We start from the raw sequence: 55,240 nt of genomic DNA, 5'->3' as shown, positions 1-55,240 counted from the left end.
GGGAAGCGCTGGCGTCACTGAACGCGGAAGTGGATGACCATTTGCTGGCACGCTGGATACTGGCCTTTATGAGGGCATGAGTACGGTTCGATGATCCGAACATGAAAAAGGGCTGCACCAAGCAGCCCTTATGCATTACTGCGTATTGGCTCAGTGGCCGGCCAGCGCCTTGGGCGCCTGACTTTCGTCAAACTCCGGCAGCGGACGGTGGCGGGACGCCAGGAAGGTGTAGATCACTGGCAGCACGAACAGGGTGAACAGGGTACCTATGCTCAGGCCGGAGACGATGACGATGCCCATGCCAAAGCGCGAGAAGGCACCGGCACCCACCGCAAACAGCAGCGGGATCAGGCCCGCCACCATGGCGGCGGTGGTCATCAGAATGGCGCGCAGACGAATGCGGGCCGCCACCCGAATAGCCTCCGTCCGGTCCCGGCCCCGGTGCAGCTGCTCCTCCTTGGCCACCTCGCACATCAGAATGCCGTGCTTGGTGATGATACCCACCAGGGTGATCAGGCCCACCTGGGTATATATGTTCATGGTTGCCAGTCCCCAGGCCAGCGCCACCAGGGCACCGGAAATGGCCAGGGGCACCGACACCATGATCACCAGGGGGTCGCGCACGCTTTCAAACTGGGACGCCAGCACCAGGAAGATGATGAACAGCGCCAGCAGGAAGGTCATGTACAGGGCGTTGCCCTCGGTGACGAACTGGCGGGCGGCGCCCAGGTAGTCGTGGTTGTAACCGTTGGGCAGCCCGGCGGTCACCTCCTGCTCCAGGAAGTTGATGGCATCGCCCATGGATACACCCGGGGTGAGCACGGCACCTATGGTGGCCGAGTTCAGCTGGTTGTAGTGGGGCAGGGCGCGGGGCTGGGCTTCCATGGTGATGGACACCAGGTTGGCCAGGGGCACCATGTCGCCGTTGTGGGCGCGCACGTAGTAGTCCTTGATGGAGTCCGGATTGAGCCGGTCGGCCCGGGCCACTTGGGGGATCACCTCATAGCTGCGGCCGTCCAGATCCACCCGATTGACGTAGCCGTCGCTCATCATGGTGGACAGGGTCAGGGCGATGTCCTGCATGGTCACGCCATAGGCGCCGGCCTTGTCGCGGTTTACCTTGATGTTCATGGTGCCCGAGTCAAAGGCCAGATCCAGCTCGCTGTATACAAACAGCGGACTCTGGCTGACCTTTTGCAGCACTTCGGCGGCCACTTCATACAGGCTTTCAAAGTTGTTGGGGGTGGTCAGCACATACTGCACCGGCAGGCCGCTGGACGCCCCGGGCAGCTCGGGAAACGGAAAGGCACTGATGGCCACCGCCGGAATGGCCTTCAACGGCGGAGTCAGCCGTTCGATCACCGTTTTCTGGGCATCCCGCTGGCTCCAGGGCTTGAGCACCGCCACCGCCAGACCCTGGTTGGCGTTGGGCACACCGGCAATGGTCAGTGAAGTGGACAGGGCGTCATCCTTGTTGAGCACCTCCACCGCCTTGCGCATATTGTTCTCGATATAGTCGAGGTTGGCGGTGTTGGGGGCCTTGGCCATCATCAGAAAGGCGCCCTTGTCTTCGTTCGGGGCCAGTTCACTGGGAATAAAGCTGAACAGCACCGGCATGGAGCCAAACACCAGCAGGGCAAAGGCGATGACCACGGCGCGTTTGGCCAGCACCGCATCCAGCATGCGGGCATAGCCGTCGGTCAGGCGATCCAGGGTGTTTTCCACCCCCTGCTCAAAGCGATTGGGGTTGTCGTGGGGCTTGAGCAGTTTGGAGCACATCATGGGTGACAGGGTCAGCGCCACTATGCCGGAGATAAACACGGCCCCGGCCAGGGTGAGGGCAAATTCCTTGAACAGGGAGCCGGTAATGCCGCTCATCAGGGCGATGGGGGCGTACACCGCCGCCAGGGTGATGGTCATGGTGATCACCGGCACCGCAATTTCCCGGGTACCGAGAATGGCGGCCCGGTAGGGGGATTCGCCGGCCTTGATATGCCGGTCGACGTTTTCCACCACGACGATGGCATCGTCCACCACCAGGCCGATGGCCAGTACCATGGCCAGCAGGGTCATCAGATTGATGCTGAAACCGAACAGGCTCATCAGAATGGCCACACCGATCAGCGACAGCGGAATGGTGATAATGGGGATCAGCACCGCCCGCAGCGAGCCCAGGAACAGGGTGATCACCACCACCACGATCAGCGAGGCTTCCAGAATGGTCTTCACCACCTCGTGAATGGACTCGTTGATGGCGTCGGTGGCGTCATACAGGAGCTTCATCTTGATGGTGTCGGGCATGTTGCGTTCGAGATCCGGCAGCATGGTGCGCACGTTCTCGGCCACGGTCAGCGGGTTGGCAGAAGGAGTGGGATCCACGCCGATGATCACCGCCGGCTGACCGTCGGCCAGGGCGCGCACCACGTCGTGGCTCTTTTCCAGTGACACTCTGGCCACGTCGCGCAGGCGCACCACGGCGTCATCCCGGGTGGCGATCACCAGGGATTCCAGCTCTTCGGCGGTTTCCACCTGGGTATTAATGTCGCTGTTATAGAGCATGTAATAGCCGGTGGACTGGCCGGCGGCGGCCTGGTAGTTGTTGGCCTGCAGCACCGACAGCACCTCGGGAGCGGTCAGCTTGTGGGCGGCCAGCCGCAGCGGATCAATCCAGATGCGCAAGGCGAACTTGGCGCCGCCAAACAGGTTGATCTTGGCCACGCCGTCCACCGAGTAGAACTGCGGCCGCACCACCCGCTCCAGATAGTCGTTGATCTGGGGCGCGTTGAGCTGCTTACTGCTGAAGGAAATGTACATAATGGAGGTGGACGCCCCCGTGGTCATCTCCAGGCTGGGGTCTTCCGCTTCCCGGGGCAGCTGGGAGCGCACCGAGTTGACCCGGGCCAGTATGTCCGACAGGGCCGCGTTGGAGTCGGTGTTGAGCTTCATCTGCACCGTGATTTTGGAGCTGCCGTTGCTGCTCGACGAGGTCATAAAGTCGATGTTGTCGGCCTGGGCAATGGCCTGCTCCAGGGGCTGAGTAATAAACCCTTGAATGAGATCGGCGCTGGCGCCGTAATAACCGGTGCTCACGGTGATCACCGTATTGGTCATTTCCGGGTATTCACGCACCTGCATTTTCTGCAGGGCCTGCAGCCCCAGCAGTACGATCAGCAGGCTGATCGAAACGGCCAGCACCGGCCGTTTTATGAAGATATCGGTAAAACGCATGGGGTTCTCCGCTTACAGCAGGGGGGCCGATTCAGGCGTGTCGAGAGCGTCGCTTTCCACCGGCTTGACCCGGCTGCCATTGGACAGACGCACCTGACCCGAGGTGACGATGGTTTCACCGGCCTTCAGGCCCTTTACCACCCGGGCGATATCGGCTTCCCGCTCGGCCACTTCCACCACCCGCTGGCGGGCTACCTGCACGGTCTCGCCGCTGTCTGTGGTTTCTTCCTTCACCACGTATACGGTCTGGCCGTACAGGGTGAAGTTGATGGCATGCTGGGGCACCAGGATCTGACTGGCCTTCACTGGCAGCTGCACGTCCAGCTTGGCAAACATGCCCGAGCGCAGCTTGCCGTCCTGGTTGGGAATGCTGGCCTGCACCTGCACCACGCCGGATTCGGGATTGATCTGGGGTTCAATGGCGGTGATCTCCCCTTCAAACGGGGTGTCCGGGTAGGCATCCACCAGAATGTTCAGGGCCTGTCCCACGCGAATGTCGGCGATGCGGGTCTGGGGAATGGTAAAGCGAATGCGGAACTGGCTGATGTCTTCCAGTCGGGCAATGTCGGTGCCGGCGTTCAGATACTGGCCGAGAAAGGCGTTGCGAATGCCCATGACGCCGTCAAAGGGCGCGCGAATGGTACGACGCTCAATGGTGGCCTTGAGGGAGTCAATCTGCCCCTGCAGTTCCTGGTAGCTGGCATTGGCGTCATCCAGCTGGCCCTTGGATACGGAGCCACGCTGAAACAGCTGGCGCATGCGCGTCAGGTTGGCCTGCACCGCCGGCAGCCGGCCTTCGGCGCTGCGCAGGTTGGCCTTTTCCACGTCGGCGTCGAGCTCCACCAGCACCTCGCCGGCCCTGACCTGCTGGCCCGACTCAAAGTGAATGGCACGGACGATGCCGGCAGACTCGTTGCTGACGTTAATGCCCTGAATCGGTTCGATAAACCCGATGGCGGCAATACGCGGCGTCCAGTCCTGGGGAGTGACCTCGGTCACCGTGACCGGAAAGCTGGGCACCGGCTGATTGGCGAAATACTGAGCCATCATGTTTTGCTTGAACAGGTTAAAACCAATGACGCTGCCGAAGATCAGGATCACCAGCAGCAGCATGGACAGGGTCCATTTTTTCATTAAAGTCACTCCCGCGACGTGGTTGTTGGTTATTAGCGCTTTAAAATGGCGTTCCAGGCCGCATCCATCAGCTCGTCAAAGACGGCTTCATTGAGCTGAATGCAGCCCCGGGCGTGTTTCTGGGTCAGCAGCATCAGGTTTTCCAGGGCCAGAAAACCCAGCAGCGGTGCCGGCAGATCCCGAAACAGACCGAGCTCACGGCCGTGTTCAAAAAACTCGAACACGGGTTTGAAATAACGTTCATCCATGCGTTCCTCCTCTTCGCGGTTGAACAGGGGGGAGGCCTCGTACTGCACCCGGTACAACAGGCAGTCGGAATTGCTCAGCAGGTAGTGCAGGCAGTTCTGCCACAACACACGAAACTGCTCAAAGCAGGGGTTGTGCGTGTCGACGTTGCTCAGCAGCGCCAGAGATACTTCCTGCAGTCGCTCTTCGTGCACGCAGCGCAACAGGCTTTCCTTGTCCTTGAAATAGCGGTAAATGGTGCCGGTGGCCACGCCGGCTTCCCGGGCCACCAGTTGCATCGACATACCCTGAAAGCCAAGGGTGGCGATCAGGTGTTCCGCTGCATTGAGAATGCGCTCGCGTTTGTTGGTCATCTGTTCTCTGTCTGGAGTTTGAGTCATAAATGAATGAACGTTCATTCCAGTGGTGATTCTAGGCCATCATCGCCACAAGTCAATTGATGCAGTGCGGCTCTTTCTTCACTTTAGTTAAAAAAAACGCCATTTTGCCGACAAAACCAGCAGGTGGCCGGTAAAGATAAAAAAGTACTGGACAAGGGGAGAGGCTGACCTTAGTATTCGCAGCGTCCAATTATAGAGCGCCCGTAGCTCAGCTGGATAGAGCGCTGCCCTCCGGAGGCAGAGGTCACAGGTTCGAATCCTGTCGGGCGCGCCATTCGGTATTGGACGGTAGAACATTGGTGACCGTAGCTCAGTTGGTAGAGTCCTGGATTGTGATTCCAGTTGTCGCGGGTTCGAGCCCCGTCGGTCACCCCAGTTTCAGGCTACGGCCTGAAAGCAGTAAACATGCGAGGGTGGCGGAATTGGTAGACGCGCTAGCTTCAGGTGTTAGTGTCCTTCGGACGTGGGGGTTCAAGTCCCCCCCTTCGCACCACTGCTTTCAAACGAATTCGAAAGAGAAAAGTTACGGCGTTTAGCGCAGCCTGGTAGCGCATCTGGTTTGGGACCAGAGGGTCGCAGGTTCGAATCCTGCAACGCCGACCAGAATTACCGACCCTAGCGTCGGTTTTTTTGTGCCTGCCGTTCAGCACAGCCTTCCCCAGACTTCTTGTCTCTCACCTCTTATCAATCCCACACAAGGCGGGACTTGAGCGGGAATTAACCATACAATGTGACCCAGGTCTCTGTATTACACGGCTTTTCAATGGCTGACGAAACAAAACTCAAAAAAAGCAAAAGCACTAAGCCGGCCGGCGCCGCTCAGGTGCAGTCCTTGTCCCGTGCGCTGCTGCTGCTGGAACGGCTGGCCGCTTCAGACATGGGCATGTCACTCACCGACGTGGCCGGCAGTCTGGGGCTGGCGCCGTCCACCGCCCACCGCCTGCTCAACAGCCTGCGCAGTCATGACTTTGTGGATCTGGACGAAAGCCAGGGGCTGTGGAGCATTGGCGTGCACGCCTTTTCCATCGGCAACGCCTACCTGAAGAAGCGTGATTTTATCGCCCAGGCCCGGCCGCACATGAAGCGCCTGGTGGCGGAAACCGGCGAAACCTCCAACCTGGCTATTCTGGAGCAGGGCAGCGTGGTCTATGTGGGGCAGGTGGAATCCCCCCAGACCATGCGCATGGTGGTGTCCCTCGGCAGCCGCTCGCCGGTGCATGCCGCCGGGGTGGGCAAGGCGCTGCTGTCGGCACTGCCGATGAAGGAAGCGCTGGAGCTGGTGCGCAAGGGGGGCATGAAGGCCTACACCGAGCACACCATTATCAACCCCAGCCAGTTTGAGCAGGAGCTGGTAAAGATCGCCCGGCAGGGTTATTCCCTCGATGACGAAGAGCAGTTTGAAGGCCTGCGCTGCATTGCCGCCAATATCTATAACGAATACGGCGAGGCGGTGGCCGCTATTTCCATCTCCGGCCCGGCGGTTCGGGTAAAGTGGGAGCGCATTCCTCAGCTCAGCGCCCTGGTAATGGATGCGGCCAAGGAAGTCACTCAGGCCATTGGCGGTAAGGTACCCAGCACCAGCCGTAAGCCGTAAGCCTGTAGGTTGGCGATGAGCGCAGCGCATTCACAACATGCCGCAGCCGGCTTCGTGTTGGAATTCGCTGCGCTCATTCGCAACCTACTACTACTTACAGCTGATCGCTTACGGCTTACAGCTCTAATAAAAAAGGCCTGTCTTTCGACAGGCCTTTTGCATTCGCGGGCTAAGCTCAGAAGCTCAGCGGGCGGTCGCCCTGCTCATCCTTGATGCGGGTCGGCAGACCCATTTCGTTGAGCAGGTTGATGAAGGGCTTGGGATCCAGCTCTTCGATGTTGGCCATCTTCTTCACGTCCCACTCGCCGGTGGCGATCAGCAGGGCGGCGGCCACCGGCGGCACCCCGGCGGTGTAGGAAATGCCCTGGCTGCCCACTTCGGCATAGGCCTCGGCGTGGTCGGCCACATTGTAGATAAATACTTCTTTATCCTTGCCGTCCTTCTTGCCCTTCACCTGATCACCGATGCAGGTCTTGCCGGTGTAGTCCGGGGCCAGGGAAGACGGATCGGGCAGCACGGCTTTCACCACTTTCAGCGGCACCACTTCCAGGCCTTCGGCGGTTTTCACCGGCTGCTCGGACAGCAGGCCCAGATTCTTGAGCACGGTGAACACATTGATGTAGTGCTCGCCAAAGCCCATCCAGAAGCGCACATTGGGCACGCCCAGGTTCTGGGACAGGGAGTGCACCTCGTCGTGGCCGGTCATGTAGCTGGTCTGCATACCCACTACCGGCAGGTCGTCGGTGCGCTTGTGCTCGAACATCTGGTTCTGCACCCACTCGTTGTTCTGCCAGGACCAGACCCGGCCGGTGAACTCGCGGAAGTTGATTTCCGGATCGAAGTTGGTGGCAAAGTAACGACCGTGGCTGCCGGCGTTGATGTCGATGATGTCGATGGAGTCGACGCTGTCGAAGTATTCATTCACCGCCACGGCGGCGTAGGCGTTGACCACACCCGGGTCAAAGCCGGCACCCAGAATGGCGGTGATGCCCTTCTCTTCGCAGATGGCCTTGCGCTTCCACTCGTAGTTGGCGTACCAGGGCGGATTTTCGCAGATCTTGGTGGGATCTTCGTGAATGGCGGTGTCGAGGTAGGCGGCGCCGGTCTCGATACAGGCCTGCAGCACCGACATATTGATGAAAGCCGATCCGACATTGATCACCAGTTGCGACTGTGTTTTGTCAATCAACGCCTTGGTGGCTTCAATATCGAGCGCATCCAGGGCATGGGCTTGCAATTCACCGGCAACCTTGAGGCTGCCCTTTTCCCGTACGCTGTCGACGATTTGCTGGCATTTCTCGACAGTGCGCGAGGCGATGTGAATGTTACCCAGAACATCGTTATGTTGCGCACACTTGTGGGCAACAACCTGGGCGACACCACCGGCACCAATAATCAGAACGTTTTTCTTCATTTTTTTCCTCTGGAGCCTCCTTGAAAGGCTGCGTTGTGGTTTACTCCATGCCTCAGGAGAGGCTGTCTACAAAGTCGTCAAAGGTAAATCCCCTGACCAGGTTTACGCTGCCGTCGAGTTCACGCACGGCGATGGCGGGCATCTGCACACCGTTGAACCAGTTCTTCTTCACCATGGTGTAGCCGGCGGCATCGATAAAGGATAGCCGATCCCCTACCTGCAGCGGCCGGTCGAAGTTGAATTCGCCGAATATGTCGCCGGCCAGACAGGACTTGCCGCACACCATGTACTGATGTTCGCCGTCGTTGGGCGCCATCTTGGCGGTCTCCCGGTAGATCAGCAGGTCGAGCATATGGGCTTCAATGGAGCTGTCCACTATGGCCAGTTGCTTGCCGTTGAACAGGGTGTCGAGCACGGTCACTTCCAGCGAGGTACTCATGGTGATAGAGGCCTCGCCGGGCTCCAGATACACCTGCACGCCAAAGCGCTCTGAAAAGGCCTTGAGCCGGGCGCAGAAGCGATCCACCGGGTAATCGTCACCGGTAAAGTGAATGCCGCCGCCCAGGCTCACCCAGGTGATCTGCGGCTGGCTCAGCAGGCCGCCGAACTTCTGTTCAATCTTGCCCAGCATGCGATCAAACAGGTCAAAGTCGCTGTTTTCGCAGTTGTTGTGAATCATGAAGCCGGAGATTTTATCCATCACCGCTTCCACCTTGCTGGCGTCCCACTCACCCAGGCGGCTGAAGGGCCGGGACGGGTCGGCGATCAGAAACTCGGAGCTGGACACCCCCGGGTTCAGACGCAGGCCGCGCACGTGGCTGGCGGAGGCTTGTTCAAAACGCTCAAGCTGACCGATGGTGTTAAAGATGATCTTGTCGGAGTGAGCCAGCACTTCGTCGATTTCGTCGTCGCCATAGGCCACGCTGTAGGCATGGGTTTCGCCGCCGAACTTCTGTTTGCCGAGCTTCACTTCGTTGAGGGAGGAAGAGGTGGTGCCGTCCATGTACTGGCTCATCAGGTCAAATACCGACCAGGTGGCAAAGCATTTCAGGGCCAGCAGCGCCTTGGCGCCGGAGTGCTCGCGAACATAGGCGATTTTCTCCATGTTGCGCAGCAGCTTGCTCTTGTCGATGAGATAGTAAGGCGTCTTGATCACTAGGGTCATACCTCCAGGCTGTGAACACCACCCGCTTAGGGAATTTTAAAGCGCGTGATTATAGAGGAAAGGTGGTCATGCTTCGAGCAAAAAGTGGAGCATGGCGGGAGCTTGGGTCATAAAAAAAGACCGGCACTGAATGGCCGGTCTCGCTGAGGAGTGCGTAGCCGCCGGTGAGGCGGCTCAATCATTATTGTTGTTTTAAATTCAGATCTTACTTCGGCAGCACCAGAATGGCCCGGAAGTCATTCACGTTGGTGCGGGTCGGGCCGGTTTCCACCAGCGCGCCCAGCTGGGAGAAGAAGCCGTAGCTGTCGTTGTTGGCCAGGTAGTCTTCGGCCTTGAGGCCGGCGGCTTCCGCCTGGGCGAACAGCTCGGGGGTGATCATGGCGCCGGCGTTGTCTTCCACGCCGTCAATGCCGTCGGTGTCGGCGGCCAGGGCATAGACGCCGCCCTGACCCTTGAGCTCATTGAACAGGCTCAGCATGAATTCGCTGTTGCGGCCGCCACGGCCATTGCCCTTGATGGTGACCGTGGTTTCACCGCCGGACAGGATCACGCAGGGCGCCTGAACGGGCTGGCCGCACTTGAGGATCTGCTTGGCGATGGCGGCGTGTACCTTGGCCACCTCCCGGGACTCACCTTCAATGCAGTCACCCAGCACCAGCGGCGCCAGACCCTTGGAGCGGGCCAGATGGGCGGCGGCGTCCAGGGCGTCCTGGGGGGTGGCAATCATGTGGAACTCGGCCTTGCTCAGGCGCTCGTCACCGGGCTTGACGGTTTCGGACTCGGGGCTTTCCAGCCAGGCGCGCACATGGGCACCCACTTCGATGCCGTAGCTGTCGAGAATGGCCAGGGCCTGGGCGGAGGTGGTCGGGTCCGCTACGGTCGGGCCGGAAGCGATCACGGTGGGCTCGTCGCCGGGTACGTCGGAGATGCCCAGGGCGATCAGGCGGGCCGGGTAGGCGGCGGCGGCCAGACGGCCACCCTTGATGCCAGACAGGTGCTTGCGCACGCAGTTCATTTCATCAATGGCGGCGCCGGACTTGAGCAGGGCCTTGTTGATGGCCTGCTTGTCGGACAGGGTCAGACCCGGGGCCGGCAGGCTCAGCAGTGAAGAGCCGCCACCGGACAGCAGGCAGATCACCAGATCGTCTTCGCCCAGGCCCTGCACCAGCTCCAGAATGCGGCGGCCCACGCGTTCACCGGCATCGTCCGGCACCGGGTGAGCGGCTTCGATGATCTCGATGCGCTCGCAGGGGGCGCCATGATCGTAGCGGGTCACCACCACACCGGAAAGTTCCCCTTCCCAGATGGCGTCCAGCTCGGCGGCCATGGAAGCGGCAGCCTTGCCGGCACCGATGACAACGGCCTTTTGACGAGTATCCTTCGGCAGGTATTCGGCCAGATGTCCCTTGGGCAGGGCGGCGGCCACGGCGCTGTCGAATAACTGCTGTAACAACTCCTTGGGTTGGATATCCATTGCAAATACTCCTGAAAAAACGGCTGTCTGGGTGCTGTTGTTGATTCAATAACGGGGTGGGGCGGAACGACCGGAGACCAGTGTCTAACACAAAGCCCCCTGAGTGAAAGTCAGCTTGTCACCGACGTTCGCCCCGAGGTGTACCGAAAAGCGGCTGAAGCCTTCGCACCGCTTTTCGGTTCAGGACTTACTCGCCCCGAATGTTGTGGTTGGCCAGGTGCTCCAGCGCCTTGACCATGCCGGAGTGATCCCAGCCGTCGCCGCCCAGAGCGTTACAGGTGTTGAACAGCTCCTGTGCGCTGGCGGTGTTGGGCAGGGCAACGCCCAGCTCGCGGGCGCCGGACAGGGCCAGGTTCAGGTCTTTCTGGTGCAGGGCGATACGGAAGCCCGGGTCGAAAGTGCCTTTAACCATGCGCTCGCCGTGTACTTCCAGAATCTTGGAAGAAGCGAAACCACCCATCAGGGCTTCACGTACCTTGGCCGGATCGGCACCTGCCTTGGAGGCAAATACCAGGGCTTCGGCAACGGCTTCAATGTTCAGGGCCACGATGATCTGGTTGGCCACCTTGGTGGTCTGGCCGTCACCGTTACCGCCTACCAGGGTGATGTTCTTGCCCATGATTTCGAACAGCGGCTTGATCTTGTCAAACACGGCCTGCTCGCCGCCAACCATGATGGTCAGGGTGGCGTTGATGGCGCCCACTTCACCGCCGGATACCGGGGCGTCCAGGAAGTCGGCACCGGTTTCGTTAACGCGCTTGGCGATTTCCTTGGTGGCGATGGGAGAGATGGAGGACATGTCCACCACTACCTTGCCGGCAGACAGGCCTTCGGCGGCACCGTTTTCACCGAACAGCACTTCCTCAACCTGAGGAGTGTTGGGCACCATGGTGATGATCACGTCGGCGGCTTCGGCTACGGCCTTGGGGTTGGCCAGGGCGATACCGTTGTCACCCAGCAGATCGGCCGGGGCCTTGTTGTAGTGCTCGGAGAAGTACAGGGTGTGACCGGCTTTCTGCAGGTTCTGAGCCATGGGCTTGCCCATGATACCGGTACCAATGAAACCAATTTTCATGTTCGTCATCCTTTTGTCTGAATTAAGTGAAAAACCTCAGACCACACCGTGGGTCTTGAGCCAGCCCAGGCCTTCTTCGGTGGTGGTGGCCGGCTTGTATTCGGCACCGATCCAGCCGTCGTAACCGGCTTTGTCCAGGAAGGCGAAGATATTGTGGTAGTTCAGCTCGCCGGTGCCCGGCTCGTGACGACCCGGGTTATCAGCCAGCTGAATGTGGTTGATGATGCCCAGGTTCTTCTCCATGGTCGGGATGATGTCCCCTTCCATGATCTGCATGTGGTAGATGTCATACTGGAAAGCCAGGTTGTCGGAACCCACTTTCTCGATGATATCCAGCGCCTGCTGAGTGTTGTTCAGGAAGAAGCCGGGAATGTCGCGAGTGTTGATGGCTTCGGCGATCAGCTTGATGCCGGCTTCCTTCAATTTCTCGGCGGCGTACTTGAGGTTGGCCACGAAGGTCGCTTCCGCTTCTTCGTAAGCCACACCGGCGGGCTGAATACCGGCCAGGCAGTTTACCTGGGTGTTGCCCAGTACCTTGGCGTATTCGATGGCCTTGTCGACACCGGCCTTGAATTCTTCAACCCGATCCGGGTGACAGGCGATACCGCGCTCGCCACCGTTCCAGTCACCGGCGGGCAGGTTGAACAGTACCTGGGTCAGGCCGTTGGCCTCGAGTTTGGCCTTGATTTCGTCAGCGGCGAAGTCGTAGGGGAACAGGTATTCAACACCCTTGAAACCGGCCTTGGCGGCGGCGTCAAAACGATCCAGAAAGTCGACTTCGGTAAACAGCATCGACAGGTTGGCAGCTAATTTCGGCATTGCGATGTCCTTTGTTCAGTTGGGGGCAACGTCAGCATGGGGCCCGCAGGCCCCATCACTGTCAGTCCAGCAGAGAGATGGCGGTGGGGGCGTCTTCACCCTTCTCGGCCAGCTCTTCGAACTCGTTGACGGCGTCGATTTCAACACCCATGGAGATGTTGGTTACGCGCTCCAGAATGACTTCTACCACTACCGGCACGGAGAACTCGGCCATCAGCTTCTTGGCTTCTTCAAAGGCGGGAGCGATGTCTTCCGGCTTGAATACGCGAATGGCCTTACAGCCCAGACCTTCAACCACGGCCTTGTGGTCAACACCGTACTCGCCCAGCTCCGGCGCGTTGATGTTTTCAAAGGACAGCTGTACGCAGTAGTCCATGTCGAAGCCGCGCTGAGACTGACGGATCAGACCCAGGTAGGAGTTGTTCACCAGTACGTGGATGTAGGGCAGCTTGAACTGAGCACCTACCGCCAGTTCTTCGATCATGAACTGGAAGTCATAGTCACCGGACAGGGCAACCACGTTGCGGCCCGGCTCGGCGGCGCACACACCCAGGGCGGCCGGAATGGTCCAGCCCAGAGGACCGGCCTGACCACAGTTGATCCAGTTGCGCGCCTTGTACACGTGCAGGAACTGGGCAGCGGCGATCTGGGACAGACCGATGGTGGACACATAGGTGGTGTCGCGGCCGAAGGCCTTGTTCATTTCTTCGTATACACGCTGCGGCTTCACCGGGGTGTTGTCGAAGTGGGTCTTGCGCTGCAGGGTGCGCTTGCGCTCCTGACACTCGGCAACCCAGGCGCTGCGGTCTTTCAGTTTGCCGGCAGCTTTCCACTCTTTGGCGACTTCAACGAACAGCTCCAGAGCGGCCTTGGCGTCGGACACGATGCCCAGATCCGGACCAAATACGCGGCCGATCTGAGTGGGTTCGATGTCAACGTGAACGAATTTACGACCCTTGGTGTAAACCTCTACGGAACCGGTGTGACGGTTGGCCCAGCGGTTACCTACACCCAGTACGAAGTCGGAAGCCAGCAGGTTGGCGTTACCGTAGCGGTGAGAGGTCTGCAGACCACACATACCGGCCATCAGGCCGTGGTCGTCCGGAATGGTGCCCCAGCCCATCAGGGTCGGAATAACCGGCACGTTCAGCACTTCGGCGAACTCGGTCAGCAGATCGGCGGCGTCGGCGTTGATAACACCACCACCGGAAACCAGCAGCGGCTTGTCGGCGTCGTTCAGCATGGTCAGGGCTTTTTCAACCTGAATGCGGGTCGCAGCCGGCTTGTAGGGAGTCATCGGCTGGTAGGCTTCCGGATCGAATTCGATCTCGGCCATCTGCACGTCGAAGGGCAGGTCGATCAGCACGGGGCCGGGACGGCCGGAGCGCATGATGTGGAACGCCTGCTGGAATACACCGGGAACCTGACCCGGCTCCAGTACGGTCACGGCCCACTTGGCAACGGGCTTGGCGATGGACTCGATGTCCACGGCCTGGAAGTCTTCCTTGTGCATGCGGGCACGGGGGGCCTGACCGGTGATGCACAGGATCGGAATGGAGTCGGCAGAAGCAGAGTACAGACCGGTGATCATGTCGGTGCCGGCCGGGCCGGAGGTACCGATACATACACCGATGTTGCCCGGATTGGCACGGGTGTAGCCTTCGGCCATGTGAGAGGCGCCTTCAACGTGACGGGCCAGTACGTGGTCGATGGAGCCGAGACCCTTCAGAGCGGCGTAGAAGGGGTTGATGGCGGCACCGGGAACGCCAAAGGCTTTATTGACACCTTCCAGCTCCAGGATTTTGGCGGCCGCTTCGATTGCTTTCATTTTAGCCATGATGTGTATCCATTCATCTGAGGTGCTCTCGGCACCGTGTTGTTGTACGCATAAATACAGCGGTGCGCAGACATGGTCTGGTGAGGACCCTTAACATCTACGCAACCCATACTCTGATGATACGAAAAAAAATGTGACGATCAACAAGTTTTGGAAATGATTTTTATAATGTGGAAATGTGGGCTGGTAAGGCGTGCGGGCACCTTTGCCTGTAATGGTGGGCAAGGTGTTGTTTTTAAGGGCATATAAATGCAGCTCTCAGCCTGTTTGCGGGCTGATGAACTTAACAGTTAAATTTTGGAACGGGTTTCCTCTCTATATAAAGACGGTTTCACCTTATTGTCTGCAATCCATAAATGCGTAACAAAGGCAACGCCAGTTCGCGAAGTATAGTACAACTTTGCAGTCATATTGTATTCACTTTTAAAGAACAAAGTACCGACTATGCTGCAGCGCAACGCATGAGTAGAGAGTGCGGACCCAGCTGGTAATAAGGTCATACCTTATGGTCAGGGAAGATGGTTAAAGGATAGACGGCATATTCTGTTTTGCACCGCACAAAAAAATTCCTTGAAAAAGTTTTTGTGCAGTGCAATATTGTTTCTGCGCGCCAAATCCGGTCAAGAGGTAAAGGGGTTTGCCGGCGTGCCGGGCCACGGGCCCCATTCCCACTAATCAGGAGACGCCAACCATGTCATGGTTTGATATTGCAAAACTGCAGAAAGCACAACAAGACAACCTGGCCCTGGCTCAGAGCCTGGGTACCAACCTGCTGACCAGCGTTGAAAAGCTGGGACAGCTGCAGCTGAAAGCACTGACTGACCTCAGTACTGCTCAGTTCGATTACGCCGGCAAGCTGCTGGCGGTGCGCGATGCCAAGAGCCTGGCCGAGCTGAACCATGCTGCCTTCGGCCCGAGCGCCCTGCTGGAGCGCCAGCTGGGTTTCAACCGTGAAGTGTTTGCCCTGCTGGCCGATGCCCAGCAGCAGCTCGGCAACTACGGCGAGCAGCAGTGGGCCGCCGGCAGCAAGCAGGTGGATGAGTGGGTAGAGCAGTTTGCCGCCCACGCCCCGGCCGGCTCCGAGACTGCCGTGAGCGCCATCAAGCAGGCGGTGAGCCAGGCCAACGAGGCCCGTGAAGGCGCTCAGAAGGCCGCCAAGGATGCCGCCGATATCGCCGACAAGGTACTCAAGCAGGCCGCCGAACAGTCCGAAAAGGCCGCCCGTCAGGTAGCCGAAGCCACCGAAAAGGGCATCAGCGCCGTGACCGCCGCTGCTGCCAATAACACCGCCGCCAAGAACGGCCGCGGTGCTGCCAAGGCAAACTGAGACCAATACCAATAACGACGCTGTTATCTCGTTTGGACGGCAGGGGCAACCCTGCCGTTTTTTTCTGTTTTATGGGCCTGTAGCCGCATCTGGTATCATGAGGCGGTTTTAATTTACCAACAGGACAAGCAATGCAGATCGCAAACGATACCGTGGTGCAGTTTAATTACACCCTGAAAGACGAGCAGGGTGAGGTGATGGATACCAACGAGGGCAAAGCCCCGCTGGCCTATCTGCACGGCCATGACAACATGCTGGAAGGGCTGGAAAAGGCGCTGGACGGCAAAAATGAAGGCGACAGCTTCAGCGTGACCCTGGCACCGGCCGATGCCTATGGCGAGCGGGACGAAAGCCTGATCCAGCGGGTGTCCATTCGTCACCTGCAGGGTGCCAAGCGCTGGGAGCCGGGCATGGTGGCCATGGTGCACACCGAAAACGGTCCGCGCCAGGTGGTGGTGGTCAAGGTAGGCCGCTTTATGGCCGATGTGGATCTCAACCACCTGCTGGCCGGCCGCACCCTGACCTTTGATCTGGAAGTGGTATCTGTGCGGGCCGCCACCGGGGAAGAGCTGGAGCACGGCCATGCCCACGGCGAAGGCGGCCACCAGCACTGAGTGAGTGCGCCGCACCGGTTTATCGCGGTAGCATGGCGTAGGTTGCTGATGAGCGAAGCGAATCGCAACATCAGGCCGGCTGCGGAATGTTGGAATTCGCGGTGCTCATTCCAACCTACCTAATCTGGCAGCCTGCGCTCCAACGGACGGCGGGGAGTTACTCTTCGCCGTCTTTTTTGTCCTTGTCGTTTTGCTCCGGGCTGCCGCCCAGGCCGCCGAACAGGCCAAACATGTTCTGGGTATTGAGGTAAAGCTGGCGGGACTGCTCCACGTACTGGCGCATCATTTCCTGCATCATGGGCACCTGGCCCTGCATAAACTCGCTCCAGGCCTTGGTGGACTGCATCCCGGCCTGGGCCTGTACTTCAATCATGGACTGAATGCTTTCGTCCAGGTAGCTGCCCAGCACGCCCTGATAGGGGCCGTAAAAACGAATGATGTTTTTCAGCATGTCACTGGAGAAAATGGGGTCGCCGCCGCTTTCCGCTTCCTGAATGATCTGCAGCAGAATACTGCGGGTAATGTCTTCGCCGGTTTTGGCGTCCACCACCTGAAAGGGCTCTTCTTCCTGCACCAGCCGGCGAATGTCGGCCAGGGTCACGTGGCTGCTGGTGTGGCTGTCATACAGGCGGCGGTTGGGGTATTTCTTGATGGTGCGAATACTGTCCTGGGATTTTGACATGCGGCACTGGCCCTGAAAAAAGAATAACGGCCAGTGTATCCCAATCGCGCAGGCCGCTCAATTTGGCCCGCGGACGCGAGCTTTCGGCCGCCATTGGGAATATCGGTGTACACAGGCCCTTAGCCGGCGGCAAGGTTCAGGGGCTAATCTCCCGGGGCCGGACCAGCCTCAGATAGTCTTTCATGGGCAGGCTGAACAGCTCGCGGTAACTGCCGGCACTGAAGACGATCTCCTCCTGCCGGGCGAGCTCGCTGTCGATATACACCGGCATGTCATACAGGTTGCCAAAGGGAGGCAGGGCACCCACTTCGCAGTCGGGAAACTGCTCCCGAAAGTCGTTTTCATGCAGCAAGGTGGCTTGCTCTACCGCCAGGGAGCGGGCCAGGTTGCGAGGATGGATAATCCTGGGAGCGGGCACCACCACCATGGCCATTCGTCCATCCAGGGTCACAATCACCACCTTGGCCATTATTCTGCCCGGTATGTGGGCGGCCTCCGCGACCTCCTGGGCGGTAAATGCCGGCGAGTGGCTGATAACCCGGTATTTAACCCCCTGTTGATCCAGATACTGCTGCAATCGTTGCGCCGGCATAATCGATCCTCCAGGCCGAATACTTAACGTCCCTTGAAGTATAGGTCATGGAATGAATGTGGACGGCGCTCAGAAACGAAAAAGGCCGAGCATGATCCCGGCCTTTTTTCATATATAACAGTGGATTACCGCATGGTAACGAATTCTTCCGCCGCGGTCGGATGTATGGCCACGCAGGCGTCGAAGTCGGCCTTGGTGGCGCCCATCTTCACCGCCACCGCAAAGCCCTGCAGGATCTCGTCCATGCCAAAGCCGATACCGTGAATGCCCACCACCTTTTCATCCTCGCCGGCGCACACCAGCTTCATTTTGCAGGGCTGGCGGTGTTGAGTCACGGCGGTGTACATGGCGGTAAAGGAGGAGGTGTACACCTTGACGTTGTCGTCGCCAAAGCGTGCTTTGGCTTCCGGCTCGGTCAGGCCCATGGTGCCGATGGGTGGATGGCTGAACACCACAGTGGGCACCAGCTCATAGTCCATTTTGGCGTCGGGCTTGTTGTTGAACAGCCGCTCGGAGAGCTGGCGTCCGGCCTTGACCGCTACCGGGGTCAGCTCCACGTAGCCGATGTTGTCGCCCACGGCATACACGCCCTTGGCCGAGGTGTTCTGATACTCATCGACCTTGATGTAGCCCTTGGCGTCCAGCTCGACACCGGCGCTTTCCAGATTGAGGTTGCCGGTAAGCGGGCGGCGTCCAATGGCCCAGATCAGGCAGTCCACGGTCAGCGACTCGCCGTTTTCCAGCGTCAGGGTCAGGCTGCCGTCGGCGTGCTTTTCCACGCTTTGAGGCACGGAGTGAGTGTGCAGGGTGGGGCCGTCGGCGGCCATCACCTCCACCAGGGTGTCGGTGAGCAGGGGGTCAAAGTTGCGCAGGGGCGCGTGCTTGCGCACCAGCAGGTGGGTCTCTGAGCCCAGGCTGTGCAGCACCCCGGCCAGCTCCACGGCAATGTAGCCGGCGCCCACCACCGCCACCCGCTTTGGCTGGGCGGTCAGTTCAAAGAAGCCGTTGGAGTCGATGCCGTGCTCGGCGCCGGGAATGTCCGGAATAATGGGCTCGCCGCCGGTGGCGATCAGAATATGGTCGGCGGTGTATTGTTCACCGTTCACTTCCACTGTGTTGGCGTTCTGGAAGCGGGCAAAGCCCTTGATCACCGTGACCTTGTTGTTGCCCAGCACCCGATCGTAGGACTGATGAATGCAGCCAATGTAGGCCTGACGGCTTTCCACCAGGGTGCCCCAGTCGTGCCCCTTGAGATCCACATCGAAACCGTAGTCGGCGGCATAGAGCTTGATGGCCTCGGCCACCTGGGCGCCGTGCCACATCACCTTCTTGGGTACGCAGCCCACGTTGACGCAGGTGCCGCCCAGATCCTTGGCCTCGATCAGGGCTACTTTTTTGCCGTACATGGCCGCCCGGTTGGCGGAGGCGATGCCGCCGCTGCCGCCGCCAATGGCGATATAGTCGAAATGCTGTGCCATAAGTTTGCTCCGTGGATGAAGGTTCATTCAAAGCCGTGGGCCGATTGTACCTCAAGTGTGTGCTGTGCGTGTGGTCAACAAATCATCAGTTCGCCGGTCAAGTGCTGAAGGAGAGCAGTAAAGGCTTGAACATTATCGTCATTATCACCATGTTAGGGGGTATTCCCTCGGCTGCCTGCGGCAGCACGACGGCCAAAACAACAAGAGGTAAAGGACCATGACGAATCCGCTTCTCACCATGGACGGCCTGCCGCCGTTCAGCCGAATCAAGCCGGAACACGTAAAACCGGCCGTGGAGCACGCCATTGCGGATTGCAAAAAGCGGGTGGAAACCGTGCTGGCCCGGGATGAGGAATTTACCTGGGACAATCTGGTGGCGCCGCTGGAAGAAGTGAACGATCACCTCAGCCGCATCTGGTCGCCGGTGAGCCATCTCAACAGCGTGATGAACAGCGAGGAGCTGCGTCAGGCCTATGAGTCCTGTCTGCCGCTGCTGTCGGAATATCATACCTGGATGGGTCAACATCAGGGTCTGTTTGAGGCTTACCAGAGTCTGGCCGGGCGCGACAATTTCAAAAAGCTGAGCCTGGCTCAGCAAAAGGAAGTGAACAATACCCTGCGCGACTTTCACTTGTCGGGCATCGCCCTGGAAGCCGAGCAGAAACGCCGCTTCGGTGAAATTCAGGCGCGGCTGTCGGAGCTGTCGTCCACCTTTGCCAACCGGGTGCTTGACGCCACCCAGGCCTGGCACAAGCAGGTGACCGACAAGGCCGAGCTGGCCGGCCTGCCCGAGTCGGCGCTGGCCGCCGCCGAGGCTCAGGCCAAAGCCCGGGAGCTGGACGGCTGGGTGTTCACCCTGGATATTCCGTCTTACCTGCCGGTGATGATGTATGCCGACAACGCCGCCCTGCGTGAGGAAATGTATTACGCCTTTACCACCCGGGCTTCCGAGCAGGGTCCCAATGCCGGTGAGTTTGACAACACCGCCATCATGGAGGAAACCCTGGCGCTCAGGCAGGAACTGGCGACCCTGCTGGGCTTTGACAACTATGCCCAGGTGTCTCTGGCCACCAAGATGGCGGACAGCGAGCAGCAGGTGCTCGATTTTCTGGAACAGCTGGCCGACCGCAGTTACCCCCAGGGCCAGGCCGAGCTGGCCGAGTTGCGCGACTTTGCCGAAACGCAGTTCGGTGTGAGTGAGCTCAACGCCTGGGATCTGAGCTACTACGGTGAAAAACTCAAGCAGCACAAATACACCATTTCCGACGAAGAGCTGCGGCCCTATTTTCCCGAGCACAAGGTGGTGAATGGCCTGTTTGAAACCGTAAAACGGCTGTTCGGCATCAAGGTGGTGGAGCGCTTCGGGGTGGAGGAATGGCACCCGGATGTGCGCTTTTTCGACATTTTTGATGAGTCCGGCGAGCTGCGTGGCAGCTTTTATCTGGATCTCTATGCCCGTGCCAACAAGCGCGGCGGCGCCTGGATGGACGACTGCATCGGCCGTCGCTACCGGGAAGACGGCAGCCTGCAAAAGCCGGTGGCCTACCTCACCTGCAACTTCAACGGCCCGGTGGGCGACAAGCCGGCGCTCTTTACCCATAACGAGGTGCTGACCCTGTTCCATGAGTTCGGCCACGGCATTCACCATATGCTCACCAGGGTGGACGTGGCCGGTGTGGCCGGCATCAACGGCGTGGCCTGGGATGCGGTGGAGCTGCCCAGCCAGTTCCTGGAAAACTGGTGCTGGCAGCCCGAGGCCCTGGCCTTTATTTCCGGTCATTACGAGACCGGTGAGCCGCTGCCCGCCGATCTGCTGGAGCGCATGCTGGCGGCCCGCAACTACCACTCGGCGCTGATGATGCTGCGTCAGCTGGAGTTTGCCCTGTTCGACTTCCGCCTGCACATGCATGAAAACAGTGCCGAGCCGGGCCGGGTACAGGCGGTGCTCGACGAAGTGCGCAGCAAGGTTGCGGTGCTGACGCCACCCGCCTTTAACCGTTTTCAGCACGGCTTTTCCCACATTTTCGCCGGCGGCTATGCGGCGGGCTACTACAGCTACAAGTGGGCCGAAGTGCTGTCGAGCGATGCCTTTTCCCGGTTTGAGGAAGAAGGCGTGTTCTCGGCCAGGACCGGTCGTGATTTTCTGCATGCCATTCTCGAGCAGGGAGGCTCCAGAGAGCCGATGGAGCTGTTCAAACAGTTCCGCGGCCGCGAGCCCAACATTGATGCCCTGCTGCGACACTCGGGCATCACTGCCTGAACCCCGTCAAATAAAAGGTGGCCATGGCCACCTTTTTTGATCCATCTTTCAGAGTGGAGCCGAATGTCGCATGCGGGCAAAATACCGCATGTGCTTTTAAATGAGACTTAATCATGGAACACGGGGTATCGTCCTGGTTCAGCCTCTGGTGTCTGAACCAGCTGGTAGAGCAGCGTCTGGCCGATGGCGTGCTGCTGTGCCGCCGGCAGGGTGAGCACTGGCAGCCGCTGCTGGCGGCGGGTATGCCCGTACCCGATGGCTCCCTTTGTGTGCCGTCGGATCGTTCCGTTCAGCGGCTGGCTTTTCCTCTTTGCCATGCTCAGGGCATGGGCTCAGGCCAGTTTTTGTCCTTGTCCACCCTGTATCCCGATCACGCTTTATTGCTGTTCTGGCGGCAGCGTCATATCCGTTTCTCCAAAGGCGCCTGGCTGGGGTTCTTTGCGTCCGTGTTTACCGATTCCGATCGGGCACGGCAGGCGGTGTCGCTGTTGCCCCTGTTTGAGTATTTTCCGCTGCCGCTGGTGCGCGCCACCCCCGATGGTGTGGTGGAGTGGACCAACCGGGCGGTGCAGGAGGTGATAGGACACGACAAAGCCAGCATGAAGGGGCGCTCTTTGCGTGAGTTCAGTCTGGGCGAAGACTGGCCGGAGACCCGTCGTCTGTACCGCCGGCTGGCAAACGAGCCGGAGCTGGGCATTGCGGTGATGGAAAAGCATTATCTGCATCCTGATGGTCAGTTGTTGCTGGGAGAGTCACAACTGACGCTGGTACGGGACAAACAGAATGCTCCCTTGTGTTTGATGGGCACACTGGTCAGTTTGCGGTCCCGGGCCTCCAGCCCTCGGGGGCTGAATCTGCGCTTTATTCCGGCACCTGAGCAGCCGGAAGGGGTGATGATTTGTGACCGCCATGGCCGTGTTGAGCAGGTCAGTCCGGCATTTGAGCGGATCACCGGCTACCGAGCAGATCAGGTGCGGGGACAATATCCGTCACTGCTGCGCTCGGGGTTGCACAGCCGGGAGTTTTACCGGCAGATGCATCAGTCCCTGAACGAGCAGGGGCGTTGGCAGGGAGAAATATGGAACCGACGCAGCAATGGCCAGGTTTATCCGGAACGGCTGCGCATCAGCGTTCTGTCTGAACCGGGTGGAGCCATGCGCTATGTGGCCGTATTCAGCGAAATGGGGCACTCCGACCCTCTTGAGCAGGGCGCACCACCGGAAGAAAAGGACAGTCTCACCGGCCTGGCCAACCGGACCAGCTTCCAGCTGCGGCTGGCCCGTTATTGCCGGCTGAGCGAGCCCTTTGCGCTGATGATCCTCGACATCAACAATTTTCGCCTGTTCAACAACGCCATGAACCACAGGGTGGGGGATCGGGTGCTTCAGGAGGTGGCGGCGCGGCTGCGCGGGCGGCTGCGCAGTGGCGATTACCTGGCCCGCATCGGCAGTGACGAGTTCGCCCTGCTGGTGCCAGGCGTGGTGCACCATCGGCAGGCACGCACTTTTGGCCGCCATGTGCTGAGTGCCCTGACCCGGCCCTTGCACCTGGCCGAGCAGCAGTTGTATGTGGACGCCACCCTGGGCGGCGCACTCTGGCCCGGTATCAATGAGAAGGACGCCGAAAGTCTGTTGCAGCATGCGGAGCAGGCGCTGTTTGGCGCCAAGCAGGGCAAGAAGGATCTGGCCATGTATGACGACCGGCTGAACCGGGCCCAGAGCCGGCGTATTCGGTTGCAGCACGATCTGGCCGAGGCCATTCGGCAGGGCGGTTTGCGGGTGCACTACCAGCCCATTATCGATACCGCCAGCGGAGGTGTGACCAAGCTGGAAGCCCTGGTGCGCTGGCCGCACCCGGAGCTGGGCGTTATTTCTCCCGCGGAGTTCGTTCCGGTGGCGGAAGAGGGGGGCATGGTGCAGTCTCTGGGGAGCTGGGTGCTGAAGCAGGCTTGCGCCGATCTGAGCCGGCTGCAGCAGGCGGGCTACCGGCTGCATATGGCCGTCAACCGCTCCAGCCTGGAGTTTCAGAGCCTGGGGCTGGACGGAGCTGAATGGCTGTCGATCATTCAGCGGCACGGACTTTCGCCCCGGCAGATTATTTTCGAGATTACCGAGTCGTTGTTTATGCAGGGCAATGAGCATCATCTGGAGCGCATTCATGCCCTGCGCCGGGCGGGGTGCCGTATTGCCATCGACGACTTCGGCACCGGCTTTTCGGCCCTCAACTACCTGCGCGCCTTTCCCATCGATCTGGTTAAAATCGACAAGAGTTTTATTGACCACCTGCCCGGCAATCAAAAAGATGGCTTGCTGCTGGAAGGTATTTTGCGCATTATCGGCGATCTTGGCATGAAAGTGGTGATCGAAGGCATGGAAACCCGGGCTCAGGCGGCCTACCTTTCCACCCAGCCCTGCCATTTTCTGCAGGGCTACCTGATCGCCAGGCCCATGCCCTTTCGTGAATTGTTGAGTTTTCTGGAATCCTATGCCGGACACACTGTACCCGCTGCAGATTGAGCTGCAGGACCCCACCCTGGCCGCCGAGGCCGACACCCTGCGAACCCGCCTGCGCGACGTCACCGCCGCTGCGCCCTTTGCCCTGATGTTCACCGAAGGCCGGCTGGAGCTGCGCAAGCTGGATGAGCCCAGGCTGGGCGCGGTTTATGTGGACTTTGTGGAGGGGGCGGCGGCGCACCGGCGCAAGTTTGGTGGCGGCCGGGGCCAGACCATCGCCAAGGCGGTGGGGCTCAAGCACGGCCATAACCCTTCCGTGGTGGACGGCACCGCCGGTCTGGGCCGGGATGCCTTTGTGCTGGCTTCGCTGGGTTGCACAGTCACGCTGTGCGAGCGTCACCCTGTGGTGCATGCTCTGCTGGAAGACGGCCTGCGCCGGGCCGCCGCCGACCCGGAGATCGGCGCCTGGGTGCGCGAACGGCTGCAGTTGTTGCCTTTTGGTCACAGCCTGAGCGATATCGGGCAACAGCCGGACGTGGTCTACCTGGATCCCATGTTTCCCCACAAGAAAAAGGCGGCCCTGGTCAAAAAGGAAATGCGGGTGTTTCACTCTCTGGTGGGCGCGGACGAAGACGCCGATGCCCTGCTGACACCGGCCCTGGCCCTGGCCCGGGCCCGGGTAGTGGTGAAGCGGCCCGACTACGCCGGCTTTCTCAATGACGCCAGGCCCTCGGCGCAGATCGCCAGCAAAAACAACCGCTATGATCTGTATGTAAAACAGGCACTCTGACCACGTTATGCCGGCAGCGATTTCACCGTTTTCATCAGTTGCTCATGCAGGGGGGCCTCCGTCAGCGGGCTGGCGTCAATCAGCTCTATTCGGCTCTCCTTTTGCGGCGCCAGCCGGTATACGCTGAGCCGGTCGGTCTGGTTAAAGGCCCACCAGCCATCCTGCGTGCGGAGCACCGCCTTGAGCCGGGCCACCTTTTGCGCCTCGCAAAAGCCACGTACGGCGTCGAGATCGAACACCACCTCGTCAAGAAAGCGCCAGCCCAGGGAGAAATGATCGTCGCCCTGGTTGCTGTAGCGCCGCCAGGGCCGGCTGCGGCTGAGTTTGGGCTCGGGCGCCGCCACCATGGGGCGCTCTGCCTTGCCGGCATGGGCCTGCGGGTAGGCGGCGCGGCGATTCGGATCGTGCGGTTGCTGCAGCCAGTGCAGATCCAGCCGGCCCTGCTCCGTTTCCACCAGTGCCTGCTTTGGCTCAGGGCCCCGGGCGATGTCCCGGCGCAGCCGGTCCAGTTCATCCTCGCTGCACAGATCGCTCTTGTTGGCCACCACCACGTCGGCCAGAGCCAGCTGATCCTGATAGGTTTCATGCTCCCGGTAACGGGCATCGCTCCACTGGCGCGGATCGATCAGGCAAAAGGCGGCGCCCAGATGCAACACATTGCGGTAATGCTCATTGGTGAGAATGTCCATCACCCGGCTGGGGTGGCCCAGCCCGGTGGGCTCGATCAGCAGGCGGTCGGGTTGTGCCTTGTGCAACAGGGCGTTCAGGCCAATCTGAAACGGCAGCCCGGCCACGCAGCACAGGCAGCCGCCGGGAATCTCCTTGATAAGCGCCCCCTGATCGGTCAGCAGGGCGCCGTCTATGCCCACCTCGCCAAACTCGTTGACCAGAATGGCCCAGCGTTCGTGTTCCGGCTTGTGGGCCAGCAGGTGGCGCAGCAGGGTGGTCTTGCCGGTGCCGAGAAAACCCATGACGAGGTGAGTGGGAATGGCGGTGTTCATAAGGGATCGAAAGCAAACAGATTTGTTACTTTATAACACTTTCTGGCCGGTTTGGGTATGAGCGCCTGGCGGCGCTGATGCGGGCAAGCTGCCCGCGCTCCAGAAGGGAGCATGGAGTGAGTGGAGCGCAGGCGGCCCGCCTGCAAATTGGCGCGTAGCGGCAATAGGGTGCCTTCGGGATAAAAAAAGAGCCCTCGCGGGCTCTTTGCTATCACAGTTGGCCGACGAAACTCAGGGCTGAATCACCACCCGGCCCACCGGCTTGCCGGCGACCATGTCGTGAGCCGCGTCAATGACCTGCTCCAGGGTCAGCTCTTTCACCTCGTCTTCATAGTGCACCGGCAGGCTTTCATGCAAGCGCTGCCAGGCCTGGATGCGTTTCTCTCTGGGAATATGCACCGAGTTGATGCCGATCAGCTGTACCCCCCGCAGAATAAAGGGCATGACGGTGGTGTTCAGGGCCACGCCGCCGGTCAGTCCGCAGGCAGCCACGGCGCCATACATGCGGGTTTGGCTGAGAATGCGCGCCAGGGTACGGCCGCCCACGGCGTCGATGGCGCCGGCCCAGTGCTGGGATTCCAGCGCGGCCGGCTCCTGATCGAGCTGAATGCGATCGATGATTTCGTGGGCACCCAGGCTTTTCAGCCAGTCGGCGTGCTCGGGGCGGCCGGTGGAGGCATGCACCTCGTAACCGGCCTTGGCCAGCAACCGCACTGCGATGGAGCCCACGCCGCCGGTGGCGCCGGTGACCAGAATCGGACCCTGGCCCGGCTTGACGCCGGCCTGCTCCAGCGCCATCAGCCCCAGCATGGCGGTAAAGCCGGCAGTGCCAATGGCCATGGCGCGCTTGGCGGTCATTTCCGCCGGCAGGGGGATCAGCCAGTCGCCCTTGACGCTGGCCTTTTCCGCCAGGCCGCCCCAGGTCTGCTCACCCACGCCCCAGCCGGTAAGCAGCACTTCATCACCTATGTCGTAGTCGGGATGGTCTGACGACAGCACGGTGCCGGCGAAATCGATGCCGGGCACCATGGGCCAGTTACGCACGATTTTTCCCTTGCCGGTAATGGCCAGGGCATCCTTGTAGTTAAGGGTGGAGTAATCCACCTTCACCTGCACATCGCCGGTGGTGAGCTGATTTTCCTTGAGGCGTTGCAGACTGGCATGAGTCTGTTTGCCGGATTCTTCCAGTAAGATGGCCTTGAACATATCGCTCTCCTCGCACGTTTTATTATGTCTGTCAGTGTATGGAGACTGTGGCCAAAAGCCATGGTGCGGTGCAGGACAAATGTAGATTTTGTGACCGGGCACGCTACTTGGCCAGCGCGGGTTTTGAAACCTTGATCCAGGCCTCGTTGAGCCACAGCGATGCCAGAATAATGCCCCCGCCCAGCGCCAGCCGGGGAAGGTCGGCGTCCCGGTTCCAGATCAGCAGGTTCACCAGCAGGCCGGCAGGCACCAGGGCGTTGTTCATGATCGCCAGGGCTCCGGCGTTCACCAGGGTGGCGCCCTTGTTCCACAGGAAGTATCCCAGGCCCGAGGCGCCCAGCCCCAGCCACAACAGAATACCCCATTGCAGGGAGGTGGCCGGATACTTGTCGCCGCCCAGCACCAGCCAGGCCGGGGTGACTACCAGCAGCGCGCCCAGATAGAAATAGCCAAAGCGGTTGTGCTGGGGTCCGGCCGACGGATAGCGCTCCAGCAACACCTTGTAGCCCACCTGGCCCAGGGCGAAACAGAGGTTGGCGCCCTGCACCACCGCAAAGCCGAGCAGGTAATCATTGGTCAGGCCGTCAAAACGGATCACCAGAGCGCCCAGTACTGCCAGAAGGGCGGTAAACAGATAGCCGGGGCGAAAACGTTTGTGCAGCAGATCATACACCAGGGTGACATACACAGGGGTGAGCACAGTGAAGATCAGCACTTCCGGCACCGTCAGCAGCAGAAATGACTGGTAATAAAACAGATACATCACCCCCATTTGCAGGGCGCCACAGGCCATGAGCCCGGCGGCCAGCCGGGGCGGCTGACGCCAGCGCAAAAAAGGGGCAAACAACAGGGCAGCCAGGGTGATGCGGGTCAGCACCGAAAAGTAGCTGTCCACGGCACCGGCCAGGTAAACGCCGATAAGGCTGAAGGAAAAAGCCCATAACAGGGTGACAAAAACCAGATAAGGCATGGGTAAATCATGTGCATTGGTAAAGGAGATGGCCATGATGGCGTAAACCCGGGCATAAAAAAAGCCGGCGCAATGCGCCGGCCCGGGACCAATGCAGGTTTGTCATAAAGGAGAGAATGACGTCCCCAAACAAAAGTGGTTCAACACCACACGCAGAAACTGCAGGGCATATTTAGTCGGAACATGCCCGAAAAGGTTGTCAGCGTGGTAAACAGGATTGCCCGATCGTAACCCGTTCGTTTTTTCGTGCCGCTTGTGCGACCCGAGACAGGCAGTACCCCCCATGATGCCACCATGCCCGAAACCGTGTTTGACCGAACCGTCTAGAGACGTTTCATCACCACGCCGACGTTAAACTTGATGGCCGGCATTCTATGAACAAAGCGCTTATGGTAAAAATGAATTGTCGTCATAAAGGTATGGTTAATATCGATGGATAATCTGTTTCAGCGGCTGGATCTGAACCTGCTGCGGGTATTCGATGTACTGATGCAGTGCCGCAACGTCACCCGGGCGGCGGAACAGCTCAATCTGTCCCAGTCCACGGTCAGCCATGCCCTCGGAAGGCTGCGTCAGGCCCTGGACGATCCGCTGTTTGTCATGACCCGCAAGGAAATGCGGCCCACTCACCGAGCCCAGGCGCTGGCCACGCCGGTGCGCCAGGCCCTGGCTCTGCTGGAGCAGGGAGTGCGCCAGTCGGCGGGGTTTGAGCCGGGTCGCTCACAACGGACCTTTCGGCTGGCGGTGCCCTCGTCCATTGAGCACGGCGTGGTGCCGCAACTGGTGGAGCTGCTCTATCAAAGGGCGCCGGGCTGCCGGCTGGCGGTGAGCGAGCTGGTCAACTCCGATTATGAAGACGCCCTGGCCCGGGCCGAGCTGGATCTGGTGGTGAGCTTTGCCGGGGCCGATCATCTGTCGGAGCGGTTGCTCACCGATATCTGGTTTCACAACCCCATGGTGTGCCTGTCGGCAACCGGCAGTGAGCTGCCCGGGGTGCTTGAGCCGGCGCAACTGGTGGCGTGGAGTCATGTATCCACCTCCAACTGGGGTCACAATCAGACGCTGGTGGATGGCTGGCTGCGTGAAAAGGGGCTGGCACGGCATATTGGCGTCTGGGTGCCCAGCTTTGAAGCCCTGCCCCGGCTGCTGGCCACCGGCCGGTATCTGGCAGTGGTGCCGGAGCTGATTGGCCGGGATTTGTGTTATTACTATCCGCTGCAGGCACACAGGCTGAGCGAACCCTTACACAGTACCTATGTACTGGCCCAGCATCCGCTGACCGAATTTGATCCGGCGCTGATGTGGTTCAGGGAGTTGCTGCAGGAGGCGGGCGGTCAGTAGCCGCCCGCAGGGTTCAGCTCTTGGGCAGGGGCACCACCAGCAGATCGCAGGGCACGGTATTCATCAGCTGGCGGGCAGAAGAGGTGAGCAGGCTCCAGAAGCTCTGTTCATGACCGCAGATCAGCAGATCAACGCCGTGCTGCTCCACCGCTTCATTTACCTTGAGCGTAAGATCGCCGCAGATCACCAGTTTTTTCTCGATGGGATAGTCGATCTCGGCCAGATAGTCTTCCAGACGCTGCTTGGCGTCGGCCACCACCTGATCCTGAATGTTGTCGATATCGATGTCGATCATCTCGGTGTAGAGGTCCTTGAGATCCACATCCACATGAATCACCGACAGCTTGGCGTTGTTGGCGCGGGCCCGGTCCACCGCCTTGGCGATCACCTTGCGGTTTTTCTCGGTCATGTCGACCGCCGCCAGAATGTGTTTGTACTGATACGGCTCTGTCATGGTAAATCTCCTTTTTTATCAACCCTATCAATCCGTTAGTAAACAAACCGTGAGCTGCACGAAAGTTTTTGCAACTTCGCCAGCATAGGCCAGACAGCCGGCCCGGCACAAGTACCATAAAGTCTATAGTGACTTGTTACGGACTCAGGGATGATGTTGGCCGAGCACCTCCCTGAGCGTATGAATCTCTTCCCGCAGCGACGCTATCTCTGCCCGCAGGGCGCCCAGTTGCTGGTTAACTTCCTGCTCTTCGTTTTCCACCGCCTCCTGTTGCTCTTCGGTTTTGGGGCTGAGCACCGCCGAGGCCACCAGCCCCGACACACCGGCAAACAGGGTGACGCCGGCAAAGATCACCACCGAAGAGATAATGCGGCCGGCGGTGGTTACCGGGTAGTGATCGCCATAGCCCACAGTGGAGATGGTGACCAGGGCCCACCAGATGGCATCTTCGGCGGTTTCGATATTGGAGTCGGGGTGGCCGGCTTCGGTCATCAGAATGGCGATGGCGCTGCCGCTGATCACCACCACCAGGATCAGCAGCATGGAGGCCATCATGGTGCTGCCGCTGTGCTTCAGCAGGTGGCGAATCACCTGATTGGCTACCCGCAGCATGCGCAGCACCCGCAGCACCTGGAAAATACGGCCATAACGCAGCACATCAATGGCCGGAATGGAGGCAATAAAGTCAATCCAGTGCACCCTGAGAAAGCGCTTCTTGCTGGGGGCCCTGGCCAGCCCATAAAAAAAGTGGCTGAGCAGAATGACACAGATGCCGGTGTCCAGGTAGAGCAGCAGCTCCTTTTCGGCGGCGTTAAAAGGGCCGAACTGGTGCAGCACCACGGCCGCCAGCGAGACGATGGACAGCACCATCATCAGCAGCTCAAAGGCACTGGGGGGAACAAAACGTACGGGGGATTTCATGCGGTCTCCTGTCCTTGGTTGACGTCGGTTCAGCGCGTGGGCGGGTTCTTGTGGGCCTGCAGTAAAAAGCGACGGGGCGTGTTAGCCATATCGGTAAAGGTGCCCAGGGTCACCCGGTAGCTTTGTTCTTCCAGAAACAGGGCCCGATCCAGCAGCAGCCACAGCTCAAGCGGATAACGGTAAAGATGGCGCACCAGCTCGATGCGCTTGATCAGCAGACGGCGGGCATCGGCCAGGGCAAGCCAGTGGCTGCCGTTGAGCTGTGCGGGCATGGGCAGCCCCTTGCGTTCGCAGGCCCAATGGGCGAACCCGGCAAAGTCACCGTTCAGTAACTGCTTGGGAAAGGTGGGCAGGGGAAGATAGGCATCCTTACCGGTCAGCGCTCGTTGCAGCTCGTCAAAGGCCAGCCGCCAGGTCAGCTCGGTGTGGCGCAGGCGGCGAACCCGTTCGCCGCCGGTGACCTGTTGCTGCAGCGGCAGGCGCAGATCATGACGGCTCAAGCGCAGATCGGCTTGTCGCCCTGCCGCCGACAGCGGCGTGTAATACTCGCCGGGGATCAGGTGATAGCAGCAGGGCGATAGTGCCAGCGCCTGTGTGCCCGCCGCGGCACCGTGGCGCAGAAAGCGCAGGTGCAGTTCGCCGCAGGCGTGCAGCGCCACCGCCAGTTGCGCCGGCGCAAACAGCCGTGCGGCCTCGGGAGTCAGGGCGTCGGCGCAGTGAAAGCGATGGTCAATCTGCAGCCGCTCGGCAAGGTTTTCTCCCTGCCGGCACAGATCCGCGTTCCACTCCAGGCTGGTGACGGCTTGTTGTTGTTGCAGCGCCAGCAACCGGCCCAGATGGCCCTTGCCGGCGCACCATTCCAGAATGGGGTGATTGCCATAAATATTGGCGGCAAAATCCCTGATCTGCGCCCATTTTCGGCCGGGAATGCCGCTGCTCCAGCGTGGTGTGGCATAGTCGGCGGCCCGCTTCAGCTCGCCGGGGTGCCAGTCGTGCACCGCCACCACATCGGAGCGCCAGGGCGCCAGCAGGGCCAGGGCGTCGGCCGGGTTTTCCTCCAGGGTGTCGAGTTCGTCTTCGGAAAGGGCGTCAAGCACCGGCGCCAGATCGGGCCAGGGCAGTGCACGGCAGGCAAAGGGCAGCCGCTGCCAGTCGCCGCAATGGCGTGCCAGCAGAGGGCTCAGGAAATGAAACTGATCGGCGAGTTCGCTCATGGGGGCAATTATACTCACAGCCACGGGAGCCGGCATAGCCGGACGGGGGCCCGGCGAGTAGAATGCCCTTCTTTTTTGCTTTGTTCGAGGAAATGCCATGCAGGCCTGGGATGTAATAGTGATCGGCGCCGGCGCCGCCGGTCTGATGTGTGCCGCCGAGGCCGGCAAACGGGGTCGCCGTGTGCTGGTGCTGGATCACGGCAAGCGCATCGGTCGCAAGATACTGATGTCGGGAGGCGGCCGCTGCAACTTCACCAATTACCATGTGGAGCCCGGCGCCTACCTGTGCGCCAATCCTCATTTTGTGAAGTCGGCGCTGGCCCGCTACACCCAGTGGGACTTTATCGCCCTGGTCGACAAGCACGGCATTGCTTACCACGAAAAGACGCTGGGGCAGCTGTTCTGCGATGATTCGGCGCAGAATATCGTCGATCTGCTGGTAAAAGAGTGTGATGACGCCGGCGTGACCATACGACTGCGGTCCGAAGTGCTGAACGTGGAGCGCCTCGGTGAGGGCTTTGAGGTGGCCACCGCCGGCGAGCAGTACAGCTGCCAGTCGCTGGTGGTGGCCACCGGTGGCCTGTCCATGCCCAAGATAGGCGCCTCGCCCTTTGGTTACCGGCTGGCGGAGCAGTTTGGTCTCAAGGTGCTGCCCACCCGGGCCGGCCTGGTGCCCTTTACCCTGCAGCCGGACGACAAGCAGACCCTTGAGGCCCTGGCCGGCGTCAGCCTGCCGGTGGTGGCGGAAAGCGAAGACGGCACCCGCTTTGCCGAAAATCTGCTGTTTACCCACAGGGGCGTATCCGGCCCGGCGGTGCTGCAGATTTCGTCCTACTGGCGGCCCGGCGAACGGGTGCACTTTGAGTTGCTGCCGGCCGGCAGCCTGGTGCAGGCGGTGGCGGAGAGCCCCAATCAGGAGCTGAAAACCTGGCTGGCGCGGCATCTGCCCAAACGGCTGGTGGACGTCCTGCTGGTCCGTGAGGAGCTCACCAGCAAGCCGCTCAAGCAATATACCCACAAGGAGCTGGCCGCCATTGAACAGCGGCTGGCTGCCTGGCCGCTGCAACCCGGCGGCACCGAGGGCTACCGCACCGCCGAAGTCACCCTGGGCGGCGTGGACACCGACGAGCTTTCTTCAAAGACCATGGAAGCGAAAAAGGTGCCCAACCTGTACTTTATCGGCGAGGTGATGGATGTGACCGGCTGGCTGGGGGGCTACAACTTTCAGTGGGCCTGGAGCTCCGGCTGGGTCGCCGGTCAGGTGGTGTAAGTTTCGTCTGTTAGTTCGGTGCAAGTCGGTCAAATAACCCGCTCTCCCGACACGCCGTAAACCCCTATATGGGGGCTCCGCTGCGCCGTCCCTGGCGCAGAGGGTACGGGGGAACGGGTTTCTTTGACCGCCCTTATACTGACTGAAGTTACACAATATCCAGCGGGGTCTTGCGCGTGGGCGCCGGAAAGGCGGCGTCGAGGCGGGCCAGCACCTCGTCGCTGAGGGCAAGAGTGAGGGCGCCGGCGTTTTGCTGCACATGCTCGGGCTGCACCGCCTTGGGAATGGCGATCACGTCGCGCTGGCCGTTCACCGGGCGAATGGCCCAGGCCAGCAGCAGCTGGGCCACGGTCACGCCCAGATCGCCGGCAATGGCCTGCAGTTCGGGGTGGCCAAACAGCTCCCGGCGCAACCGGCCACCCTGGGCCAGGGGGCAATAGGCCATGGTGGGCATGCCCCGCTCCCGCTGCCAGGGCAGCAGAGAATATTCAATGCCCCGGGAGCCCAGGTGATAGAGCACCTGGTTCACCGCGCACTGATCGCCGCCGTCGGTATACGCCAGCTCCTGCATCTCGCCGAGATCGCAGTTGGACACGCCAAAGCGCTTGATCTTGCCGTCCGCCTGCAGCTTTTCAAAGGCTTCCAGGGTTTCGTCCAGGGGAATGCTGCCGGGCCAGTGCAGCAGGTAGAGGTCGAGGTGATCCGTGCCCAGGCGCCGAAGGCTGGCTTCACAGGCGGCAATGGCGCTGCGGCGGCCGGCGTTCCAGGGATAGACCTTGGACACCAGAAAGGCCTGGTCACGGCGTCCTTTCAGCGCCTCGCCCACCACTTCCTCGGCGCCACCGTCGGCGTACATTTCGGCGGTATCGATCAAAGTCAGGCCGAGATCCAGCCCCTGTTGCAGGGCTTTTACTTCCGCTTGTCGGGGGGTGAGACCTTCACCCATATACCAGGTGCCCTGGCCAATGGCCGGCAGTTCAACGGCGGGCAGGCCGGCGGTGGCCTTGAGGGTAACGGTAGTGTCCATGCTTGCCTCTCAATTTTTGAAAACGGTTTCCACAATATGGTGAAACAGCCCGAGCGGCTTTGCAACCTGACGGCTTGCCTTTGGGCCCGCTTTGCTCTTAACTCGGACTGTCTTTCTTTTTTCGGGCAGAAGGAGCCGCTTCATGAGTGCAGATTCAAAAGCCGATGACAGAACCCTGGTGCGGCGTCATCTTCGGCTGGATCACATGAACCAGCTGCAGATTGAAAAGCTGGCGGAGGTGTTCGATGCCGAGCCCGGGGTGGCCAAGGTGGTGGTGCGCAAGCACTGGCTGGATATTGATTACGATGCCGCCCAGCTCACTCTGGATCGGGTGATCGCCCTGCTGGAAGCCTATGGTGGCGAGCTGTCTGCCGACTGGTGGACGGCGTTCAAGGCCCACTGGTACCGCAAGCGGGAAGAAAAACTGCGCGCGCGCCTGGCCCGGGAAGAGGACGAACACGAGCGCTGAAACGAAGACTTATTCCGGCAGGGCCCGGCGCAGCACGCCCTGGCCCTGAGCCAGCCGGTTGCGGGCCTCGGTTTTGCTTAAGCCGGTCAGCAGCATCAGGATCGCCAGCTTCACTTCATTATCCGCCGCCGCCAGCGCCTGAGCGGCGGTGCTTTCATTCTCGCCGGTGGCCTGCATCACAATGCGAATGGCCCGGGCCTCCAGCTTTTGATTGCTGGCGTGCAAATCCACCATCAGGTTCTGGTACACCTTGCCGAGGCGGACCATGGCGGCGGTGCTGAGCATATTGAGCACCAGCTTCTGGGCGGTGCCCGCCTTGAGCCGGGTGGAGCCGGTGATGACCTCGGGGCCCACTTCGGGCTCAATGGCAATATCCGCCTCCCGGCCGATGGCCGAGCCGGCATTGCAGGCCAGCGCCACCGTGCCGGCCCCCAGTTCCCGTGCGTAACGCAGGCCGCCGATTACATAGGGAGTGCGGCCGGAGGCGGCAATGCCCACCACCACGTCCTTGTTCGTCAGGCCGATATCGCGCAGATCCTGCTCGCCCTGCTGCTTGTTGTCTTCCGCCCCTTCCTGCGCCCGGAACATGGCCGCCTCGCCGCCGGCGATCAGCCCCAGCACCAGGCCGTGGGACACGCTGAAGGTGGGCGGGCATTCAGAGGCATCCAGCACCCCCAGCCGGCCGCTGGTGCCGGCGCCGGTGTAGATCAGCCGGCCTCCTGCGCGCAGGGCGGTTTCTATCATGTCCACGGCGGCGGCAATGGCGGGCAGCACCTTTTCCACCGCCTCGGGTACGCCCTTGTCCTGCCGGTTGATCAGCGTGACCATGTCCAGCGCACTCAGGGTGTCGATATCGAGGGTGTCCGGGTTGCGGCTTTCAGAGGCCAGTCTGGCCAGATCCTGGATCAGCGGGTTGTTCATGGGTGTCTCGTCAGTCGGGAAAATGAAGGGCGCCGAGTACGGCCGGACGCCGGGCACCGGTGGCCTCGGGCAGGCTGCCGGGCAGCCGGTGCAGGGTCTGGTGCGCCAGCCAGGCAAAGGCCATGGCTTCCATGGCGTCCATATCGACCCCGGCTTCCGTGGTGGTGGCGGCCCGCCAGCCGGGCAGCAGAGCGGCCAGGCGTTCCATCAGCAGGGGATTATGGCCGCCGCCGCCGCACACCAGCAGCTCGCCAGTGGGCCAGGCTTGCGCCTGCTGGGCAATGGCGGCGGCGGTAAATTCGGTTAACGTCGCCTGCACATCGGCCACGGCGTCGTCGCCCGCAAGGCGTGCATCGAGCCAGACGTCGTTAAACAGCTCCCGACCGGTGCTCTTGGGTGGCGGCAGCGCCAGCCAGGGTTCGGCCATCAGGTGTGCCAGCAGTCCGGGCAAGACCTGCCCCTGGCGGGCGAGGGCAGCGTTCCTGTCATAAGGCGCACCGGTATGGCGCCGGCACCAGGCATCCATCAGCATGTTGCCCGGCCCTACGTCATAGCCCAGCACCGGCCGCTCCGGGGCCAGCACGGTAATATTGGCGATGCCGCCGATATTGACCACGATGCGCAGCCGTTCAGGGTGGGCCAGCACCCGCTGGTGAAAGGCAGGCACCAGGGGCGCGCCCTGGCCGCCCAGGGCCATGTCCTTGCGGCGAAAATCGGTGACCGTGGGGATGCCGGTCAGGGCGGCAATGCGGTTGCCGTCGCCGAGCTGCAGCGAAAACGGCAGTTTGGCGTCGGGCTGGTGCCACACCGTCTGGCCGTGACAGCCGATGGCACGCACCTCGGTCGCGTTCAGGCCGGTATCGGCCAGCAGTTGCCGGGTAATATCGGCATAGGCCTGGCCCAGTGCTGCGTCCAGCTCGCCCCATTCCCTGGCGGTAACGGCACCGCCGCCGGCGAGGGCCAGCAGCCGCTCGCGCAGGGGCGCATCAATGGGCGCATTGGCGCAGCCCTTGAGCTCAATGGATTGGCCGTCGGTAACCACCAGCACGGCGTCGATGCCGTCCAGGCTGGTGCCGGACATGATGCCGATATAGTGCTCCATCACCACTCCGCCGGCAGCTCCTGCAGCGGGCTGACCGGCACGCTGATCACCTCGTTCTCATAAGGCTGGGGTGCGGGGGACGGCTCAGGCTGAATGGTTGGCTCGGGCTTTGGCGGTGCCGGCGGTGGCGGGGTGCCGCCGCAGGCAGCCAGCAACAGGGCCGGCAGCAGCCACAGGGGGTTACGCATTGCGAATTTCTCCGGGTCGGGTCAGTATGCGATTCTTCAAGGTTGCCACAGGGCAACGCCGGCCGCCAGCGGGCGGCGCAACAAAATAAAGAGGAACCACCATGGCCTGCTGGCTGTTCAAAACCGAGCCCGACACCTTTTCCATCGACGATCTGGCCCGCGCCAACACCCTGTGGGAAGGAGTGCGCAACTATCAGGCCCGCAACTTTCTGCGGGATGAGGTCAGGGAAGGAGACGAGGTGTTTATCTATCATTCCAGCTGCAGCAAGGTGGGCATTGCCGGGCTGGCGCGGGTGGTGCGCGCCGGCTTTCCCGACCCCTTTGCCTTTGACCCGGACAGCCCCTATTTCGATCCGAAATCCGACCCCGCCAGGCCCCGCTGGTACGCAGTGGAGCTCACCTTTGAGCGCAAGCTGCCGCTGCTGCCTTTGGCTGCGCTCAAGGCCAACCCGATCCTGGCCAACATGCCGCTGGTGAAAAAGGGCAACCGGCTGTCGGTGATGCCGGTCACCGAGACCGAACGGCGAGCCATTCTGGAAATGGTGCAGGATTACAGCTCAAATACCCGGGCCAGATAGCGGGCCACGCCGTCTTCGTCGGCGCTGTGGGTGCGCTCATGGTGGGGCAGGGCGTTCTGCAACCGGGTGTGGGCGTTGGCCATGACCACGCCGTTGCCGGCCCGGTTCAGCATTTCATAGTCGTTCATGCCGTCACCAAAGGCGATCACCCGCTCCAGCGGGGTGTTTCTGCGTTCGGCCAGTGTGGCCATGGCCGATCCCTTGTTAACCTCGCCGTGCATCACTTCCAGGCAGATGGGTAGTGAGAAGGTGATGTTGAGCCGGTCGCCGAAGTGGGCCAGCAGCATGTCTTCCACCTTCACCAGTTGCTCGTGGTCTCCGGCGTAAAACACCTTGTCCACGCCCTCGGCGGGCAGCCGTTTCAGATCGGTCACCCGGTAGCGAAAGGGGCTGTCGGGGCAGAAGTCGAGCAGGGTGGGCAGGGGCTCTTCCACCAGCCAGTGATCCCCCTGATAGAGGTTGAGGTGCACCCCCGGCAGGCGAAAGCGAAACAGCAGGTCTTCCACCATCTGCGGCGGAATGGCACGGTTGTGCAGCAGGCGATCATTACGGTCGTGAATGCGGGCGCCGTTGCTGGTGATCAGGCTCACGTTCAGCCCCAGCTGCTCGCGAATGGCGCGCACGTCCACGTGGTGGCGGCCGGTGGCCACAATAAACTCCACGCCGCGGCGGGTCAGTTCATGCAGCACCTCGCGGGTGTAGCCGGAAATACGGTGCTGGCTGTTCAGCAGGGTGCCGTCCAGATCGGAGACGATCACGTCATACATGGGTTGTTCCGTGGGTCAGGGGTGTTGTTCAAAAAAGGCCAGCACTGCCTTCAGTGCGCGGTTGCGGTATTTGTCCTGCTCGATAAAGAGCTCGTGGGCGGCGCCCTTGATGCGCTTGGGACCACCACCGGCGCAGTGGCGCAGGGCCTGGCAGAAGGCGTTCTGGGCCTCGTTGCTCACCACCACATCCTGGCCCGACTGCAGCACCAGCAGCGGCGTGGTGATCTGGCGGGCGCGGGCAATGGCCCGGTCACCGGCGGCCAGGCTCTCACCCAGCCATTGCAGACTGACCCCGCCCAGCTGCAGCTCCGGACGCTCCCGGTACAGCTGGCGAAACAGCCGGTAGCGCAGCTCGCTGTGGGTCAGCTCGTTGTCGGCAAAGGGGGTTTCCTCATAGCCGCCCTGGCCGGGGGCATAACAGGCTTCGCGGCCCAGCCAGCGGCAGCCGGTGCCCAGTACGGTGACCAGGCCATCGGCCAGCCAGCGGGGCAGGGGCCCCAGATAGATGCTCATCATGGGCGATGACAGCGCCGCCGCCTGCACCTGCACTTTGGTTTTGCTCAGCCACAGCGCCGAAATGGTACCCCCCATGGAGTGGGCCAGCAGATACACCGGTTGCTCACCGGCGGGCAGCACCACCTGTTGCATGAACTGCTCCAGATCCTGCACATAGTCGTCGAACTCGGCCACGTGGCCCATCAGCGGATTGCCGGTCAGCCGGGGCGCCAGCCCCTGGCCACGGTGGTCGTAGAGATAGACGTTGTAGCCGTTTTCAAACAGATCCCGTGCCAGCTCCTGATATTTGAGGTAGGACTCGGTGCGGCCGTTAACGAGCACCAGGGTGCTGCCGTGGCCGGGTTTGCGCAGGGCGGCCCAGGGCAGGGCAAGGTCATTGTGGCCGGTAAAACGGCCTTCGGTGGCGTGGGTTTGCCAGTATTGCTGCAGGCCGTCGAGGCCCAGCCCGGCCAGCTCGGCTTCGGTGGTCAGACGCGGCGTCTGGGCAACGGCGGTGTTCATGACAAGGCAGATCCCGAGCAGCAACAGACGGGCGAGCATGATGGGCTCCGGTCGGTTATGAGTGACGGCATAGCCCCAGTGTAGCCTGAAAGGCGGGCCGTGAGGAGTGAGGAGAAAAGGGGTCAGGCGATTCCCGCCCCTCACTCCTTACCCCTCACCCCTCACCAGCGATTACTTCCGCTGGCGGTACACCTTGAGCACATTGGGAGTAACCCGGATCTTGCGCATGATATTGGCCAGATGAATCCGGCTCTTGGTGGTGATCAGCAGGTCCACCACATACACCCGGCCATCCTTTTCTTCGGTGGCAATGCTGTGAATATTGGCGCCGGTGGCGGCGATCACATTGGCCAGCTCCGCCAGGGCACCCTGATGGTTGATGATCTCGATGCCGATTTCGGTCTTGAACTCGTAATCGAAATCCTGCTCCATGTCCCACTGCACCGCCAGATACTTGTCGGGCTCCCGGTTGTAGCCGCGAATGTTCTTGCACGACTCCAGGTGCACCACCAGCCCCCGGCCCGGACTGATATGGGCGATGATGGGATCGCCGGGAATGGGCCGGCAGCAGTTGGCAAAGTTGAGCAGCATGTCGTCGGCGCCGCGAATGGGCATTTTCTTCACCGCTTTCTGGCGTTCAACCGGGGCGTCGTCCAGCAGCCGGCGGGCCACCACCACGCTCATGGCGTTGCCCAGGCCAATGTCGGCCAGCAGGTTGTGAATGGAGCCGTGTTTGGTGTCTTTCAGCACCTGCTCGACCCGCTCCACCGGAATATCTTCCAGGTTTTTGGCCCCAAGTGCGTGGTTGAGCAGGCGTTTGCCCAGCAGCACCGACTCTTCGGTGCGCAGGTTCTTGAGGAACTGACGGATCTTGGTGCGGGCCCTTGAGGTAACCACAAAGTTGAGCCAGGCGGCATTGGGCCGGGCGCTGGGCGCGGTAATGATCTCTATGGTCTGGCCCGAGTGCAGCGGCTGGCTGAGCGGGTAGGGCTGGCGATCCACCCGGGCGCCCACGCAGGCGTGGCCGATGTCGGTATGCACGGCATAGGCAAAATCGACGGCGGTGGCGCCGCTGGGCAGCTCCAGAATGCGGCCCTCGGGGGTGAACACATAGATTTCGTCGGGGAACAGATCGGTCTTGACCCCTTCGATAAACTCAAAGGACGAGCCGGCGCTTTGCTGCAGCTCCAGCAGGCTTTGCATCCAGCGCTGGGCCCGCACCTGAGCGGTGGTGCCAGACGCTTCGCTGTCCTGCTTGTAGGCCCAGTGGGCGGCCACGCCCTTGTCGGCCATCTGATCCATGTATTCGGTACGGATCTGCACTTCCACCGGCACCCCGTGCGGCCCTACCAGAGAGGTATGCAGCGACTGGTAGCCGTTGGTCTTGGGAATGGCGATATAGTCCTTGAACCGGCCCGGGCGCGGCTTGAACAGGGTGTGCATCTGCCCCAGCACCCGGTAGCAGGTGTCTATGTCTTTTACGATCACGCGAAAGGCGTAGATGTCCATCACCTCGTGGAACTGCAGTTCCTTTTTCACCATCTTGTTGTAGATGGAGAACAGGTTCTTCTCCCGGCCCTTGACCTGAGCCTCTATGTTGGCGTCGTCGAGCCGGCCCTGGATCTCGGCCAGAATCGACTCGATGATCTCGCGCCGGTTGCCCCGGGCCCGGCGCACCGACTCCCGCAGCACCCGGGTGCGCATGGGGTAGAGGGCCTCCAGGCCCAGCTCTTCCAGCTCGTTCTTGATGCTGTGAATGCCCAGGCGGTTGGCGATGGGGGCGTAGATTTCCAGGGTTTCCCGGGCGATGCGGCGGCGCTTGTCCGGACGCAAGGCCCCCAGCGTGCGCATGTTGTGGGTGCGGTCGGCCAGCTTGATCAGAATGACCCGAATATCCTGGGTCATGGCCAGCACCATTTTGCGGAAGTTCTCGGTCTGGGCTTCCTTGCGGTTGCGGAACTTGAGCTTGTCGAGCTTGGAAACCCCTTCCACCAGCTCGGCCACGGCGCTGCCAAACTGCGCTTCCAGCATTTCCCGGGTGACCGGTGTGTCTTCAATGGTGTCGTGCAGCAACGCCGCCATCAGGGTTTCCTGATCCAGGTGCATCTCACACAGAATGCGGGCCACGGCCACCGGATGGGTAATATAGGGCTCGCCACTGGAGCGGGTTTGTCCCTGATGGGCATCGCGGGCGACGATATAGGCGGCTTTGAGTTGTTCCATCTGCTCGGGCGGCAGATAGGTGACGGCGATTTCTTTCAGCGGTTCAAACAGATACAAGAGAATACCCCGACAATCAATGCCGTTAACACGCGATGGAAGAGCAAAGGGCCCGTGAATAACGGGCCCGCCGGCAGTGGTTAAAGCCTGGGGTCAGCTGCGGCCTTCGGTAATGGCAGCCACGGCAGCCAGTTCGGCGGCTTCCATTTCCTGCTGCTCCTGGCGATCCTGAGCGTCCATTACGGCATGGTTAACCAGGCCTTCCTCGATTTCGCGCAGGGCGATCACGGTGGGCTTGTCGTTCTCTTCCTCTACCAGGGCATCTTTGCCCTGAGTCGCCAGCTGGCGGGCGCGGCGGGCTGCCACCAGCACCAGATCAAAACGGTTGCCAACCTGTTCTACGGCATCTTCAACGGTAACGCGGGCCATAACAGACTCCAATGATTAAAAAAGGTGCAAAATTCTAATGGATATTAGCTTATTCCGCCAGTAGCCGGGAAAGCAAATCGTGGTAGCGAACCGCCTGCTTGCCGGTATTGGCGCGCTCAGCCTCGATAATGGCGCTGAGCTGGTTGAGCGCATGCTCAAAAGTATCGTTGACCAGCAGATAGTCGTATTCGTCGTAGTGGGACATTTCCGAAACTGCCTTGGCCATTCGGCCCTGAATCACTTCGGCGCTGTCCTGCTGGCGGGCGTTGAGCCGGCGCTCCAGCTCTTCCCGGCTGGGGGGCAGAATAAAGATGGACTTGGCGCTGGGTGACTGCTCACGGATCTGGCGGGCGCCCTGCCAGTCGATGTCGAGCAGAATGTCGATGCCCTGGGCCAGCTGCTGATCGATCCACTCCCGCGAGGTACCGTAATAGTTGCCGAACACCTCGGCCCACTCGTAAAAGGCGCCTCTGTCTATCAGCGCCTTGAACTCGGTCTTGTCGACAAAGTGATAGTGCACCCCGTTTTCTTCGCCCGGACGGGCATCACGGGTGGTGTGGGATATCGACACCTGCAGCCGGCCATCGGCACTGGGGCGGTCGAGCAGGGCTCTGATCAGGCTGGATTTGCCCGCGCCACTGGGAGAGGAAATAATGAATAGGGTACCGATGTGCGCCATAGTGTTCTGCCCGTTCGTGATATGTCCCGCGCCGCCGGCCGGGATCAGGGGCGACCAATCCTACCAGAAAGCCGGAAATAAAAAAATGGCCGTTGCGAATGCGACGGCCAGTCAAAAAGTAACTATAGCTTGCTGCGGAAGTGCCCTCCACGCAGATTTCATTATGATCAGCACCTCGGTTCGGCTCTATCAGTTTTTTCCTGCATAAAACCTCGTAAATTCCGAGTTAACTTGCGCTGAAGCTGGCTGCAAGGGTTTTGGTGCGGCCTCGGTCTGTGTGGCTTACAAGGGTAAAAAGGAGCCTCTTATGTGGGAACTGAAAGCCTTGCTGAAGGACAAGGCCAACATTGCGCGGCTGTATATTTATTCGCACGACATGAGCCTGTATACGGTGCAAGCGGAGCTGGACGGTGAGCGCCGGCCACTGGCCGACGGCGGCAAAGCCCTCACCTTTCGCAGCATTGAGCACGCCCGGGAGAGGCTGGCAGGCCTGAACGTGGCCCGCTGCCTGCTGGTGCAGTATTCCCCCTACCAGGAGATGGTGGGACAGGCGGCAAAACCGGCGCCGCCCATGGAGCTGGAACTTGCCTGGCCCGGCTGGCAGGCCGGGGCCTGACGCTTAGCTTTCGGGAGGATCCTTGCGCACCACGTCCACCTTGTGCTGTTCCCTGGTCCACTTGCCCTGGGGCTTGTCGATGTACTGAAAATACTCGTTGGTAAAGCTGCCCTGGCTGCAGGTATGGCGGTACCAGGTGGTGGGCACCTGTTGGTAGTCGAGCACGCTGTTGAACACCCCGGGGCCGGTCATGTCATACACGCCGCTGATGGTGTTTTCGCGAATATTGGTAAGGATTTGTTCAATCAGCTTCGCCAGATTGGGGTTATCGGGTTTGCTGGCAATAAAGTAGTTGGTGAGCTCGTTATTCTGGCGAATGATGTACAGTTCTTCATGCTCGGGGCGAATGGTGCAGCCCAGCGGCCACACCGCATGAGCGTCGATATCCAGATAGACACCGCCGTATTTTTGCAGCACCAGGATGCGCCAGAAATCCGCTTGGGAAGCCCCGATCTGCAGCCGGGAATAGGCCTCGAAAATCTCCGGGGAGTAGTTGGCCTTAATAAACTCGGCCCGGGCCTCGGTGATCATAAAGCGGTATTCAAAGGTGGGCGACATAATGCGGTTGAACAAATAGTTCAGGTACACCGGCAGGGTGGCCTTGTCGGTGTAGTTGGTCTGCCAGATGATGCGGGGAATGGGTCTGTCTGCCCCTTTGATCAGCGCTCCGGAGCGGGCCGGCAGGGTAAAGCGCTTGTTGGGCAGAAAGTAATGAAAAACGTAGCTCAGCACCTTGGTGATGTTGGCTACGAGCTTTATCAGCCGGCTGGCAAGGACAACGTGTACCTTCACGGGAACTCCTGTGGCAATATTTGGCATTGAAAACCGGGTTAGTCTAGCACGCCGGGCCGGTGTGCCGGCCCTGAATGTCGGTATGCTGACCGGGCGTTAACGCAGCAGTGCCAGCAGGCTGTCGGCATCGGCGGGCAGTTTCTGGCTGCCGGTTTCGCTGAACAGGGCATCGGCCAGGGCCTGTTTTTGCTGCTGCATTTGCTGAATGCGCTCTTCCACCGTGTCTGTGGCCACCAGCCGGTATACAAACACGGGCTTGTTCTGGCCAATGCGATGGGCGCGATCGGTGGCCTGGTTTTCCACTGCCGGGTTCCACCAGGGATCCACATGAATGACCACATCGGCGGCGGTCAGGTTCAGGCCGCTGCCCCCGGCCTTGAGGCTGATCAGGAATACCCGCACTTCGCCCTGCTGAAAACGGTCTATGGCTTGCTGGCGATGGCGGGTCTGGCCGGTGAGTTTGCTGTAGTCAATGCCCTGCCGGTTCAGATCTTCTTCAATTAACCCAAGCACCTGGGTGAACTGGGAAAACACCAGAATGTTGCGGCCTTCTTCCAGCAGGCGCGGAATGGTTTCGCTCAGCCAGTCCAGCTTGGCGTGCTCCTTTACCGCGGCGGCTTGCTCCAGCTTGACCAGGCGCGGGTCTATGCAGGCCTGGCGCAGCTTGAGCAGGGCATCGAGAAATTCAATGTGGCTGCGGGCCAGCCCCTGGCGCTGAAACAGCTCGCGAATGCGCTGCTCCATGCTCACCCGAATGCTTTCATACAGGGCGCGTTGTTTGCCCTGCAGCTCCACATACTGCACGATTTCGGTCTTTTCCGGCAGTTCGGTTACCACGTCCGCCTTGGTTCGGCGCAGCATGAAGGGGGTCAGCTTGCGGCTGAGCAGCCGGTGAGCGTCATGATCGCCGTGATTTTCAATGGGCTGGCGAAACGCCTTGTTAAAGGTGCTGCGCCCGCCCAGCAGGCCGGGCAGGGCAAAGTCCATCAGTGACCAGAGCTCACCCAGATGATTTTCCAGGGGCGTACCGCTCAGACACAGCTTCATCTCGGCCTTCAGCTGGCGCACCCGCTGGGCCGCCTTGGTGACCGGGTTCTTGATGGCCTGGGCTTCATCCAGCACCAGCAGGCTGAAGTGTTGCTCTGCGTAATGCTCATGATCCCGCAACAGCAGCGGGTAGGTGGTGAGCACCAGATCTGCCGAAGCCAGTTGTGTCAGGGCGCTTGCTCGTTTTGGGCCGTGTACGGTTAGCACCTTGAGTGCCGGCGCAAAGCGGGCGGCCTCGTGTTTCCAGTTGCCCATCAGGCTGGTGGGGGCCACTATCATGGCGGGCTGTTGCAGCTTGTTGTTTTCCTTCAGGTGCTGCAGCAGTGCCAGGGTCTGCAGGGTTTTGCCCAGGCCCATGTCGTCGGCCAGAATGCCGCCAAAGCCGTAGCTGTGCAAAAAGCCCAGCCAGTTCAGGCCCTGCTGCTGATAGGGGCGCAACTCGGCCTGCAATCCGGCGGGAGCGGGCACGGTTTGCAGACCAGTAAAGTGTTGCAGTTGCGCCATCAGGGCGGCGGTGGCCGGTGCCTGGCGCATATCGAGGCTGGGCAAGTCTCCCAGCAGGGCGGCCTCAAAGGGAGGCAGTGAGACGGCGTCGTTCAGCTTGTTGCCGTTATATAACTCCAGCAGCAGACTGCCGATGGTGGTGAGCGGCTGCGTATTCAGCCGCAGCCAGTTGCCGTTTACGGGCAGCAACAGTTCATTGGGCATGCCCGCCTGCAGCCAGGCACCAATCAGCTCTGCGGTGTCGAGCTTGGTGTCACCCAGCTGCACTCCAAGCGAAAAGTCGAACCAGCCATGTTCGCCGTCCTGCAGTGCCATCTCAAAGGCGGCATCCTCAATATCGAGCCGATAATCCGGATCGTAACGAATGTGCCAGCCCTGCCGCTCCAGCTCGGGAAAGTCCTGCTCAATATGCTGCTGCCACTGGCTGAGCATGACCTCGTTGCTGGGTGTGCTTGGCATCCAGAAGTTATCCTGCTCGCTGAGCAGGGCAAGATTAAGGGCCTTCAGTTGTTCACAGGCGCGCTGCTCAGCCGCCAGATCCCGTTTTATCAGATATTGCCGGCCTTCATGCTGGTGCATGGCCACCGGCTCGGTTACGGCAACAAGATAGTCGGGCGGCAGGGTAATATCGCCATAGTCATAAAGCAGTCGTGCGCCGGGCACGGGTTTGTTGGCAGGGGTAACCGCCAGCACCAGGTGAGGCACGGGCGTGTCCAGGGTCACAAAATCCGGCTCCCGGGCCAATGGCAGTTGCTCTGCAGTAAAGGCCCGGCGCAGCTGAACCGCCGCCGTGGCCATTTGCTCGTCCGGCACCGGCGGCATGGCACACAGATGAGCCAGCCGCTCTGTATCAAGCGGGGTAATAATCTCGCCGATGACGGAATTTTTGGTGTCCAGATAGCAGGGTGGCTCAGTGGCAAGCAGCTTCCAGCCGGACAAGCCATCCAGTCTGGCGACCAGTTGCTGACCGGCGCTGCAGTTCTTCCACACCCAGCTCAGGGGGCGGGGGGCAGCCTGGCGCAATGGCTGGTTGCCAAAGGGGGGCAATAAACGCCAGCCGGGCAGCAAGCGGGTGAGCACCTGGTAACCATCCTCGCCCTGAAGCGTCAGCATGGTCTGGTTGTAGGTGGGCATCGCGGGCAGCAGTCTCTGGAGCCTGGCGTCTTCCGGCAGGTAAAACTCTGGTGTTCCCCATGACAGGTTATAAGCATGGGTATGGTATGGCTTTTGCTGGCCCCAGCTGCCGTCCTTTTTCAGATAAGCCTTGTACAGCGCCAGTACAAACTGGTCCTGATAAAACTCCAGCCGGTACAGCAGATAGTGCCGTGACGGAGGCAGCTTGTCCGGGTTGGCCTTTGTCGCAGCGTTGGCAGGCAGGGACGCCAGCCATTGTTCCAGCGGGGAAAGCGCCGGCGGCTGCCTCTTCTGGCCTCTGGTTGGCAGAGTCTTTGTTTTTTTGGATGCTTTGGTGTTGTTCAGCCACTGCAGCGCCGCCGCCACCCCGTGCTTGCAGTTGTACTCCACCGGGCAGCTACAGTCTGCCACCAGCATGTCGTCTTCCCAGAATACATACACCTCGTAAAGTTCGGTGCCCTGTACTTCGGCCACCAGCTGTTCATGCACCTCGTCCAGTTTGACCGACAGCACCCCGTGCTGCCGAAAGTAGCGTTCGCCCCGCTGAAAGGTCGCGGAGTCGGTCATGTGCTGAATGTCGTCAAGGGTAAAGTGCATGGTGCTGGTGCAGAAGGTCACTGTAAGGTGTGGGTACTTTAATACGGGCAGAGAATGGAGCAAAGGGGGAAGGGAATACCAGCCCCCGTTGTTACGGGGGCTATATGCCGCAGCATGAGGATCACTCGATATTTTGGATCTGCTCTCTCATCTGCTCGATGAGCACTTTCAGCTCCACGGCGCTGGCGGTGATGTCGGCGTTGATGGACTTTGAACCCAGTGTATTCGACTCCCGGTTGAACTCCTGCATCATAAAGTCCAGGCGCCGGCCGCAGGGGCCGCCTTTTTTGAGGATCTTGCGGGTTTCGGCAATGTGGGCGGTGAGCCGGTCCAGCTCTTCGGCCACGTCCACCTTCTGGGCCAGCATGACCATTTCCTGCTCTACCCGCTGGGCGTCCAGTTCAATTTTGGCTTCTTCAAAGCGGTCCCGCAGGCGCTGGCGCTGCCATTCCATGATGGCGGGCATTTGCGCGCTGACTTTCGCCACTTCCTGCTCAATGCCGGTGAGGCGCTGTTCAATCAGGGCCTTGAGCTTGTCGCCTTCGCTGGCCCGTGCGGCGAGGAAGTCGTTGATCACCGTATCCAGCCCTTGCAGCAGGGCCTTGCCAATGGCGTCCATGTCCTGAGCCTGGGCTTCCATTACCCCGGGCCAGCGCAGAATGTCCACCGGGTTCAGGGTGCCCTGACCGGCCTTTTCCATCACCCAGGTGGCGCCTTCAATCAGCTGCTCGGCCAGGGCCTTGTTGATGTGCAGCTCACCCTGACTGGCCTGGTTGCTTTCAAAGCGCAGGGCGCATTCCACCTTGCCCCGCTGCAGTTTGGCACGCAGTTTTTCCCGTACCATGGGCTCCAGGCCGCGAAACTGCTCGGGCAGCCGGGTGTAGGTTTCCAGGTAGCGCTGGTTGACCGAGCGCAGCTCCCATACGGCGGTGCCCCAGTCCTGTTTAAATTCCTGCCGGGCAAAGGCGGTCATGCTGTGGATCATGTGATTCCTGCTGTCTGTCAAAGAGTAATCCCGAAGTGTGACACAGCCGGGCTCAGGCGCCAACGTTGGGCGGCATGCATTGGGCCGGCGCTTTCTTTATAATGCTTCGGTTTGCCCGCCGGGCAGCGCCTTTTTGACCTACAGGAGAACACCATGACCGAACGAGCTTCAGGACGCGCGGCGGACGAAATTCGCCCCGTAACCATTACCCCGAACTATACCCGTCATGCGGAAGGCTCCGTGCTGGTGGAATTTGGCCACACCAAGGTGCTGTGCACCGCCTCGGTGGAAAAAGGCGTGCCCCGCTTTCTGCGCGGTCAGGGCCAGGGCTGGGTGACGGCGGAATACGGCATGCTACCCCGCTCCACCCACAGCCGCATGGCCCGGGAAGCGGCACGGGGCAAGCAGGGTGGCCGCACCATGGAAATTCAGCGACTGATCGGCCGCTCGCTGCGCGCCGCCATGGATCTGGAAAAGCTGGGTGAATACACCATTACCGTGGACTGCGATGTGATCCAGGCCGACGGCGGCACCCGCACCGCCGCCATTACCGGCGCCTGTGTGGCCCTGGCTCATGCCCTGAACTGGATGAAGGCCGAGGGCATGATCATTCATAATCCGCTCAAGACCCTGGTAGCAGCGATCTCGGTGGGGATTGTCGACGGCCAGCCGGTGGCGGATCTGGAGTATACCGAAGATTCAAAAGCGGAAACCGACATGAACGTGGTAATGACCGCCGAAGGCAACATGATTGAGGTGCAGGGCACCGCCGAGGCCGCCCCCTTCAGCCACGACGAGCTGCTGGCCATGCTGGCGCTGGCGCGCAAGGCGGTAAACGATCTGGTGGAGCATCAGCGCCGGGTCATTGCCGGCTGATCACCGCCAACCCCCTTAATTTATTGAATGACATTGCGGAGAGCTGCATGAAAGCGTATCAGCGCGAGTTTATTGAATTTGCCATGGCCAAACAGGTACTGAAATTTGGCGAGTTCACCCTGAAATCCGGGCGCAAGAGCCCCTATTTCTTTAACGCCGGCCTGTTTAACAGCGGCCGTGACCTGGCCCGGCTGGGCCGCTTCTACGCCGCCGCCCTGGTGGATGCGGGCGTACAATACGACGTGCTGTTTGGCCCGGCCTACAAGGGCATTCCCATCGCCAGCGCCACCGCGGTACAGCTGGCGGAAGTGCACGATCAGGACGTGCCCTACTGTTTTAACCGCAAGGAAGCCAAGGATCACGGCGAGGGCGGCAATCTGGTGGGCAGCCCTCTGGCTGGCCGCATCATGCTGGTGGACGATGTGATCACCGCCGGCACCGCCATTCGTGAATCCATGGACATCATTCAGGCCAACGGCGCCGAACTCGCCGGCGTGCTGATTGCGCTGGATCGGCAGGAAAAGGGCAAGGGCGAGCTGTCCGCCATTCAGGAAGTGGAGCGCGACTATAACGCTCAGGTCACCGCGATTATTACCCTGGGCGATCTGATCGAATATCTGAGCGAACAGCCGGAGATGGTCGAGCATCTGGAGCGGGTGCGTGCCTACCGGGAACAGTACGGCATCTGAGTGGCCTGAAGGTGCAGTGAACGTCGGCCAAAGGGGTAGGTTGGGATGAGTTTTACGAATCCCAACACTTCAGCCGTCGGCTCTGTTGTTGGGATTCGCTACGCTCATCGCCAACCTACTTTCTGCCTACAGGCAAGGTCGCCATTGTTTAATAAAAAAGCCGCTGAAAGCGGCTTTTTTATTGAGTAAATGCAGCGATCAGCTGCTTTTCTGCCGGTGCAGATGCACATCCATCTGGGGAAAGGGAATGCCGATGTGATTGGCATCCAGCTCGTTCTTTATCTTCTCCAGCAGATCGAACTTCAGGTTCCAGTAGTCCTCGGCCTTGACCCAGGGACGCACGACAAAGTCCACCGAAGAAGCGCCCAGCTCGCTCACCGCAATGCGACAGGCGGGCTCCTTCAGTACCCTGGGCTCTTCTTCAATGATGCGGGTCAGCACTTCCTTGGTGAGCTTGAGATCGGCGCTATAAGACACGCCAATCACCAGATCCAGCCGGCGGGTGGCTTCTTTGGAGTAGTTGATGATTTTATCGTTCAGGATCTTGGAGTTGGGCACCACTATCATGCGGTTATCGGCCGTCATCAGAATGGTGGTGAAGATCTGTACCGAGTGCACGGTGCCGGCGGTGCCGCCCGCTTCAATGTAGTCACCGGCCTTGAAGAAGCGAAAGCCGATCAGCAGCACGCCGGCGGCAAAGTTGGACAGGGAACCCTGCAGTGCCAGGCCAATGGCCAGACCGGCGGCACCCACCACGGCCACAAAGGAGGCGGTTTGCACCCCTACCCGGCTGAGGGCGGCGATGATCACAAAGGCCAGCAGGCCATACTTGAGCAGGCTGGTGACGAAATCGGAAATGGTGCTGTCGATCTTGCGCGCCTTGAGCACCCGGTTCAGACCCCCGGTGAGCATGCCCACGGCAATAAACCCGATCACCAGGGTGAGCAGGGCGGCGGCAATGTTCACCCCATAGCGAATGATCAGCTCCTGATTGTTGACCACCCAGCTCTGGGCGTCCTGCAGAAACTGGGTGTTGAGCAGTTCGGTTTCCATTCTCTCGTGCCTCTGTTGTTATTTAAATTAAAGAGGGAGCGCCGTTACACCGCGGCCAGCTGCCGGTGCAGCAGTTGCCAGTGGCTGTCGAAGTTGTGGGTTGGTTTTATTTTGAACTGGCTGCGCACATACTGGTTGATGCGGCCTTCCACATAGGCCAGCAGCAGGTTGGCCAGCACGGTTTCGTTCTCGGCAAAGCCGTCACCTTCATACAGACGGCGCTCGCGCATGATCTGCTTGAGCTGGGTCTCCAGCCGGTCAAACAGCTGGTTGATGCGCGCCAGCAGACGTTCGTGCTCCCCCTGCAGGGCATCACCGTTAAGCAGGCGGGTAATGCCCGGGTTGCGCTCGCAAAAGCCCAGCACCAATTGCAGTATGTAGCACAGGCGCTGGCTGCTGTCCTTTTCGTCCTGCAGGATCAGGTTGATGCGGGAAAACAGCGACTCCTCAATAAAGTCGATTAATCCCTCAAACATGCGCGCCTTGCTGGGAAAATGCCGGTAAAGAGCGGCTTCCGATACGCCCACTGCCGCGGCCAGCTTGGCGGTGGTAATACGTTGTCCCGGGCTGGTTTCCAGCATGTGGGCCAGCGCCTGCAGGATCTGCTCCCTGCGGTTTTTCCTGTTCTGGTTATTATTGGCCATGCAAATGTCCGGTTGGTTAGTGGCGACCGGAAGAGCCGAATCCGCCTTCTCCCCGCTCGCTTTGATCAAATTCATCCACCAGGGTGAACTGGGCCTGCACTACCGGCAGGATCACCAGCTGGGCAATGCGCTCGCCGGGTGCGATGGTGAAACTGTCCTTGCCACGATTCCAGCAGGATACCATCAGCTGCCCCTGATAGTCAGAGTCGATCAGCCCCACCAGATTGCCCAGCACAATGCCGTGCTTATGGCCCAGGCCGGAGCGGGGCAAAATGGTGGCGCACAGGCCGGGATCCTGAATGTGAATGGCCAGGCCGGTGGGCAGCAGCTGGGTATCACCGGGTGCCAGGGTCAGGGGCTCGTCCAGGCAGGCGCGCAGATCCAGGCCGGCGGAGCCGGGGGTGGCGTAGGCGGGCAGGGGAAACTCGGTGCCAACCCGGGGATCGAGAATTTTCAGTTCAATGGGTGTCATGGTATCGCTTCGCAATTAAGGTCAGTAACTGTTCGGCCAGCTCGGTTTTGCCGGCCAGGGGTAAATGGTGCTGGCCGCCGGGCCAGAACACGCTCAGGGCATTTTGGTCGCTGTTAAAGCCACGATCGCTGCCGGAAACGTCATTGGCGGCGATCATGTCGAGGTTTTTACGCTGGAGCTTATCAAGGGCGTATTTTTCCACATCCTGGGTTTCAGCGGCAAATCCCACGGTAAACGGCTTGCGGGGCAGGGCTGCCACCGAGGCCACAATGTCGGGATTTTTAACCAGCTCCAGCACCATGTTGTCGGCCTGGGTCTTCTTGATCTTGTTAGATGCCACCACTTTTGGCGCATAGTCGGCCACGGCGGCGCAGGCGATAAAGATGTGCTGCTCACCGATACCGGCCATCACGGCGTTATGCATGTTTTGCGCGCTTTCCACATTCACCCGCTGCACACCGGCGGGAGTGGCGAGATTTACCGGACCGCTGACCAGGGTGACTGCTGCGCCCAGTGCCTGTGCCGCGGCGGCCAGGGCAAAGCCCATCTTGCCCGAGCTGTGGTTGGAGATATAACGCACCGGATCCAGAGCTTCACGGGTGGGGCCGGCGGTGAGCATCAGCCTGAGTCCCGCCAGGGGCCGGGCTTTGGGGGCAAAATGCCGCTCCACCTCGGCCACCAGCACCATGGGTTCAAGCATGCGGCCCGGGCCCACGTCGCCACAGGCCTGCTCGCCCTGAGCCGGCCCCCAGATGAGAGCGCCACGGGCCTGCAGGGTGGCCAGATTGGCCTGGGTGGCCGGATGACGATACATCTGCTGGTTCATGGCCGGGGCCACCGCCAGCGGCGCCGCCGTGGCCAGCGCCACGGTCGTGAGCAGGTCGTCCGCCAGCCCGGCCGCCAGCCGGGCCAGTGTATTGGCGCTGGCGGGCGCGATCAGCAGCAGGTCGGCCCATTTGGCCAGTTCAATATGCCCCATGCCGGCTTCGGCCGCCGGATCGAGCAGGGCATCGGATACCGTCTCCCCGGATACCGCCTGCAGGGTGAGCGGGGTAATGAATTCCTGAGCGGAGGCGGTCATGATCACGCGCACCTCGGCGCCGCGCTCCTTGAGCCGGCGTACCAGCTCGGGCACCTTGTAGGCGGCAATGCCGCCGGTAATGCCGATAACTATGCGTTTTCCTGCAACAGACATGACGATGGTCTCCTCGTGTACAGCCGGCAAGATTATCACAATCGTTTCCCGCTGTGGGCTAGGCTTAACCTTCCGGACCCCATCGTGCTGCAGAAGGAGGGCATTGGCATGAGCATCAAGGACTGGCCGGAAGATGATCGTCCACGGGAAAAGCTGCTGAGCCGGGGCGCCGGCAGTCTGACGGACGCCGAGCTGCTGGCCATTTTTCTGCGTACCGGCGCCAAAGGCATGGACGCCGTGACCCTGGCCCGCACCCTGCTTGAGCAGTTCGGTTCATTACGCGGCCTGATGCAGGCGGAGGCGCGCCAGTTTTGCGAAGGGCCCGGTCTGGGCCTGGCCAAATATGTGCAATTAAAGGCCTGCATGGAGCTGATGCGTCGTTTTCTGGAGGAGCGCATAAGGCGGGAGCATGCCCTCACCAGTCCGGACCTGACCCGGGAGTTTCTGCAACTGAAACTCAGGGATCAGCCCCGGGAGGTGTTTGCCCTGCTGCTGCTCGACAACCAGCACAGGGTCATTGAGTTTCACGAGCTGTTTTTTGGCACCCTGGATGCGGCGGCGGTGTATCCGCGGGAAATCGTCGCCCTGGCGCTCAAGCAGGGTGCCGCCGCCGTAATTTTGGTGCATAATCACCCGTCCGGAGTGGCCGAGCCCAGCCGGGCGGATCGCATGATCACCGAGCGTATACAGGCCGCCCTGGGGCTGCTGGATATTCGCGTGCTGGACCATCTGGTTGTCGGCGACGGCGAAACCGTATCTTTTGCCGAGCGTGGCTGGCTTTGAATGCCGGGCGTTCGGCTTGTTGTTGATCTCGAGCTGAATTTGCTGTATAAATTGCCGCCTTATTTTGCCCCGAAAGACGGCCAATCGGGGTATCATTGCTCGAGCAAAAGTAAGTTTTGGAGAAGACTGACATGTCTAAAGTATGCCAAGTAACTGGTAAGCGGCCAGCTGTTGGTAACAACCGCTCTCACGCGAACAACGCCACCAAGCGTCGCTTCCTGCCCAACCTGCAAACTCACCGTTTCTGGGTTGAGAGCGAAAAGCGTTTTGTAAAACTGCGCATCACCACCAAGGGTATGCGTATTATCGACAAGAAAGGTATCGACAGCGTCCTGGCTGACCTGCGTGCCCGTGGCGAAAAGGTCTAAGGAGATAACCCATGGCTGCTAAAGGTATTCGCGAGAAAATCCGCCTGAACTCCAGCGCCGGTACTGGTCACTTCTACACCACTACCAAGAACAAGCGCAACATGCCCGAAAAAATGGAAATCAAAAAGTTTGATCCCGTTGTTCGTCAGCATGTGATCTACAAGGAAGGCAAAATCAAGTAAGATTTTGCCCTCTCAAAAAACCCGGCTTCGGCCGGGTTTTTTTATGCTCGTCGCCCGGGCTATACTGCCGCCGCGTTGAAGAAAGGAGAGTGCGAATGCCGGAATTACCGGAAGTGGAAGTCAGTCGTCTGGGCATTACCCCGCACCTGCTGGGAGAGTCGGTGATGCGGGTGGTGGTACGCAATGCCAGCCTGCGCTGGCCGGTGCCGGCGGAGATCCAGGAGCTCACCGGACTGACCGTAACCGGCATTCGCCGCCGGGCCAAGTATCTGTTGCTGGAAACCGACTGGGGCACCGCCATTCTGCACCTGGGCATGTCCGGCAACCTCAAGGTGCTGCCCCACGGCACGCCGGCAGGCAAGCACGATCATGTAGACATTGAATTTGCCAATGGCAAGCTGCTGCGGCTGAACGACCCGCGCCGCTTTGGCTGCCTGCTGTGGACCCGCGAGCCCGCAGAGCAACACCCTCTGCTGGCAAAGCTGGGCCCGGAGCCGCTCACCGATGACTTTGACGGCGACCACCTGTTCACCCGCAGCCGGGGGCGCAAGACCGCGGTGAAGCAGTTCATTATGGACAACCATACCGTGGTGGGGGTGGGCAACATCTACGCCAACGAGTCGCTGTTTGCGGCGGGTATTCACCCCCAGCGGGAAGCGGGCAGCATCAGCCGGGCGCGTTACCTGAAACTGGCGGATGAAATCAAGACCGTGCTGGCCCGGGCCATTGGTCAGGGGGGCACCACCCTCAAGGACTTTACCGGCAGCGACGGCAAGCCCGGCTATTTCGTGCAGGAGCTGCAGGTCTACGGCCGGGCCGGGCAGCCCTGCATGCAATGCGGCGGCCTGCTAAAGGAAATCCGCATGAATGGCCGCAGCACCGTGTATTGCGGGCGCTGCCAGCGGTGAGGGCGTGTGAGGAGTGAGGCGAAAGGAGTGAGGAGCCCATCGCCTTACCCTTCACCCCT

The 55,240-nt window shown here is 60.6% G+C and carries 52 protein-coding genes and 4 tRNA genes (1 of these 56 cut by a window edge); 22 read left to right on the top strand and 34 right to left on the bottom strand.

Annotated elements, in window-relative coordinates:
* Window positions 1-80 carry the final stretch of a glutamine amidotransferase-related protein gene (locus DA373_RS05020; protein WP_107851244.1) on the top strand. 622 nt of this gene lie to the left of the window's left edge, so the window shows 80 of its 702 coding nt (coding positions 623-702); its start codon lies off the left edge, out of view; its stop codon occupies window positions 78-80.
* A 70-nt stretch (window positions 81-150) separates the two neighbouring features.
* Here DA373_RS05020 and DA373_RS05015 read toward each other — a convergent pair whose 3' ends face one another.
* From DA373_RS05015 to DA373_RS05005, 3 genes are read right to left on the bottom strand one after another with little or no spacing between them, the layout of a single operon-like run.
* Window positions 151-3,228, bottom strand: a complete 3,078-nt coding sequence (locus DA373_RS05015; RefSeq protein WP_107851243.1) for a multidrug efflux RND transporter permease subunit — start codon at window positions 3,226-3,228, stop codon at window positions 151-153.
* Between the two features lie 12 nt (window positions 3,229-3,240).
* Window positions 3,241-4,362, bottom strand: coding sequence for an efflux RND transporter periplasmic adaptor subunit (locus DA373_RS05010; RefSeq protein ID WP_107851242.1), 1,122 nt, complete (start codon window positions 4,360-4,362; stop codon window positions 3,241-3,243).
* 32 nt (window positions 4,363-4,394) lie between these two features.
* Complete coding sequence (locus DA373_RS05005; RefSeq protein WP_107851241.1) at window positions 4,395-4,961, bottom strand: TetR/AcrR family transcriptional regulator; 567 nt, start codon at window positions 4,959-4,961, stop codon at window positions 4,395-4,397.
* Between the two features lie 224 nt (window positions 4,962-5,185).
* Here DA373_RS05005 and DA373_RS05000 point away from each other — a divergent pair.
* The 5 genes from DA373_RS05000 (at window position 5,186) to DA373_RS04980 (ending at window position 6,582) form a co-directional block, all read left to right on the top strand.
* A tRNA-Arg gene (locus DA373_RS05000) sits at window positions 5,186-5,262 on the top strand.
* Window positions 5,263-5,287: 25 nt separating this feature from the next.
* Window positions 5,288-5,363: transfer RNA gene (locus tag DA373_RS04995), tRNA-His, on the top strand.
* A gap of 32 nt (window positions 5,364-5,395) precedes the next feature.
* A tRNA-Leu gene (locus DA373_RS04990) sits at window positions 5,396-5,481 on the top strand.
* A gap of 33 nt (window positions 5,482-5,514) precedes the next feature.
* Window positions 5,515-5,591 (top strand) — tRNA-Pro (locus DA373_RS04985).
* Window positions 5,592-5,811: 220 nt separating this feature from the next.
* Window positions 5,812-6,582 (top strand): IclR family transcriptional regulator, encoded by a 771-nt coding sequence (locus DA373_RS04980; RefSeq protein ID WP_232821199.1) that lies wholly within the window; start codon window positions 5,812-5,814, stop codon window positions 6,580-6,582.
* A 175-nt stretch (window positions 6,583-6,757) separates the two neighbouring features.
* Here DA373_RS04980 and DA373_RS04975 read toward each other — a convergent pair whose 3' ends face one another.
* The 6 genes from DA373_RS04975 to gcl form a co-directional block, all read right to left on the bottom strand.
* Window positions 6,758-7,996: a saccharopine dehydrogenase family protein gene (locus DA373_RS04975; protein ID WP_107851239.1), complete on the bottom strand. Its 1,239-nt coding sequence runs from the start codon at window positions 7,994-7,996 to the stop codon at window positions 6,758-6,760.
* Window positions 7,997-8,048: 52 nt separating this feature from the next.
* A complete protein-coding gene (locus DA373_RS04970; protein ID WP_232821194.1) occupies window positions 8,049-9,161 on the bottom strand; it encodes a carboxynorspermidine decarboxylase in 1,113 nt (370 codons plus the stop codon).
* A 205-nt stretch (window positions 9,162-9,366) separates the two neighbouring features.
* Window positions 9,367-10,635, bottom strand: a complete 1,269-nt coding sequence (locus DA373_RS04965; protein ID WP_107851238.1) for a glycerate kinase type-2 family protein — start codon at window positions 10,633-10,635, stop codon at window positions 9,367-9,369.
* A 187-nt stretch (window positions 10,636-10,822) separates the two neighbouring features.
* On the bottom strand, window positions 10,823-11,719 hold the full coding sequence (glxR, locus tag DA373_RS04960; protein WP_269801413.1) for a 2-hydroxy-3-oxopropionate reductase: 897 nt from the start codon (window positions 11,717-11,719) through the stop codon (window positions 10,823-10,825).
* A gap of 27 nt (window positions 11,720-11,746) precedes the next feature.
* Window positions 11,747-12,529, bottom strand: coding sequence for a hydroxypyruvate isomerase (gene hyi / locus DA373_RS04955; RefSeq protein ID WP_107851236.1), 783 nt, complete (start codon window positions 12,527-12,529; stop codon window positions 11,747-11,749).
* Window positions 12,530-12,590: 61 nt separating this feature from the next.
* Entirely contained in the window at window positions 12,591-14,366 is a 1,776-nt protein-coding gene (gene gcl, locus DA373_RS04950) for a glyoxylate carboligase (protein ID WP_107851235.1), read from the bottom strand.
* 691 nt (window positions 14,367-15,057) lie between these two features.
* On the opposite strand from gcl, the gene DA373_RS04945 reads away from it, so the two are divergent.
* Together DA373_RS04945 and DA373_RS04940 are read left to right on the top strand one after the other, a co-directional pair.
* Window positions 15,058-15,693, top strand: coding sequence for a phasin family protein (locus DA373_RS04945; RefSeq protein ID WP_107851234.1), 636 nt, complete (start codon window positions 15,058-15,060; stop codon window positions 15,691-15,693).
* A 131-nt stretch (window positions 15,694-15,824) separates the two neighbouring features.
* Complete coding sequence (locus DA373_RS04940) at window positions 15,825-16,307, top strand: FKBP-type peptidyl-prolyl cis-trans isomerase (protein ID WP_107851233.1); 483 nt, start codon at window positions 15,825-15,827, stop codon at window positions 16,305-16,307.
* A 157-nt stretch (window positions 16,308-16,464) separates the two neighbouring features.
* On the opposite strand, the gene phaR is transcribed toward DA373_RS04940, so the two are convergent.
* The 3 genes from phaR to gorA form a co-directional block, all read right to left on the bottom strand.
* Window positions 16,465-16,989: a polyhydroxyalkanoate synthesis repressor PhaR gene (gene phaR / locus DA373_RS04935; protein WP_107851232.1), complete on the bottom strand. Its 525-nt coding sequence runs from the start codon at window positions 16,987-16,989 to the stop codon at window positions 16,465-16,467.
* Between the two features lie 136 nt (window positions 16,990-17,125).
* A complete protein-coding gene (locus DA373_RS04930) occupies window positions 17,126-17,581 on the bottom strand; it encodes an aminoacyl-tRNA deacylase (protein ID WP_107851231.1) in 456 nt (151 codons plus the stop codon).
* A gap of 125 nt (window positions 17,582-17,706) precedes the next feature.
* On the bottom strand, window positions 17,707-19,059 hold the full coding sequence (gene gorA / locus DA373_RS04925) for a glutathione-disulfide reductase (protein ID WP_107851230.1): 1,353 nt from the start codon (window positions 19,057-19,059) through the stop codon (window positions 17,707-17,709).
* Between the two features lie 217 nt (window positions 19,060-19,276).
* On the opposite strand from gorA, the gene prlC reads away from it, so the two are divergent.
* The 3 genes from prlC to DA373_RS04910 all read left to right on the top strand — a co-directional run bounded on the left by prlC (window position 19,277) and on the right by DA373_RS04910 (window position 24,562).
* Window positions 19,277-21,319, top strand: a complete 2,043-nt coding sequence (prlC, locus tag DA373_RS04920; protein WP_107851229.1) for an oligopeptidase A — start codon at window positions 19,277-19,279, stop codon at window positions 21,317-21,319.
* Between the two features lie 113 nt (window positions 21,320-21,432).
* Window positions 21,433-23,835 (top strand): sensor domain-containing protein, encoded by a 2,403-nt coding sequence (locus DA373_RS04915; RefSeq protein ID WP_107851228.1) that lies wholly within the window; start codon window positions 21,433-21,435, stop codon window positions 23,833-23,835.
* Window positions 23,804-24,562, top strand: coding sequence for a class I SAM-dependent methyltransferase (locus DA373_RS04910; RefSeq protein WP_107851227.1), 759 nt, complete (start codon window positions 23,804-23,806; stop codon window positions 24,560-24,562). Before DA373_RS04915 ends, DA373_RS04910 begins: the two co-directional genes overlap by 32 nt.
* A 5-nt stretch (window positions 24,563-24,567) precedes the next feature.
* On the opposite strand, the gene DA373_RS04905 is transcribed toward DA373_RS04910, so the two are convergent.
* The 3 genes from DA373_RS04905 to DA373_RS04895 form a co-directional block, all read right to left on the bottom strand.
* Window positions 24,568-25,563 (bottom strand): CobW family GTP-binding protein, encoded by a 996-nt coding sequence (locus tag DA373_RS04905; RefSeq protein WP_107851226.1) that lies wholly within the window; start codon window positions 25,561-25,563, stop codon window positions 24,568-24,570.
* A gap of 231 nt (window positions 25,564-25,794) precedes the next feature.
* Window positions 25,795-26,769 carry an acrylyl-CoA reductase (NADPH) gene (acuI, locus tag DA373_RS04900; protein ID WP_107851225.1) on the bottom strand — a complete coding sequence of 325 codons (975 nt, stop codon included), beginning with the start codon at window positions 26,767-26,769 and terminating at the stop codon, window positions 25,795-25,797.
* 103 nt (window positions 26,770-26,872) lie between these two features.
* Complete coding sequence (locus DA373_RS04895; protein WP_107851224.1) at window positions 26,873-27,739, bottom strand: carboxylate/amino acid/amine transporter; 867 nt, start codon at window positions 27,737-27,739, stop codon at window positions 26,873-26,875.
* Between the two features lie 432 nt (window positions 27,740-28,171).
* Between DA373_RS04895 and DA373_RS04890 the strand changes: the two genes are divergently transcribed.
* Window positions 28,172-29,080 (top strand): LysR family transcriptional regulator, encoded by a 909-nt coding sequence (locus DA373_RS04890; RefSeq protein WP_107851223.1) that lies wholly within the window; start codon window positions 28,172-28,174, stop codon window positions 29,078-29,080.
* A 13-nt stretch (window positions 29,081-29,093) separates the two neighbouring features.
* Here DA373_RS04890 and DA373_RS04885 read toward each other — a convergent pair whose 3' ends face one another.
* The 3 genes from DA373_RS04885 to DA373_RS04875 form a co-directional block, all read right to left on the bottom strand.
* Complete coding sequence (locus DA373_RS04885; protein ID WP_107851222.1) at window positions 29,094-29,534, bottom strand: universal stress protein; 441 nt, start codon at window positions 29,532-29,534, stop codon at window positions 29,094-29,096.
* Window positions 29,535-29,678: 144 nt separating this feature from the next.
* Complete coding sequence (locus DA373_RS04880) at window positions 29,679-30,455, bottom strand: ion transporter (protein ID WP_107851221.1); 777 nt, start codon at window positions 30,453-30,455, stop codon at window positions 29,679-29,681.
* Between the two features lie 29 nt (window positions 30,456-30,484).
* Entirely contained in the window at window positions 30,485-31,669 is a 1,185-nt protein-coding gene (locus tag DA373_RS04875; RefSeq protein WP_107851293.1) for a methyltransferase, read from the bottom strand.
* Between the two features lie 97 nt (window positions 31,670-31,766).
* Here DA373_RS04875 and DA373_RS04870 point away from each other — a divergent pair, with 97 nt between their 5' ends.
* Entirely contained in the window at window positions 31,767-32,939 is a 1,173-nt protein-coding gene (locus tag DA373_RS04870; protein WP_107851220.1) for a BaiN/RdsA family NAD(P)/FAD-dependent oxidoreductase, read from the top strand.
* A gap of 148 nt (window positions 32,940-33,087) precedes the next feature.
* Here DA373_RS04870 and DA373_RS04865 read toward each other — a convergent pair whose 3' ends face one another.
* Window positions 33,088-33,966, bottom strand: coding sequence for an aldo/keto reductase (locus DA373_RS04865; protein WP_107851219.1), 879 nt, complete (start codon window positions 33,964-33,966; stop codon window positions 33,088-33,090).
* A 142-nt stretch (window positions 33,967-34,108) separates the two neighbouring features.
* Here DA373_RS04865 and DA373_RS04860 point away from each other — a divergent pair, with 142 nt between their 5' ends.
* On the top strand, window positions 34,109-34,435 hold the full coding sequence (locus DA373_RS04860) for a hypothetical protein (protein ID WP_107851218.1): 327 nt from the start codon (window positions 34,109-34,111) through the stop codon (window positions 34,433-34,435).
* A gap of 9 nt (window positions 34,436-34,444) precedes the next feature.
* Here DA373_RS04860 and murQ read toward each other — a convergent pair whose 3' ends face one another.
* From murQ to DA373_RS04845, 3 genes are read right to left on the bottom strand one after another with little or no spacing between them, the layout of a single operon-like run.
* The gene (murQ, locus tag DA373_RS04855; protein WP_107851217.1) at window positions 34,445-35,356 is read right to left on the bottom strand and encodes an N-acetylmuramic acid 6-phosphate etherase; all 912 of its coding nucleotides are present in this window, start codon (window positions 35,354-35,356) and stop codon (window positions 34,445-34,447) included.
* 10 nt (window positions 35,357-35,366) lie between these two features.
* Complete coding sequence (locus DA373_RS04850) at window positions 35,367-36,458, bottom strand: anhydro-N-acetylmuramic acid kinase (protein ID WP_107851216.1); 1,092 nt, start codon at window positions 36,456-36,458, stop codon at window positions 35,367-35,369.
* On the bottom strand, window positions 36,458-36,646 hold the full coding sequence (locus tag DA373_RS04845; RefSeq protein ID WP_107851215.1) for a hypothetical protein: 189 nt from the start codon (window positions 36,644-36,646) through the stop codon (window positions 36,458-36,460). Before DA373_RS04845 ends, DA373_RS04850 begins: the two co-directional genes overlap by 1 nt.
* Window positions 36,647-36,747: 101 nt before the next feature.
* Between DA373_RS04845 and DA373_RS04840 the strand changes: the two genes are divergently transcribed.
* Complete coding sequence (locus tag DA373_RS04840) at window positions 36,748-37,224, top strand: EVE domain-containing protein (protein ID WP_107851214.1); 477 nt, start codon at window positions 36,748-36,750, stop codon at window positions 37,222-37,224.
* Here the strand turns inward: DA373_RS04840 and DA373_RS04835 are convergent.
* The 5 genes from DA373_RS04835 to gmk all read right to left on the bottom strand — a co-directional run bounded on the left by DA373_RS04835 (window position 37,197) and on the right by gmk (window position 42,336).
* Window positions 37,197-37,991: a Cof-type HAD-IIB family hydrolase gene (locus DA373_RS04835; RefSeq protein WP_107851213.1), complete on the bottom strand. Its 795-nt coding sequence runs from the start codon at window positions 37,989-37,991 to the stop codon at window positions 37,197-37,199. The two genes, DA373_RS04840 and DA373_RS04835, sit on opposite strands and share 28 nt — an antisense overlap.
* Window positions 37,992-38,006: 15 nt before the next feature.
* The gene (locus DA373_RS04830) at window positions 38,007-39,047 is read right to left on the bottom strand and encodes an alpha/beta fold hydrolase (RefSeq protein WP_107851212.1); all 1,041 of its coding nucleotides are present in this window, start codon (window positions 39,045-39,047) and stop codon (window positions 38,007-38,009) included.
* Between the two features lie 132 nt (window positions 39,048-39,179).
* Entirely contained in the window at window positions 39,180-41,288 is a 2,109-nt protein-coding gene (gene spoT, locus DA373_RS04825) for a bifunctional GTP diphosphokinase/guanosine-3',5'-bis pyrophosphate 3'-pyrophosphohydrolase (RefSeq protein ID WP_107851211.1), read from the bottom strand.
* 93 nt (window positions 41,289-41,381) lie between these two features.
* Window positions 41,382-41,657: a DNA-directed RNA polymerase subunit omega gene (gene rpoZ, locus DA373_RS04820; protein WP_107851210.1), complete on the bottom strand. Its 276-nt coding sequence runs from the start codon at window positions 41,655-41,657 to the stop codon at window positions 41,382-41,384.
* A gap of 49 nt (window positions 41,658-41,706) precedes the next feature.
* Window positions 41,707-42,336, bottom strand: coding sequence for a guanylate kinase (gene gmk, locus DA373_RS04815; RefSeq protein WP_107851209.1), 630 nt, complete (start codon window positions 42,334-42,336; stop codon window positions 41,707-41,709).
* Window positions 42,337-42,643: 307 nt separating this feature from the next.
* Here gmk and DA373_RS04810 point away from each other — a divergent pair, with 307 nt between their 5' ends.
* Window positions 42,644-42,952: a DUF6482 family protein gene (locus DA373_RS04810; RefSeq protein ID WP_107851208.1), complete on the top strand. Its 309-nt coding sequence runs from the start codon at window positions 42,644-42,646 to the stop codon at window positions 42,950-42,952.
* A gap of 3 nt (window positions 42,953-42,955) precedes the next feature.
* On the opposite strand, the gene DA373_RS04805 is transcribed toward DA373_RS04810, so the two are convergent.
* From DA373_RS04805 to DA373_RS04795, 3 genes are all read right to left on the bottom strand, one after another.
* Window positions 42,956-43,744: a glycosyltransferase family 32 protein gene (locus DA373_RS04805; RefSeq protein ID WP_107851207.1), complete on the bottom strand. Its 789-nt coding sequence runs from the start codon at window positions 43,742-43,744 to the stop codon at window positions 42,956-42,958.
* 96 nt (window positions 43,745-43,840) lie between these two features.
* A complete protein-coding gene (locus DA373_RS04800) occupies window positions 43,841-47,026 on the bottom strand; it encodes a DEAD/DEAH box helicase (RefSeq protein WP_157953680.1) in 3,186 nt (1,061 codons plus the stop codon).
* A 121-nt stretch (window positions 47,027-47,147) separates the two neighbouring features.
* A complete protein-coding gene (locus DA373_RS04795; protein ID WP_107851205.1) occupies window positions 47,148-48,011 on the bottom strand; it encodes a YicC/YloC family endoribonuclease in 864 nt (287 codons plus the stop codon).
* A gap of 153 nt (window positions 48,012-48,164) precedes the next feature.
* On the opposite strand from DA373_RS04795, the gene rph reads away from it, so the two are divergent.
* Together rph and pyrE are read left to right on the top strand one after the other, a co-directional pair.
* A complete protein-coding gene (gene rph / locus DA373_RS04790; protein WP_107851204.1) occupies window positions 48,165-48,887 on the top strand; it encodes a ribonuclease PH in 723 nt (240 codons plus the stop codon).
* Between the two features lie 47 nt (window positions 48,888-48,934).
* Window positions 48,935-49,576 (top strand): orotate phosphoribosyltransferase, encoded by a 642-nt coding sequence (gene pyrE / locus DA373_RS04785; RefSeq protein WP_107851203.1) that lies wholly within the window; start codon window positions 48,935-48,937, stop codon window positions 49,574-49,576.
* Window positions 49,577-49,774: 198 nt separating this feature from the next.
* On the opposite strand, the gene mscS is transcribed toward pyrE, so the two are convergent.
* From mscS to coaBC, 4 genes are read right to left on the bottom strand one after another with little or no spacing between them, the layout of a single operon-like run.
* Entirely contained in the window at window positions 49,775-50,629 is an 855-nt protein-coding gene (gene mscS, locus DA373_RS04780) for a small-conductance mechanosensitive channel MscS (RefSeq protein WP_107851202.1), read from the bottom strand.
* A gap of 44 nt (window positions 50,630-50,673) precedes the next feature.
* Complete coding sequence (gene slmA / locus DA373_RS04775) at window positions 50,674-51,273, bottom strand: nucleoid occlusion factor SlmA (RefSeq protein ID WP_107851201.1); 600 nt, start codon at window positions 51,271-51,273, stop codon at window positions 50,674-50,676.
* A gap of 16 nt (window positions 51,274-51,289) precedes the next feature.
* Entirely contained in the window at window positions 51,290-51,745 is a 456-nt protein-coding gene (gene dut / locus DA373_RS04770; RefSeq protein ID WP_107851200.1) for a dUTP diphosphatase, read from the bottom strand.
* Window positions 51,732-52,940, bottom strand: a complete 1,209-nt coding sequence (gene coaBC, locus DA373_RS04765; protein WP_107851199.1) for a bifunctional phosphopantothenoylcysteine decarboxylase/phosphopantothenate--cysteine ligase CoaBC — start codon at window positions 52,938-52,940, stop codon at window positions 51,732-51,734. Before coaBC ends, dut begins: the two co-directional genes overlap by 14 nt.
* A gap of 108 nt (window positions 52,941-53,048) precedes the next feature.
* On the opposite strand from coaBC, the gene radC reads away from it, so the two are divergent.
* From radC to mutM, 4 genes are all read left to right on the top strand, one after another.
* Entirely contained in the window at window positions 53,049-53,723 is a 675-nt protein-coding gene (radC, locus tag DA373_RS04760; RefSeq protein ID WP_107851198.1) for a RadC family protein, read from the top strand.
* Between the two features lie 131 nt (window positions 53,724-53,854).
* A complete protein-coding gene (gene rpmB / locus DA373_RS04755; RefSeq protein WP_014291125.1) occupies window positions 53,855-54,091 on the top strand; it encodes a 50S ribosomal protein L28 in 237 nt (78 codons plus the stop codon).
* 11 nt (window positions 54,092-54,102) lie between these two features.
* Complete coding sequence (rpmG, locus tag DA373_RS04750) at window positions 54,103-54,273, top strand: 50S ribosomal protein L33 (RefSeq protein ID WP_019934506.1); 171 nt, start codon at window positions 54,103-54,105, stop codon at window positions 54,271-54,273.
* Between the two features lie 95 nt (window positions 54,274-54,368).
* Window positions 54,369-55,181 (top strand): bifunctional DNA-formamidopyrimidine glycosylase/DNA-(apurinic or apyrimidinic site) lyase, encoded by an 813-nt coding sequence (gene mutM / locus DA373_RS04745; protein WP_107851197.1) that lies wholly within the window; start codon window positions 54,369-54,371, stop codon window positions 55,179-55,181.
* Window positions 55,182-55,240: the final 59 nt, after the last annotated feature.

The organism is Oceanimonas marisflavi, assembly GCF_003049725.1.
In the GTDB taxonomy this organism is placed as follows: domain Bacteria; phylum Pseudomonadota; class Gammaproteobacteria; order Enterobacterales; family Aeromonadaceae; genus Oceanimonas; species Oceanimonas marisflavi.
This window is presented reverse-complemented; position numbering and strand designations above follow the sequence as displayed.

Excerpts from the sequence above, each read along its gene's own strand:
- DA373_RS04905 (WP_107851226.1), bottom strand. The coding sequence starts at position 25,563 with ATGAACACCGCCATTCCCACTCACCTCGTCATGGGTTTTCTCGGCACC.
- DA373_RS04865 (WP_107851219.1), bottom strand. The coding sequence starts at position 33,966 with ATGGACACTACCGTTACCCTCAAGGCCACCGCCGGCCTGCCCGCCGTT.
- coaBC (WP_107851199.1), bottom strand. The coding sequence starts at position 52,940 with ATGTCTGTTGCAGGAAAACGCATAGTTATCGGCATTACCGGCGGCATT.
- DA373_RS05015 (WP_107851243.1), bottom strand. The coding sequence starts at position 3,228 with ATGCGTTTTACCGATATCTTCATAAAACGGCCGGTGCTGGCCGTTTCG.
- glxR (WP_269801413.1), bottom strand. The coding sequence starts at position 11,719 with ATGACGAACATGAAAATTGGTTTCATTGGTACCGGTATCATGGGCAAG.
- rpoZ (WP_107851210.1), bottom strand. The coding sequence starts at position 41,657 with ATGGCCCGCGTTACCGTTGAAGATGCCGTAGAACAGGTTGGCAACCGT.
- DA373_RS04800 (WP_157953680.1), bottom strand. The coding sequence starts at position 47,026 with ATGCACTTTACCCTTGACGACATTCAGCACATGACCGACTCCGCGACC.
- DA373_RS04850 (WP_107851216.1), bottom strand. The coding sequence starts at position 36,458 with ATGGAGCACTATATCGGCATCATGTCCGGCACCAGCCTGGACGGCATC.
- DA373_RS04830 (WP_107851212.1), bottom strand. The coding sequence starts at position 39,047 with ATGCTCGCCCGTCTGTTGCTGCTCGGGATCTGCCTTGTCATGAACACC.
- murQ (WP_107851217.1), bottom strand. The coding sequence starts at position 35,356 with ATGAACAACCCGCTGATCCAGGATCTGGCCAGACTGGCCTCTGAAAGC.
- DA373_RS04870 (WP_107851220.1), top strand. The coding sequence starts at position 31,767 with ATGCAGGCCTGGGATGTAATAGTGATCGGCGCCGGCGCCGCCGGTCTG.
- mscS (WP_107851202.1), bottom strand. The coding sequence starts at position 50,629 with ATGGAAACCGAACTGCTCAACACCCAGTTTCTGCAGGACGCCCAGAGC.
- gcl (WP_107851235.1), bottom strand. The coding sequence starts at position 14,366 with ATGGCTAAAATGAAAGCAATCGAAGCGGCCGCCAAAATCCTGGAGCTG.
- DA373_RS04915 (WP_107851228.1), top strand. The coding sequence starts at position 21,433 with ATGGAACACGGGGTATCGTCCTGGTTCAGCCTCTGGTGTCTGAACCAG.
- DA373_RS04810 (WP_107851208.1), top strand. The coding sequence starts at position 42,644 with ATGTGGGAACTGAAAGCCTTGCTGAAGGACAAGGCCAACATTGCGCGG.
- pyrE (WP_107851203.1), top strand. The coding sequence starts at position 48,935 with ATGAAAGCGTATCAGCGCGAGTTTATTGAATTTGCCATGGCCAAACAG.
- DA373_RS04885 (WP_107851222.1), bottom strand. The coding sequence starts at position 29,534 with ATGACAGAGCCGTATCAGTACAAACACATTCTGGCGGCGGTCGACATG.
- DA373_RS05010 (WP_107851242.1), bottom strand. The coding sequence starts at position 4,362 with ATGAAAAAATGGACCCTGTCCATGCTGCTGCTGGTGATCCTGATCTTC.
- DA373_RS04890 (WP_107851223.1), top strand. The coding sequence starts at position 28,172 with ATGGATAATCTGTTTCAGCGGCTGGATCTGAACCTGCTGCGGGTATTC.
- dut (WP_107851200.1), bottom strand. The coding sequence starts at position 51,745 with ATGACACCCATTGAACTGAAAATTCTCGATCCCCGGGTTGGCACCGAG.
- gorA (WP_107851230.1), bottom strand. The coding sequence starts at position 19,059 with ATGGCACAGCATTTCGACTATATCGCCATTGGCGGCGGCAGCGGCGGC.
- DA373_RS04795 (WP_107851205.1), bottom strand. The coding sequence starts at position 48,011 with ATGATCCACAGCATGACCGCCTTTGCCCGGCAGGAATTTAAACAGGAC.
- DA373_RS04970 (WP_232821194.1), bottom strand. The coding sequence starts at position 9,161 with ATGACCCTAGTGATCAAGACGCCTTACTATCTCATCGACAAGAGCAAG.
- gmk (WP_107851209.1), bottom strand. The coding sequence starts at position 42,336 with ATGGCGCACATCGGTACCCTATTCATTATTTCCTCTCCCAGTGGCGCG.
- prlC (WP_107851229.1), top strand. The coding sequence starts at position 19,277 with ATGACGAATCCGCTTCTCACCATGGACGGCCTGCCGCCGTTCAGCCGA.
- DA373_RS04910 (WP_107851227.1), top strand. The coding sequence starts at position 23,804 with ATGCCGGACACACTGTACCCGCTGCAGATTGAGCTGCAGGACCCCACC.
- rph (WP_107851204.1), top strand. The coding sequence starts at position 48,165 with ATGACCGAACGAGCTTCAGGACGCGCGGCGGACGAAATTCGCCCCGTA.
- DA373_RS04845 (WP_107851215.1), bottom strand. The coding sequence starts at position 36,646 with ATGCGTAACCCCCTGTGGCTGCTGCCGGCCCTGTTGCTGGCTGCCTGC.
- DA373_RS04860 (WP_107851218.1), top strand. The coding sequence starts at position 34,109 with ATGAGTGCAGATTCAAAAGCCGATGACAGAACCCTGGTGCGGCGTCAT.
- DA373_RS05005 (WP_107851241.1), bottom strand. The coding sequence starts at position 4,961 with ATGACCAACAAACGCGAGCGCATTCTCAATGCAGCGGAACACCTGATC.
- rpmG (WP_019934506.1), top strand. The coding sequence starts at position 54,103 with ATGGCTGCTAAAGGTATTCGCGAGAAAATCCGCCTGAACTCCAGCGCC.
- DA373_RS04930 (WP_107851231.1), bottom strand. The coding sequence starts at position 17,581 with ATGCCGGCGCAACGATTGCAGCAGTATCTGGATCAACAGGGGGTTAAA.
- acuI (WP_107851225.1), bottom strand. The coding sequence starts at position 26,769 with ATGTTCAAGGCCATCTTACTGGAAGAATCCGGCAAACAGACTCATGCC.
- DA373_RS04940 (WP_107851233.1), top strand. The coding sequence starts at position 15,825 with ATGCAGATCGCAAACGATACCGTGGTGCAGTTTAATTACACCCTGAAA.
- mutM (WP_107851197.1), top strand. The coding sequence starts at position 54,369 with ATGCCGGAATTACCGGAAGTGGAAGTCAGTCGTCTGGGCATTACCCCG.
- rpmB (WP_014291125.1), top strand. The coding sequence starts at position 53,855 with ATGTCTAAAGTATGCCAAGTAACTGGTAAGCGGCCAGCTGTTGGTAAC.
- DA373_RS04840 (WP_107851214.1), top strand. The coding sequence starts at position 36,748 with ATGGCCTGCTGGCTGTTCAAAACCGAGCCCGACACCTTTTCCATCGAC.
- phaR (WP_107851232.1), bottom strand. The coding sequence starts at position 16,989 with ATGTCAAAATCCCAGGACAGTATTCGCACCATCAAGAAATACCCCAAC.
- DA373_RS04965 (WP_107851238.1), bottom strand. The coding sequence starts at position 10,635 with ATGGATATCCAACCCAAGGAGTTGTTACAGCAGTTATTCGACAGCGCC.
- DA373_RS04895 (WP_107851224.1), bottom strand. The coding sequence starts at position 27,739 with ATGCCTTATCTGGTTTTTGTCACCCTGTTATGGGCTTTTTCCTTCAGC.
- DA373_RS04880 (WP_107851221.1), bottom strand. The coding sequence starts at position 30,455 with ATGAAATCCCCCGTACGTTTTGTTCCCCCCAGTGCCTTTGAGCTGCTG.
- DA373_RS04875 (WP_107851293.1), bottom strand. The coding sequence starts at position 31,669 with ATGAGCGAACTCGCCGATCAGTTTCATTTCCTGAGCCCTCTGCTGGCA.
- slmA (WP_107851201.1), bottom strand. The coding sequence starts at position 51,273 with ATGGCCAATAATAACCAGAACAGGAAAAACCGCAGGGAGCAGATCCTG.
- radC (WP_107851198.1), top strand. The coding sequence starts at position 53,049 with ATGAGCATCAAGGACTGGCCGGAAGATGATCGTCCACGGGAAAAGCTG.
- hyi (WP_107851236.1), bottom strand. The coding sequence starts at position 12,529 with ATGCCGAAATTAGCTGCCAACCTGTCGATGCTGTTTACCGAAGTCGAC.
- DA373_RS04945 (WP_107851234.1), top strand. The coding sequence starts at position 15,058 with ATGTCATGGTTTGATATTGCAAAACTGCAGAAAGCACAACAAGACAAC.
- DA373_RS04835 (WP_107851213.1), bottom strand. The coding sequence starts at position 37,991 with ATGTATGACGTGATCGTCTCCGATCTGGACGGCACCCTGCTGAACAGC.
- DA373_RS04975 (WP_107851239.1), bottom strand. The coding sequence starts at position 7,996 with ATGAAGAAAAACGTTCTGATTATTGGTGCCGGTGGTGTCGCCCAGGTT.